The sequence below is a fragment of the Saccharopolyspora elongata genome, from assembly GCF_004348985.1.
In the GTDB taxonomy this organism is placed as follows: Bacteria; Actinomycetota; Actinomycetes; order Mycobacteriales; family Pseudonocardiaceae; genus Saccharopolyspora; species Saccharopolyspora elongata.
In genome coordinates, this window is the sequence record NZ_SMKW01000016.1 from 56,234 (window position 1) to 112,990 (window position 56,757).

Sequence of the window (56,757 nt, forward strand, 5' to 3'; positions counted from 1 at the left end):
ATCAGCTGAATGCGCCGGGACGCGGGTGTTCCTGAAAATCCGCACTGCGGGCGGCCGCTGCTCGCCGCGGGTTGGCTCGCGCTGCTGTAGCGTCCGCCGAACTTCCCTTCGCCCTTTCGCATGATCTCCGACTGTCGAAGCGCACTGCGCGCTATGGAGCAGGCCGCCCAGTCGGGCAACTGGGCTTCCGAAGGATCTGATCGCGAAGAACCCCTGCTACCAGGGAAGACTTCCCCGGTCTTCGCATAGGCCGCGAGCGTTCGACCGCCGTCACCGGCCCGGCCGGAGCACCTTCGTCGAGTTCGGGCGCACGCGTGTGATCGCGGGCGCGCTCTATGATCCACGGCGCCGCCAGAAGTCGCGTTCCCAACCGGCTTGCTCCCTGCGCACTCGGCGAATTTGAGGAGTCTCGGTGACGGACCGCGTGGACTCGATCGAATCGATGGAACAGCTCGCGGTGGTCTGGCGCGACATGGTGCTGGACCGGGATCTTGGTGCCGATGTGCGAGACCTCCCGGGCATCGCCGTTCGCTGGGCGGACTGCCGGTTCCTCTTCTGGAACTGCATCACGTTGACCGAAGTCGGCGCGGACGCGGAACTCGTCGGGCAACGACTGGGCCAGGCAGCGGACATCATGCGCTCGAAGCAGCACCCGGGATTCCTGTGGATCTTCGAGGACCTCCTCGCCGATGACGCACGCGCGGCGCTGAGCGAAGCAGCCGAGCGAGCGGGCCTTGAGCACGCCTTCCCCGGAACCGGCATGGCCGGAGATCTGCTCCCTATCCCCGAGCCCAGCCACCCCGACCTGACATTCGTGCGCGCGACCACCGACGAACAGCTGCGCACCTACGCAGACCTCAACTCGCGCGCCTACGGATTCCCCTTGGAAGACGGCCGCGACGGGCTCGTCGGCTCGACGCTGTGGAAGAACCAGGTGCACGCCTACCTGGGTCTGCGAGACGGCGTGCCGGTGACGTGCGCTGCGACCGTGGAAGCAGCAGGACGCCTTTTCGTCGTGCTCGTCGCCACCGCCCCGGAGTGGGAGCGCAGGGGATACGGCGAGGCGGTGACGCGGAAGGCGCTGTACGAGGGCGGCCGGGCCACCGGACTGACCCGCGCCACCCTGCACGCGACCGTCGCCGGTGCACCTGTGTACCCGCGGATCGGCTTCAACCCGAACTCGCCGATGCACTTCTACAGCCTGAAGAACTGATCCCAGCCGCGGTGCGACGCCGCGCCTTGCGTTCCGGACATGTGCGATCCTCGGCGCAGCCCAAGCGTGCCCGGCAGGCTCGGGGCTGTGTACCTGTTTACGACGGTCGATAGGAAAGTCTGATGCTCGTCCGCCGCGCCTACATCCCCGAAGCGCAACGCCCGGAGTCGTTCGGCACCTGGCCGTACACGGTGCCGTGCGTCGCAGAACTCGCCGAGCGCGGCCTGACCTTCACCGCGCCGGTGACCATGCTCGTCGGCGAGAACGGGTCCGGGAAGTCGACGTTGGTCGAGGCGATCGCGGAGGGCTTCAAGCTCGACTCGCACGGCGGACGGGCCGGCCGCAAGTACGTCAACGACCGGCCCAGGACTCCGCTCGGGGACGTGCTCAAGCTGGAGACCACCCCGATCGGGAGCCGGATGCTGACCGGGCCGAGGTCGCGGCGCAAGGGTTTCTTCCTGCGCGCCGAGACCGCCTTCGGGCTGCTGAACACCGTGAGCGGCGTGTACGGCTATTGGGATGAGGACACCTCGACCATGTCCCACGGCGAGGGGTTCCTGACGGTGTTCGGGGCGATGTTCCAGGACCGCGGGTTCTACGTCATGGACGAGCCCGAGGCCGCGTTGTCCTTCGAATCCTGCCTGAAGCTGGTCGGGTTGATGCACGAGCTCGGCAACTCCGGCGCGCAGATCGTCTGCGCGACGCACTCGCCGATCCTGGCCGCCACCCCCGGCGCGGACATCATCGAGGTGGGCGAGCACGGAACCCGCCGAGTGAAGTGGCACGAGCTCGACCTGGTGGACCACTGGCGCCGCTACCTGGCCGATCCGGGCCTCTACCTGCGGCACATCACCGAATGACCCGGCACCCCGGGGAATGCGGGGCGGCGTCGCTGCCGGAGAGCATCCGCCGGAATCATGGCCGTCCGAGGACCGGGTAGGCGTGCTCGATCGCCACGAGCGCAGTGACCATGCCTGGGATGTCCGTCTGGTCCAGCCCGGCGATGGCGAACGACAGGCTGTTGCCCGACCCCATGTCATCGTCGAGCTCTCCTGCCACGGACAACGAGCCGTTCGGCAGGCACCGCACTGTCAGCGCGATCCAGTTCTCCATCGAAACGAGCACCGCCTCGCCGCGCAACCGTCGGTCCAGCCGCTCCAGCCCGAGCCGGAACTCCCGGAGCTCATCGACTCGCAGCGCAGCGCCGATCTGGACCGCATATCCGCCCAGCCGGGCCGAAACGGGACTGACCAGCCAGTTGCCGTCCCAGTAGTCGTCGCACTCGGGGTGCATCCTGCCCAGCACTCGGACGGCCAGGTGATCACCTTCGACTCTTCCGACGACCAGCTCGCGACGTTCGGTCACGCCGAAGATCCTGCCACCGCCGCGCCGCAGGCGGGAAAGCTTTCCAGACGTGCAACTTCGAGGACGAAGTCGTCCCCACGGCCTGGCGGAGGAACGCTCGCACCGCGGCGGCGTGACCAGTCACCAAGCTGATCCGCAAGGTGCCGGTCACGCCGCCGCGTTGCTACTCGCGCCGAAAGCGCCTGGCCTACTGCCGAGAAGGACTCACTCGACCCAGTCGAAGGTCTTGGTGACCGCCTTCTGCCACTGGTGGTACTGCTTTTCGCGGAGTTCCGTCGGCATCGCCGGGTCCCACTGCTTGTCCTTGGCCCAGTTCGAGCGGATGTCCTCCTCGCTGGACCAGAAGCCGACCGCGAGGCCCGCCGCGTAGGCCGCGCCGAGCGCCGTGGTCTCGGCGACCACCGGGCGGATCACCGGGACGCCGAGGATGTCGGCCTGGAACTGCATCAGCAGCTCGTTCTGCACCATGCCGCCGTCGACCTTCAGCGACTTCAGCGGGACGCCGGAGTCGGCGTTCATCGCCTCGATCACCTCGCGGGTCTGGAACGCCGTCGCTTCCAGCACCGCGCGGGCCAGGTGGCCGCGGTTGACGTAGCGGGTGAGGCCGACGATCGCGCCGCGCGCATCGGAGCGCCAGTGCGGGGCGAACAGCCCGGAGAACGCGGGCACGAAGTACGCGCCGCCGTTGTCGTCGACGGAGCGCGCGAGCTGCTCGATCTCCGGGGCCGTGCCGATGATGCCCAGGTTGTCCCGCAGCCACTGCACCAAGGAGCCGGTGACGGCGATGGAACCTTCCAGGCAGTAGACCGTTTCCCGGCTGCCGATCTTGTAGCCGACCGTCGTCAGCAGGCCGTTCTCGCTGATCACGCGCTCCGTGCCGGTGTTGAGCAGCACGAAGTTGCCGGTGCCGTAGGTGTTCTTGGCTTCGCCGGGCGACAGGCACGCCTGCCCGAAGGTGGCGGCCTGCTGGTCGCCGAGGATGCCGGAGATCGGGACTCCCGCGAACACGCCGCGCTCCCGGAACTTGCCGTACACCTCCGACGAGGACCGGATCTCGGGCAGCATCGCCATCGGCACGCCGATCTCGGCGCAGATGTCGGCGTCCCACTCGAGCCGTTCCAGGTCCATCAGCAGCGTGCGGGACGCGTTGGTCGGGTCGGTGATGTGCAGGCCGCCGTCCGGGCCACCGGTGCTGTTCCACAGCACCCAGGTGTCCATGTTGCCGAACAGCAGCTCGCCCTTCTCGGCGCGCTCCCGGGCACCGTCCACATTGTCCAGGATCCACCTCACCTTGGGGCCGGAGAAGTAGGTGGCCAGCGGCAGGCCGGTCTTGCTCTGGTACCGGTTCTGGCCGCCCTCGCCGGCGGCCAGCTCGCCGACGATGTCGTCGGTGCGCGTGTCCTGCCAGACGATCGCGTTGTAGACGGGCTTGCCGGTGGCCTTCTCCCACACCACGGTGGTTTCCCGCTGGTTGGTGATGCCGCAGGCCGCGATGTCCGAGGACACCAGGTCGACCTTGGCCAGCGCGCCCGCGCAGACCTGCCGGGTGTTGGCCCAGATCTCGTTCGGGTCGTGCTCGACCCAGCCCGCCTTCGGGAAGATCTGCCGGTGTTCGATCTGGTCGACCGAAACGACCCGGCCGGAGTGGTCGAAGATCATGCACCGCGTCGAGGTGGTTCCCTGGTCGATGGCGGCGACGTACGAGGACATCTCGTTCTACCTTCCTAAGTGGACCGTTCGGTCAGCTGATGGGGAGGGCCAGGGCCAGCAGACCGGCCAGCACACCGCCGATGATCGGGCCCGCGATCGGAATCCAGGAGTAGCCCCAGTCGGCCGAGCCCTTGCCGCGGATCGGCAGGATCGCGTAGGCGATGCGCGGCCCGAGGTCGCGAGCCGGGTTGATGGCGTACCCGGTCGGGCCGCCGAGCGAGTTGCCGATGCCGATCACGATGAAGGCGACCGCGGCGTAGCCGAGCGCGGAGTTGCCGAACGACGGCACGCCGGGAGTTTCACCGACACCCGCCTGCGGGCTGAGGATGATCCAGAAGACCAGCACGAACGTGCCGATGATCTCGGTGACGAGGTTCCACGGAGCGTTCGGCACGGTCGGGCTGGTGGAGAAGATGCCGAGCGTGTTGGCCGGGTCGTCGTGGGTGTCGAACTGCAGCTTGTAGGCGGCCCAGCACAGGATCGCGCCCAGTGTGCCGCCGACGAGTTGCGCTGCGATGTAGACCGGGACCTCGGACCACGGCGTCTGGCCGTTCACCGCGAGCCCGAGGGTCACTGCCGGGTTGATGTGCGCTTCAGTCGGTGCGGCGACGCTCGCGCCCGCGAAAACCGCGAAGCCCCAACCGAAGTTGACGAGCAGGAATCCGCCTTCGTAGCCGCGGTTCTTGCGCAGCACGGTGTTTGCGACGACACCGCAACCTAGCAGGGTGAGAACCGCCGTCCCCATCATCTCCCAGAGGAAGATCTCACCAAAGCTCATGCTGCCGTTCCCCTCTTAATGCCGCCGTTGGCAAAGGCGGGTTCGCTGACTGTCCGAGATGGAATGAGTCGGGACGGTACTGCCGCATAGCAACACGTGTCCATGCATGCCGCCACTCGTGGCAACGGATTGGTCTGAACCGCCTAATCCCGCGTCTCGGCTGGTAGTAGCGGATGCCCGAACCGTCGATCGGTGATCTCGATCGACCGGTGGCGCGGGCCCGGTGGACGGCCCGCGACGGGGGCGTACCCCGGGCATCTTTGCGCATGGCAAGTCACATTAGACTTGTGAAAACAAACGTTGCAAGACGCTTCCGATGGTGTTTTTATCGAACTAGGTGATGACACCGCGCCGGCTCGGCGGTCGCGCCAGGCTGGTGGCAGCCGCGCACCGGTCGGCCGGAGCGCGATGACCAGGGATTTTGGAGGACGACGATGTCCGCTCGACGCCCGTCCGGGAAGCAGCAGGACCGGCGGCGCAAGATCACCGAGCTGGTCATGGCGGAGGGCACCATGCGGATCGACGACCTCGTCGAGACCGTCGGCGCCAGCGCGATGACGGTGTACCGCGATCTCGCCGACCTCGAGTCCCAGGGCTTGGTGCATCGCAACCGCGGCTACGTCTCGGCGGCCTCGTCACTGCTGTACGAGGCCGCGTCGGAATACCGGTTGCAGCAGAACACCTCGGAGAAGGAGGAGATCGCGCAGGCCGCGGCGGAACTGATCGAGCCGGGGCAGGCGCTGGTGCTCGACGACTCGACGACCGGCGTGTACCTGGCCCGGCTGCTGCCGGAACGCGCGCCGCTGACCGTCGTCACCAACCACCGCGGGGTGTTCGGCGAACTGGCCGGCGCGTCGGGCATCAGCCTGATCTGCGTGGGCGGCGACTACCTGCCGTGGGCCGACGCGTTCGTCGGCGGGATGGCGTTGGACGCGCTGCGGAACCTGCGCGTCGATCTGGCGATCATGTCGGTCTCCGCCGTGACCGACGGGATTTGCTGTTACCCGCAACAGGAAATGGTGCAGATCAAGAAAGCCATGCTGGCCTCGGCGCGGCGTCGCGTGCTCTACGTCGACCACACCAAGTTCCGGCGGCGGGCGCTGCACGCGGTCGCTCCGGTCGAGGACTTCGACGTCGTGATCGTGGATTCGCGGACGACGAGCGCCGATATCGAGGTGCTGCGCGACCGCGGCGCGCGGGTCGAGCAGGCGGGAAATGCGCGGAGTGCCGTGCCGAGCACGAAGGGTGCAGGTCGGGCATGATGACCACCGCAGGACGGACTGGCGCCGAGTCCGGTTCCGCGTCGGCGGGGTGGTCAGCGGTGGGACGCGATTCGAGCGAGGAGGACGCCTGGTGTCCAAGGACAAAATCGAAATCGACAGCCGGTTGAAGGGCACGTTGGGCCCGGCGGACCGGGCGGAGAACTGGCGTCGGCTCGGTTCCGACGAGTTCGACGTGGTGGTGATCGGCGGTGGCGTGGTCGGCGCGGGCGCGGCGCTGGACGCGGCGACCCGCGGGCTGCGGGTGGCGCTGGTGGAGGCGCGCGACCTGGCGGCCGGCACTTCCAGCCGTTCCAGCAAGCTGTTCCACGGTGGACTCCGCTATCTGGAACAGCTGGAGTTCTCGCTGGTCCGCGAGGCACTTCGGGAGCGCGAGCTGATGCTCACCCGGATCGCGCCGCACCTGGTGAAGCCCGTCCCCTTCCTGTACCCGCTGACCCACCGGGTCTGGGAGCGTCCCTACACCGCCGCGGGCCTTTTCCTCTACGACACGATGGGCGGCGCCCGCTCCGTGCCGGGGCAGAAGCACCTTTCCCGCGCGGGCGCGCTGCGGATGGTGCCGGCGCTGAAGCGCAACGCGATGATCGGCGGGATCCGCTACTACGACGCCCAGGCCGACGACGCCCGGCACACCATGATGGTGGCCCGCACCGCCGCCCGCTACGGCGCCGTGATCACGACGTCCACCCAGGTCACCGGTTTCCTGCGGGAGGCCGACCGGGTCGCCGGCGTCCGGGTGCGCGACGTGGAGTCCGGTGACGAGGTCGAGGTCCGCGCGCAGGCCGTGATCAACGCGACCGGCGTCTGGACCGACGAGCTGCAGAAGCTCTCCGGCGGGCGCGGCCGTTTCCGGGTCCGCTCCAGCAAGGGCGTGCACATCGTGGTGCCCCGCGACCGGATCGTCGCCGAGGCCGGGATGATCCTGCGCACCGAGAAGTCGGTGCTGTTCGTCATCCCGTGGGGCAACCACTGGATCGTCGGCACCACCGACACCGACTGGCACCTCGACCTGGCGCACCCGGCGGCCACCAAGGCCGACATCGACTACCTGCTGGAACACGTCAACTCGGTGCTGGCGACGCCGCTGACCCACGACGACATCGAAGGCGTGTACGCGGGGCTGCGGCCATTGCTGGCCGGCGAGAGCGAGGAAACCTCGAAGCTGTCCCGGGAGCATGCGGTCGCGCGCGTCGCGCCCGGGCTGGTGGCGATCGCCGGCGGCAAGTACACGACGTACCGGGTCATGGCGGCCGACGCCGTCGACGCCATCGCGCCGGACATCACCGGGCGGATGGCGTCGTCGATCACCGACCGGGTCCCGCTGCTCGGCGCCGACGGGTACCACGCGCTGGTCAACCAGGCCGATCAGCTGGCGGCCGCGCACGGCTTGCACCCGTACCGCATCCGGCACCTGCTGGACCGCTTCGGTTCGGAGATCCACGACGTGCTCGCCCTCGGCGACGACCGGCCCGAGCTGCTCAAGCCGATCCCGGCGGCGCCGAACTACCTGCAGGCCGAGGTGGTTTACGCGTGCAGCTACGAAGGCGCGCTGCACCTGGAGGACGTGCTGACCCGGCGCACCCGGATCTCCATCGAGTACGCGCACCGCGGCGTGGACTGCGCGGAACCGGTCGCGCGGCTGATGGGGGAGGTGCTCGGCTGGGACGACGCGCACGTCGCCCGCGAGGTCGAGGTCTACACGAAGCGGGTCGAGGCGGAACGGGATTCGCAGACGCAGCCCGACGACCAGGCGGCCGACGCGAAGCGTTCGGCGGCACCGGAAGCGCGCGAGCGCATCATCGAACCGGTGGTGTGAGGGCGTATTCGGCTCGGTGAGTCCCTTGGGGTGCTTGTCATCCCGAGGGACTCACCGGTTTTCGGACACCTCGGCGAGCAGTTCCTCGACGTGGCCGATCAGGCGCCGGGTGTCGACCGGCGCGACGGTGCTCCACACGTCGCCGGACGGCGATTCCCGCCGCAGCTGGGCATAACGGCCGTGCGCGGTGTCGAAGAATCCGATGACGTGGTCGGCGCGGATGCGGCGGCCGTACCGGTCCCGGGCCGCGGTGCCGAACTGCCCGCGCGCCTCGACCCCGGCCACCATGCTCATCAGCGTTTCAGCGTCGTCCGGGCGGATTCCGCGGCGCTGCAACGCGTTCTGCAGCCGCTCGATGTTGTCGCCGGCCTCCTCGGCGGCGCCGTCGAGATCGCTGCTGGGCACGGACACCGAACGGCCCGGGCCGGGCGGCAGCGTCGGCAGCACCGAAACTGCTTCGCGAGGCAGCCCCGTCGCGGCCGCGGCCCGCAGGCTCAGGACGTCCTGGTCCTTGACGACCAGCGCCGCCCCTTCGGTTTCGGCGTCGGACGCCGCGAGCACCCGCACACTGCGACCCATCCAGATCCGCCCGTCGACCTCGCGGCCGGGGCGCGCCAGCAGCCGCAACATCCATTCGAGCTCGGGATCGAGTTCGGTCGGGCGGCCGAGGTCGCGGGCGCCCAGCGATCGCCACGCCGATTCCACCAGCTTCGCGCGCTCGGTGTGGGTGCGCCCGGGCGACGGGACCTTCAGCACAAGCGGCATGGTGTCCAACTCGAGGTGCTCGGTGAGCACGTCGAACTCCAGCGCGGACAGGGTCAGCTGCCGGCCGGTGTCGGTGACCGTCATTGTCCGGGCTCGCCGCCGATCACCGGGCGGGACAGGGTCTGCGGTTCGTCGAAGAACCCGCCCGGGCGGCCGACCTGCTCGGTCACCTTCCGGTCCACCACCTCGTCGCGGTCCTTGCGGCCGCGCTTGCCGGCGGCACGGCCGTCACCGCCGCGCACCGGCCCACCGCCGCCTCCCGGCCGTCCCGACCGCTGCTCGGGGAGCCGGCTGGAAAGCGTCGGCGTCGTCGCGATCCGCGTCGCGGGCGCGGAGGTGCTGCCCCAGCTGATGGTCACGTTCTGCTGCCCGCTCGGTGTCCCGGAACCACCGGTGACCGGGGCGTCAACCACCACCTGCGGCGGCTGGGTGAACGACGCCAGCGACGTGGTGTTGGCCTGCGTCGACGCCTCGTACGTGCGCATCACGTCGAAGGCCCGCTGCTCGGCGGCGTTCTGCTCGGCCTCCTGCAGCTCGTAGTCGGTCTGCCCGCCGAAGAGGTGCGTCAGCACCGTTTCCGCGGTGCTCGGCTCTTCGGTGGTCACCTGCACCGGCGGCGGCATGTCCTGGCGGGCCTTGCTGATGAACTCCGCCTGCTGCTCGGCCCGCTCCCGCATCACGGTGGTGGCCTGCTGGGCTTGGGCCGCCCAGTTGCCCAGCGGACGCACGCCGCCGTGCGCGCTGTCCGCGGCGATGCCCTGCCAACCGGCCATCGCCGACGACAGGGCGGACGCCAGCCCGGCGTCGATGTCGCCGAGCGCGCGGGCGAGTTCGCTCCAGCGGCGCACGCTGTCGATCGAGCCGTTCGCGCCGGGACCCTCGTGGATCTGCGCGAACAGCTCGGGGTGGCGGTATCCCTGCCAACGGTGGTCGCTCATCGGGATCAGCAACCTCCGCCGATGCCGTACGCGCTGTCGCCGTCGATCCGCTCGTACTGGCGGTTGGCGAGCCGCAGCGACTCGGCGGCCGCCTGCAGCTGGTCGCGGTAGCCGCACAGCGCGGTCAGCGCGTCCTCGCCGCCGCCGACGGAGCGCCGGTTGAACTCCTCGGCGGCGTCGGCGCTGATCGGATCGCCGGCCCAGGGCCGGATGCGCAGTTCGGTGATGGCGTGCTCGATCTGCAGGCCGACCGCGTCGAGCGATTCCTGCAGCGCGTTCACCAGCCTCGGGATGGAGGCTGGCTCGACTTGCACCGAGCCACCCGACATCCCGGGCAGGGCGCTGGTCGAGCTGTCGCCCCACGGAGCAGTGAGCGGCACGTTTTCCCCTCCCACAGGTAAGGGCCCGGGTTAGCGGGTGCAAGGCCCTTGTGCCTGAACGCCCGGGCGGATGCAGGGCGGCGGGGCCCTGACCGGGTGTTCGCGGGCACCCGGCGGTTGCGGGGGCCCAAGCGCTCAAGCTACTAAACGTCCGCCGAACACTGTAGTCAGTGAACATCACGCTGGGGAGTGCTCCAAACGCGGTGAGTATCGCTCATCCGGTTGCGGAGCGTGAACATCGCAGGACGTGGCGCGGTTCCGCGGGCCTCGTGGCGGCCGAAGACGTGATGTTGCCGACCCGAGCGGAGGAGCCGGCCGCTACTGGGGCGCTGTCTCCCGAGGCTTGGTCGTCTGGGGCGGCGCGGACGTTTCCGGCGCGGCCAGGCTCGCGAGGGCGTCCTCGGCGACCCGCTGGGCGCCGGCGCAGAGCTGGTCGACCGGCGGCGGCGGTTGGCCGCCGTCGTCGCGGTAGAGGACGTCGAGGTGCTGGAACTCGGCGACGTCCACCGCGACGTTGCAGGACAGGTCCAGGCCCGGGGTCTTGATCACCAGCGCCGGGAAGCCGCCGATCACCACCGGCGAGGCCTCCACCTGCGCGGTGTCGTCGGTCCACACCCCCATGCTCTCGGTGGTGATCAGCGCCAGCCGGGCGCCGACCTTGGCCGTGGTGTTGCGGTAGCTGCAGGTCGCCGCGTCGCCGAAGCCCGCCTCGGAGCCCGGCAGCGGCTCCCGGTCGAAGCCGAGCTGGCTGCGCTGGTCGTCGGTGAGCAGCTCGCACGGGTCGACGCCGTCGAGGGCGAGCTCGAACGGGCGCGGTGGCAACGGCGGGGGAGCGCTCGTCGTGGGCATCGGCGGCGGTAGCGGGGCCCTGGTCTCCGACGTCGGCTCCGACTGCCACAGGCCGCACCCGGCGAGGGTGAGCGAGCCGGCGGCGAGCAACGCGCTCAGCCGCCACGCCCCGGGGATCCGCGAGCTGTGCATGGCCTCACCGTAACGAAACGTGGCCGGTCGTGACGGTGGGCGGCGATCAGCGCCGCCAGGAGAACCAGAGGACGGCGATCAGCGGGAGCAGCAGGACCAGGGCCAACTGCCGCGCGACCACCAGCAGGAACACGACCAGGACGACGGCGCAGACGGCCAGCACGATCTTCCCGGCCGCCGCCGGCGGCGCCGCGGCGCGGATCGCCGGGGCGACCGGGCGCGGCGGTTCGCTGGGCTGCGGCTCGGGCAGGTCGTCGAACAGCGGCGTCAGTTCGGAGCGGAACCGGGCGGCCGCAGCCAGGCGACAGCGCTCGTCGTACTCGGTGACGTCGAGGCGCCCGGCGGAGAAGTGCTCGCCGAGCAGCCGCATGGCGTTCTCCCGCTCGGGGTCGCCGATCCGGAGGTCCTTGCCCCGTCGACCGTTGTCCACGCCCCCATCCTACGTTCGGCGGACCTCCGGTCGGGGCGGTCGGCACCGGATCCCGGGCCGCGTGAAAACTCCGCCAACAATGCGGGAATCCGGCGTTCAACGAGGTGAACGCCGGATTCCCAGTGGTGCTGCGTCAGGCCTTGACCAGGTTGCTGTCGCCGTCGACCAGCGGGGTGCTCGGCTTGGCGAGGACCTCGTCGTCGAGCAGGCCCTCGCTGCGGGCGACCACGACCGGGACCACGATCTGGCCCGCGACGTTGGTGGCGGTGCGCGCCATGTCCATGATCGGGTCGACCGCGTAGGCGATGGCGATGCCGGTGGCCACGACCTCGGGCGGGAAGCCCAGCGCGCCGACGGTCAGCGTCAGCATGGTGAACCAGCCGGTGACGCCGGCCGTGGCGATCGAGCCGAACACCGCGACGGCGATGATCGTCAGGTACTGCACCGGGCCGAGCTGGATGCCGAAGAGGTTCGCGATGAACATCGAGCCGACGGCCGGGTAGATCGCGGCGCAGCCGTCCATCTTGGTGGTGGTGGCCAGCGGCACCGCGAAGTTCGCGTAGGACGCCGGCACGCCGAGGTCCTGGGTGGTCTGCCGGGTCAGCGGCAGGCTCGCCCCGGAGGACCGGGAGACGAACGCGAACTGCAGCACGTTCCAGGACTTGGCGAAGAACTTGACCGGGCTGACCTTGGCCACGAACGCCAGCAGCAGCGGGTACACCGCGAACAGCACCAGCGCGCAGGCCACGTAGGTCGAGCCGATCAGCTTCAGCAGCGGCACGAAGAACTCGTTGCCGTAGGTGGCGACCGCGTTGCCGATCAGGCCGAGGGTGCCCAGCGGGGCGAGCCGGATGATCCAGCCGAGCACTCGCTGGATGACCTCGAAGGCGGCCTTGTTGAAGTCGACGAACGGCGCGGCCTTCTCGCCCAGGCTGTAGGTCGCGGCGCCGATGATCAGCGCGACGAACACCACCTGCAGCGTCTCGCCCTCGGCGAACGCGCTGATCAGGTTGCTCGGCACCAACCCGGTGATCAGGTCCAGCCAGGAGCCTTGCGTCTTCTCGCCGATGGAGGCCAGCTTCTCCGGGTCGGGCTCGATGACCAGGCCCTTGCCGGGCTGGAACAGCCCGCCGATCAGCAGGCCGATCACCACGGCGATCAGCGAGGTGATGCCGAACCACAGGGCCGTCTTGCCGCCGAGCCGGGCCGCGGTCCGGCCGCCGCCGACGCCGCGCAGGCTGTTGATGCCCACCACGATCGCCGTGAAGATCAGCGGCAGCACGGTGAAGGTGAGCAGCTTGGTGAAGGTGCTGCCGATGGTCTTCAGCGTGGTGACGAGCCATTCCGCGTCGGTCTGCTTGGCGACCCAGCCGAGCAGCGCGCCGAGCACGAGGGAGGCGATCACCGCCACGGCGAAGACCTTGGGGTTGAAGCGCAGGCGTGATCGGCCGGCGGAGGTGGACACAGGGATCTCCCGAGGTGTCGAAGGATGGATTCGGAGGTGGCGGCGGTTCCGGGCTCGTTCGCGCAGCGGCGCAGGACTCGCGCTGTGCGCGTGGTCTTCAGGAGGCGGTTTCGCTTGCCGAGGGCAGCCGCTATCGCGGCGCCGAGCGTCCGATCAAAGACAGACGGAGCTGGCCTGCCGTCGCAGATCGACGTGCAGGCGCGAAGTCAGGTACAGCCGTCGGAGGGTTCCCATCGCGAACATTTGTAACCAGGCGCGCGGCGAAACCCATCCGTGGGTAACCGAATTGTGTTCGTATTCACTCAGATGCGGAGATCTGGTGTCACTTGGTGATCGGCGTGTTCCACAACGTCACGACGCTGACACCGATCTCGGCCAGCAGCTTGCGGGTCAGCGGCAGGCTGATGCCGAGCACGCTCGACGGGTCGCCGTCGACGCCTTCGATGAACCAGCCGCCGAAGCCTTCGAGTGTGAACCCGCCCGCCACGTGCAGCGGCTCGTCGGTCGCCAGGTAGGCGTCGAGCTCGGCCTCGGTGGGCGTGCCGAACCGCACGGTGGTGCTGAGATGCCCCTTCGTGTGAGCGCTGATCTTGCCGTCCCGCAGCCGGACGACGGCGTGCCCGGTCAGCAGTTGCCCGTCGTTCCCGGCGTTGTGCGCCCACCGCTTCGCGGCGGCCTCGCGGGTGCCGGGCTTGCCGACGATCTCGCCATCCGCCATCAGCAGCATCGAGTCGCACCCGACGATCACGGCGTCCGGTTCTGCCGCGGCGATGTCGGCGACCACGGCCTCGGCCTTCGCCTGCGCCAGCGCGGTGACCAGCTCGGCCGGGCTGGGGTCGGGCAGGGCGGCGGCGACCGCGTCCTCGTCGACGCCGGAGACCTGCACCAGCGGCTCGATCCCGGCGGAGCGGAGCACGGACAGGCGGGCGGGCGATGCGGAAGCAAGCACGAAGCGCACGCCCCGATGTTAGTGCCGCGCCGGGAGGCACCTGGCCTGCGGCCGGGATCGCCGGCGATTTCGCGCGAAATCGCCATCGGCCAGCGGGGCTGGACGCGATCGAAGCGTCTACATAGGACGGGGGCGCGGGCCTCGGGCATGGCAGCCCGGAAGGCCCACGGCCCAGTCGGGTCAGTCGCGGTTGAGCTGGACGTCCGGCCGCGCCGGGACGCGGTCCGGGCGGACCTGCGGCGATCTGTTCTCCGCTGCGTCGACACCGGCGGACGTCACGGCCGGCAGACCGCCGACGACGGGCAGGGTCACCGAGGTCTGCGCCAGGTCAAGCCCGATCTGGCCGGGCTGCCGGGGCGCGACGATGAACGCGCCGTCCGTGCCGCCGATGATCAGCGCCAGCTGGTGGCCGGCGGGGACCACGTGATCGGTGGTGGCCAGGCGGAACGTCATGGTGTACGGCTTGCCCGGCTCCAGCGGCCGCTCCGCCGACAGCGACTCGTGGTTGGCCAGGTCGGCCCAGCCGCGCGCGATGATCTCGAAGTCCACCTCGGTGGTGGTGGCTTCGGTGTCCTTGTAGCAGGCGTCGTCGCCGGGACGGCTTTCGCCCCAGCACGATTCCGTCTGCAGCGTGCGGATTCCCTCGCCCTGCCCCAGGTAGTCGCGAGTCGTAGCGGGGCCGTAGTCGACGAGCATCGCGGACAGGTGCGCCGTCGGCGTGCTCGGCACGGCCGTCACGGTGACCGATCCGGTCCCGGCCAGGCGCAGGTCACCGCCCAGCGGGGCGGTGCTGAACAGCGTGCGGGCGGGGGACTGCTGGTCGGGCCGGGCGGCCCAGTCGTACTCGTCCAGCGAGGGATCGTCGGTGAACGAAGCCGTCCCGCCGGGCGCCGGTTCCGTGCCGAGCCCGTCCTCGCGCGGGTGCAGCGTCGTGGCCTGCGCCTGCTCGCCGGACCAGCCCGGCTCGTCGGCCCAGGTGTCGGGGGCGCGTTCGATGCTGGCGGCCGGTTCCTCGGTGATCCCGTTGTCGATGCCGAGCAGGAAGTGGTCGAACCAGCGGTGCAGGGTGTCGACCCACTCGGCGCGGCGGAAGTCGAACGGGTCGACGTGCCCGGTCTGGCTCAGCCACAGCTTGCGCGGCACGTCCTTGGCGGCCAGCGCGTCCCACCACTGCCCGAAGTGAACGGTCTTGACGTTCAGGTCGCCCAGGCCGTGCACGGCGAAGACGCTCGCGGTGACCCGGTCGGCGTTCGGCACGTAGTCCCGCTCGGTCCACAGTGGAGTCACGTCGCCGTTGGCCGGGGCGCCGGTGACCAGTTCCTGCTTGACCTGGCGGCAGTCGGGGCGGCCGCCCTCCTCGACGTTCTGGGCGAGGCCGACCGGGTCGAACCCGAAGGACACGCCGTCGGAGCGGTAGTAGTCGTACCAGGAGCTGATCGCGCCGATCGGGACGATGGTGCGCAGGCCCTCGACCCCGGTGGCGGCGACGCCGTTGGCGATCGTGCCGTCGTAGGACTTGCCGATCATGCCGACGTCGCCGGTGGACCAGCCGGCGCCGACCGGGTTCCCGCCGGTCGCCGCGTCGAAGCCGGTCGCGCGGCCGTTCAGCCAGTCGATCACGGCCTTCGCGGAGGTGATGTCCGACGGCCCGCCGACGTCCACGCAGCCCTCGGAGCGGTTGGTGCCCGAGAGGTCGACGAGCACGGTCGCGTAGCCGCGCGGCACGAAGTAGTTGTCGTAGAACAGCGGGAAGCCGAGCGGCCGCCCCTGGTCGTCGTAGGTCTTGAACTCGTTCTCGTTGCCCCGGCCGCAGCACGAGTAGTACGGGCTGGCGTCCATGATCACCGGCACCGGCTGGTCGGTTCCGGCCGGCCGCGCGATGTCGGCGGCGACCCGGTCGACCACGCCGTCACCGTCGCCGTCCAGCCCGGTCTCGACCCAAACGGTCTCCCGCACCGGCTCGGCCGCGAAGACGGGCTGGCTCCGCCCGTCCCGCACCTGCTCAGCGGCGGCGACCGGTGCGGCACCGGCCAGCACCAACGCCGCGCACGGCAACGCCCACCAGCGACTTCTCCCCACAGCGTCCACCTCCGAGAAGATCTCGAAGGCGAAGCCTAGGGTCCAAGATCAATCCTGGGCACAGCCGAAAGTGGGGAGCGCCTCACCGGCTCTCGACGGATCCCAAGATCGCCCGAACCTGCGGCAACAACCGGGGAATCGCCTGCGCCTCGCACCAGAGCAGAACCGCCGTCATCCCAGCTCTGCGTCGGGTCGGTCCGGTTGCGGCTTAGGCTGAGGTCGTGGGTGTTCCGGTTTTGTTGGACGGTCCGCGGTTGCGGGCCAGGTTGGTCGACGACGGGCCTTACGCCGCGCTGGACGTGGTGGTGAGCACCGGGTCGACCAACACCGATCTGGTGGCCGCCGCCGGGCGCGGTGCCGCCGATCGGACCGTGCTCATCGCCGAGGAGCAGCTGTCCGGGCGCGGGCGGATGCAGCGGCAGTGGACCTCGCCGCGCGGGCACGGGCTGTTCGTCAGCGTGCTGCTGCGCCCCGAGCTGCCGCCGGTCGCGATCAGCTGGCTGCCGCTGATCGCGGGGGTCGCCCTGGCCGAGACCGTCGAGCGCACGACCGGCGTGCGCGCCACGCTGAAGTGGCCGAACGACCTGCTGCTCGGCGACGGCGAGGAGTGGTCGAAGGGCGCCGGGATCCTGGGCGAGGCGGTGACCGGGCCCGATGGCGTGGCGATCGTGCTCGGCATGGGCATCAACGTGTTCCAGAAGCGCGAGGACCTGCCGCGCGGCGCCGGCGGCCTGCCTGCGACGTCGTTGGCGGCCGAGGGCGCGGAGGTCGACCGCGAGGAGTTCGCAGTGGCGTTGCTCACGGCGTTCGCCGAGGTCGACGACCGGTGGCGGGCGGCGGGTGGCGACGTGGTGGCGTCCGGCCTGCTGGACCGGTACCGGCGGTTGTGCGGCACCCTCGGGCAGCAGGTGCGGGTCGAGCTCGGCGGCGATGACCAGCTGCTCGGCGTCGCGACCGACATCGACGAGACCGGGCGGATCGTCGTCCGCACCCCCGACGGCCGGACCACCGCGGTGTCCGCGGGCGACGTGATCCACCTGCGCCGCGCTTGACCGGCGGTGACGTGATCGGACGGGCCCAGCCGGTAACGTGATCGGCGACCTGCGAAGAGGCTGAGGAGGGATCCGGTGGCCTACCCAGACGGCCTGCTCGGCGCGGACGAGCACGTGGTCGTGCACAAGCACCCGCACTGGAAGATGCTGATCGTCCCGGTGCTGGTCCTGTTCGTGGTGGTCGGCGGTGGTTCCTACCTGGCGGCGCTGGCCGCCCCCACCGGCTGGCACGTGCCGGTCTGGATCGGGCTCGCCGTCGTCGGCGCGGTCCTCGTCGTCTGGTTCACGCTCGCCCCGCTGGTGCGCTGGCGGACCACGCACTTCGTGGTCACCACGCACCGGCTGATGGTGCGCGAGGGCGTGTTCACCCGCAGCGGCGTCGACATCCCGATGTCCCGGATCAACTCGGTGCGGTTCCGGCACGGCCTGCTGGACCGGATACTCGGCTGCGGCACCCTGGTCGTCGAATCCGCCTCGGACGAGCCGCTGGAGTTCGACGACATCCCGCAGGTGGAGCGGGTGCACACCTTGCTGTACCGCGAGGTCAACGACGACCCGCGGGACGACTGGGACAACCGCGCCAGGGAGGACTACTGATGGGGCCGCGTGAACTGGGACTGCCGATGCAGGTGGCCTCGCCGGAGCCGGGCGAGCTTCCTGCCGAGGTGACGATCTGGGAGGTCGGCGCCCGCGACGGGCTGCAGAACGAGAAGGAAGTCGTCCCGCTCGACGTCAAGCTGGAGTTCCTGCAGCGGATGGCCGACGCGGGGCTGGGCGTGCTGGAGGCCACCAGCTTCGTCCGCCCGGAGTGGGTGCCGCAGCTGGCCGATGCCGCCGAGCTGCTGGCCGGCCTGCAGCAGGTGCCGGGCGTGCGGTACCCCGTGCTGGTGCCGAACGCCCGAGGCCTGGACCGGGCGCTGGAGTCGGGCGTGCGGGACATCGCGATCTTCGCGGCGGCGACCGAGACGTTCACCCGGCGCAACCTCAACCGCGGCCTGGACGAGCAGTTCGCGATGTTCGACCCGGTGGTGCAGCGCGCGGTCGGCGAGGGGCTGGCGGTGCGCGGCTACGTCTCGATGTGCTTCGGCGACCCGTGGGAGGGCGCCGTGCCGGTCGAGCAGGTCGTCGCGGTGGGCAAGCGGTTGCTGGAGATGGGCTGCTGGCAGCTGTCCCTCGGCGACACCATCGGCGTGGCGACCCCTGGGCACGTCGAGTCGCTGCTGCGTGCGTTCGTCGCAGCCGGGATCGGCGTGGACCGGCTCGCGGTGCACTTCCACGACACCTACGGCCAGGCGCTCGCCAACACCTACGCGGCACTCCGGCACGGTGTGTCCACAGTGGATTCCTCGGCCGGTGGGCTGGGCGGCTGCCCGTACGCCAAGTCGGCCACCGGCAACCTCGCCACCGAGGACCTGGTGTGGATGCTCGACGGCCTGGGCCTCAAGCACGGCGTCGACCTCGGCAAACTGGTGGAGACCAGCGTGTGGATGGCCGAGCGGCTCGGCCGGCCGAGCCCGTCGCGGGTGGTCAAGGCGCTGGGTGCCGCCGAGGCATCGGGTTCGTGAGCGCGCCCTCCGCGGCGCTGCACGTGTTGCGCGGTCGTCCGGTGCTGGCCTGGCGCTGCGCTCGGCCGTGGCTGGCGATCTCGTCCGCTGCTCGCGGCGGCGGGATCGGCCCGCGGTCGTGGGTGCTGAACGCGACGGTGATGACCGACTACGACAACCCGGATCCGGCCGCGCACGTCGACGAGATGGCCGCCGAGCTCGGGCTCTGCGGCGACGGAGTCGGGTTGCTCACCGCGGTCGATGTGCGGCACGAGGTGACGGCGGTCGACGGCGGGGTGCGCGCGAGCGTGACCACCGGCGTCGGCTGCCCGATCTGGGCGGCGGCCCGCGAAGAAGCGGTGACGTCCTGGAAGCCGGGCACGATCAACGCGGTGTGCTGGTCGCCCGTGCGGCTCAGCGAGGCGGCGTTGGTGAACGCGGTCGCGACGGTCGCCGAAGCCAAGGCGCAAGCCCTGATCGAATCGGGTGTCGCGGGAACCGGCACGGTCACCGACGCGACGGTGGTGCTCTGCCCGACGGACGGCGAAGCCGAGAGCTACGGCGGCCCGCGCTCCCGCATCGGAGCGGGGCTGGCGCGGGCGGTGCACGCGGCGGTCACGGCGGGCCTACGCGTCCAGAACCCGCGCCACGGCGAAGCTCCCGATTTTGCCTGAAATTGGGAGCCCTCCCCGGTTCTGCGCTGGATGGTGGGTCCCCGATTTTGCCTAAAATTGGGATCTTCCCGGTGCCGTGCTGCTGGGAGGCTGCCGTCCGATTTTGCCTAAAATTGGGAAGGCTTGATCAGGTCTGGTCGCGGGTGCCGAACATCGCCACGAAGGTGAAGCGCAGGACGCGCTCGTAATCCCGGTCCGCCGTCCCGGTGATCTCCACCAGGCCCAGGTTCGGCTTGCTCTGCGACCGGCGCTGGCTGTTGACCTCCATCTTCAGCCGCAGGACGTCGTCGGGGAACACCGGCGCGAGCCAGGCCAGCTCGTTGCCGCCGGGGGAGCCCTGCGAGGTCGAGTCCGCCACCACGTTGTCGACGTAGCCGCGCATCCACAGCGATGCCGTGAACCAGCCCGACGCGCACAGCCCGCCGAGCACGGAGTTGCGGCCCGCTTCCTCGTCGAGGTGGAACGGCTGCGGGTCGAAGCGCTCGGCGAAGGCCAGCATCTCGGCTCGGTCGACCTTCACCTCGCCGAGGTCGAAAACCCGGCCCGGCGTGAGGTCTTCGTAAGCGATCGTGCCCATCGACCCATCGTCGCAGCGGGTCCCGGGCATCCGCGCCGAGGGGTGCTCGCGGATCGTGATCGGCCTTTCCGGGGCGGATCGGACATTCCGGTGCCGCTGGTCGGCCGGGCGGAAATTCCCGGGGCCGACATGGAACCATCAGCGCAGCGGAGTCGTCCAAGTCGCGACGTGCAGTCTGCGGGTCGCCGGCCCGCGGACGACCGCTTTGCCGTTGCCGACCGGATGCGGGCGCCGCGCGCCTGCGATGGATCCGCCAGCGAACAGGAGGGGAGCGGCCGTGTCGACCGACCACCGTGCCCAGGTAGAAGAGCTGATGGCGGATTACCGGCGAAGTCGGGACCGGCTCGCCGAGACGCACCGGGACCTGTCCGCGATCGCGGAAACCGCCCGCTCCAAGGACGGCAGCGTGCAGGTCGTGGTCGGCCCGCAGGGCGTGCTGCGCGAAGTGGTGCTCGCCGACGACGTCTACGAGCGGCAGCGCCCGGCCCAGCTCGCGGCGCTCATCGTGCAGCTGGCCGCCGCGGCGGCGCAGGCCGCGTCCCGCCGGGCCGCCGACGTGCTCGCCGAGGTGCTGCCGGCCGGTGCCGATCCGGAGCTGCTGCTGGGCGGACACGCCGAGATCCCGGCGGATCCGGCACCGCGCAACGAACCGCGGCGCATCGACGACAATGTCGATGAAGACGAGGACTTCTCGGACGCGAGCTGGTTGCGGCAGGGCCCGGCGGAACGGAAGTGGTGACGATGAGCGGCTTCCGGAGTGACATCGGGCAGCTGACCAAGCACGCCGGCGAGTTCGACGGTCTCGCCGGGGAGGCTCGGCGCATCGCCGACACCCTGCGCCAGGCGTTGGATTCGGCCGGTGACTGCTGGGGCGGCGACGACATCGGCGAGAACTTCGCCCGCACCCACTGCGGCCGGGCGGACCAGGCGCTGGACGGCCTGGGCGCGTTGTCCGGGCGGCTGAGCGAGATGGGCGCGAAGTTCGCCGCGACCGCCGCGACGACGGAGCGGGCCGACATCGGCGGCGCCGAGGAGTTCGGCCGGCTAGCCGGGCGGGGGTGACCTGCGGATGGGCATCGAACTTCCCGCGGAACTCCGGGATGTCGCGGCGCGCGCGGGCGCGAAGTGGCCGGAGGCCGACGAGGACAAGATGCGCGAGTCGGCGTCGGCTTGGCGGGACGCGGCGAAGTCGATCGACGCGCTCACCGGGGCCGCCGACGGCACCGCGCAGGGCGCGCTCGGCGCGATCGACGGCGAAGCGGCCCGGGCGGCTCGCCGTGACTGGGACAAGCTCGCTGCGGGAGACGGGGTTCTGCCCGCGTCGGCGCAGCAGTGCCGGGCCGCTGCGGACCGCCTGGACCACGCCGCCGAGCAGGTCGGCGCGGCGAAAGTGCAGCTGGTGCGGGAACTGGTGACGCTGGCGAAGCAGACCGATGCAGCGGAGCAGGCGGCCGCCGCAGGGCATCCGCAGGCGCTGGCGGCGCTGGATTCGGCGGTGAACGGCGCGGCGGCGAGCGTGGCGCAGGTGCACAACACGCTGACCTCTGCCGTCGACCTCGACAGCGGCGTGCTGGTGGAATCGGGCGGCTCGCCCGGCCTGCTGTCGACGGTCGGCGGCGCCGTGCAATCCGGTACGGACCTCGCATCATCCACTGTGGACAGCGTTGCGTCCGGCGGGATGACCGGTGTCGTCGACGATCTCGGCAAGACCGCGCACGACACCGTCGGTGGTGTTGGCCGAGCGGCCCACGAGACCATCGGTGGTGTTGCGGAAGGCGTTGACCGAGGAGCGCACGAGGCCGTTGGTGGCCTCGGCCGGGCGGCCCGCGAGGTCGCCGGTGATGTCGGGGGCGTGGGCGAAGGCCTCGGTCGGCCCGCGCAGGAGACCGTTGGGGGTGTGGCAGCAGGTGCGCACGGCGCTGTCGAAGAAGTGGTACGAACCGCGAACCCTTGGCAGGGCGATGCCGAGCACACCGGCCCGGTCAAGGTCGATCCCGGTGGCTGGGCGCCCGGCCTCGCCGACGCCGGCACCGGCCCGATCCCGGTGATCGGCGACTCCGCCCGCCCGGGCTGGACGCCCGACGGCGGCGACCCCGCCTCCAGCACCGCGCCGCACGCCGTGCACTCCGCCTGGGCTTCGCCACAGGCTCCGCAGGCTCCGCCGCCGCTGCCCGGCGCGGCTGCGCCGCCGCAGGGCTTCGCACCGCCGCCTCCGGCGGCGCCGGGCGGCCACTTCGTGGCCCAGCCCGGTGCGCCCGGCGCTCCGCCGCCGTCGGCTGCTCCGCCTCCGGCGGCCGCAGCGCGGCCGCCGATGCCGCCGGCAGCTCCGCGCGGCCCGGTGGCCTTCGGCGGGCCTGCTCCGCAAGCCCCGCCTGCTCCGGTGAACCAGCCGATGCAGCGCGCTCCGCTGCGCCCGCTGCCGGCTCCGGCGCAGCCGCCGGTTCCGGTGCCGCAGGAGGCTCCGCAGCGCCCGTTGCGGCAGGCCAGCCGGAACGCGGACGTGGTGGCGTTCGTGCTGCACCAGTTCCCGATCGGTTACATGCCGGTCGCGGCGAGCAAGGCGAGCAGGCAGTTGCTCGTTCCGGAGGTGGCCGAGGAGGGCAGGCCGGGCCTGAACTTCCCGCCGCAGGACCACCCGCAGTCCCACCTGGTCGACGACAGCGATGCGCTGGGGCGGGTGCGATCGGCCGAGGCGTATGCGGCAGCGCAGCGCTATCGGGACGAGCGCCGCGAGTCCGAGCAGCTGCCCGCGGAGCTCGCGTCGGACCACGAGCCGTTCGGCGAGCTCAGCGAGCAGGAGTGGCAGCGCGAGTTCCTGCGGCGCGACGGCGAGTTCGCGTGGCCGCGCGCGGAGCGGTTCCCGGAGGGCGGCGTGGAACCGGCGGAGCCGGTGGTGCTGGAGCCCGACACGGTGCTCGACTGCCTGGGCAGCGGCGATGGGCGGATTCTGTTCGCCGTGGCAACGCCTTTCGCGCAGCGCTCGCTGCCCGCCGCCTACGACGAGCGCGACTACCGGCGGTATCGGGTCATGCGTCCGTTGCCGGTGTGGCAGGCGGTTGCGGCACCGTGGTTCGCGCAGCCCGGCGGTGGGATGCGCTTCCGCGCGACCTACTCGCTCGCCGACCTGGTCGGGCTCGGTTACCTGGTGGAGTTGACCAAGGCGCGGGAGATCGCCGAGGCGGCGACGCTGCGCATCGCGCGCGAGGAGACGGAGGAGGACGGCGACGTCGTGCTGTCGCCTCTCCAGATCACCCGCGAGCCCGACGATCCGGAAGCCGAGGACGAGTCCGAGGCGAAGGTGGCGCAGACGGTGCGGATCGTGCGCGACGGGGGAACGACTGACGGCGGGACGACTCAGGAGGCGGCGAAGTGAACACCGAGTCCGTGCTCGGCTGGTTGGTGGCGATGGGCGTCCCGGAGGAGCTCGTGTCCGTCGGGGTCGAGGCCGACGACGCCTGGTGCCTGATCCGCGACGAGGTCGACGGCGCACCCGCCTGGGAGGTCTTCTGGCGGGAGCAGGGCAACCGCTACGACTGGGCCCGGTTCAGCAACGAGCAGGTGGCGTGCTTCTACCTGTTCGGGCGGCTGACCTGGACACAGGCGTTGCGCGGGGTCGTCGGGCCGCTCGACGTGACGAGCACGCCGCCGAAGGGCACCCCGGCGCAGCGGGTCTGAGCGCCGAGCGCATCCGTCCCGAGCTGTGATCCCTGGTGAGTAGTGCTACCGATGCCGAATGGGTGGCGCGCCCCCAGACTTGGGATCATGTCGCAACCACAGCCCGGCGAAGCGCTCCAGTTGGTCGCAGGCGAGTTGCAAGCCATCGGCCAGCGACTGACGTACTTGGGCGACCTGGTGCAGGCGCAGCTGCAAGCGCAGCAGCAGGTCCCGCACTACCAGGCCAGTCCCGCGCAGCAGTACCAACATGTGCCGCCGCAGCAGCAAGTCGCGCCTGACCAGCAAGCCGCTGCCGCGCAGCAGACCGCGCCGAGCCAGCAGTCGACCGGTCCCGAAGCGGGATTCGCTGCCGCGCAGCAGCAGGATCCCGCGCAGCAGGCGGGTGCGCCGTATCCACAGCCGTATCCGGGGCTGTCGCACGTTCCGGCACCGAGCGCCCGGCCGGCCGGCACGGGCCTGGAACCGAGCCGCGTCCTCGCCTGGGTCGGTGCCGGGGTGACCCTGCTCGGCGTGGTCTTCCTGCTGATCCTCGCGGTGCAGCAGGACTGGCTGGGGCCGGGCGCGAGGGTCGCCGGTGGCGCGGTGCTCGCCGCGCTGCTCGTCGCGGCCGGGTGGTGGATGCACCGCCGGTCCGTGCCCGAGCAGCCGGGCGCAGCGGGGCGGATCGCCGGATTCGCCCTGGCCACAACGGGTTTCGGCGCGTTGTTCCTGGACGTGGTCGCGGCCACCGCGCTTTACGACTACCTGTCGGTGCCCGCCGGACTCGGCGTCGGCCTCGCGGTCAGCGTCGCGGGCCTGGCGCTCGCGGACCGCTGGCGCGCGCAGCCGCTGGCCCTCGGCGTCGTGCTCAGCTCGGCGATCTGCGCGCCGCTGATCACGTGGACGGTGGATTCGCTGCTGGTGAGCTTCCTGGTGTTGCTGCAGGTCGCGGCGACTCCGGTGCAGGTGCGACGGGGCTGGGCGGGCCTCGCGCTGGCGGCCGGAATTCCCACCGTGCTGGCCACCCTGGCGGCGAGCGTGCGCGGAATGTGGGTCAACGACACCACGCTCGTGGCCTCGATCTTCGTCGCCGCGGTGCTGGGCGTGGCGGTCGCGGCGATCACCGCCGCCGCTCGCCCGGCCGCGGACTGGACGGCGATCAGCCTGCTCATCGCCGCGCCGACGCCGACGTTCCTGGCCGGGCCCCTGATGCTGGAGCGCCCCGCGGCGGGCACGATCGGCGGCGGAATGACCGCGCTGCTGCTGGCGATCTGGGCCGTCGGGCGGTTCACACCTTCGTTCCGGAACCGGTTGTCGACGAGGTTCGTCGCCGCGGTCGGCGGGATCGCCGCCGTCGCGGCGGTGCAGACGACGCTGGTCTTCCTGGATTCGTCGAGTTGGGGGACGGCCTTGCTGTGCGAGGCGTTGCTGCTGAGCGTCGGCGCGTTCGTTCTGCGCAGCGGGGGAGTGCTGCTCGGCGCGACGTGCTACGCGGCCTTCGGCTTCCTGCTGACGTTCATCTACGAGCTGCCGATCACCGTGCTGCTCTGGTACCACGGCGGAACCGGAGTCCGCGGCATGCTGGCCGGGCTGCTGATCGCGCTGGTGGCGGTGGCCCTGCCGGTCGCGGCGGTGCGCATCGGAAAGCTGGCGGGCCTGCCGGAATCGCTGCTGCCGTGGGCGGCCTCGGGACTGGCGCTGCTGTACGGAACGGCGAGCGCGACGATGGCGGCGTGCCTGCTGGTGCACGACGCGCGGGCGGGATTCCTGACCGCGCACATCCTGATCACGCTGAGCTGGGTGGTGGCGGCCATCGCGCTGCTGCTGCGCGGAGTCCGGGTGAAGCACCTGCGAATCGCGGGCATGGTGCTGATCGCGGTGTCGCTGGCGAAGCTGCTGCTGTTCGACCTGGCGACGCTGGACGGCGTGGCCCGGGTGATCGCCTTCCTCTGCGCGGGCCTGATCCTCCTGGCGGCGGGCTCGGCCTACGCCCGCCTCCTGGCCAAGGCCAAGCCCGCGGACTGAACGGCCCACATCCGCAGGCAAAAGCTCGTGAGTACTTTGGAGCGCTATGGCAGTCCAAAGTACTCACGAGCCCTGACCAGGCCGAAGGCGGCGCCGCGGGGTGTCGTGAGCGCTGAATCCGGCAAGAACCGGATGTCCGGCAAGAACCGGAACGATCACTCACGACGCTCGCACCGGTCCGCGACGAGCAGACCAGGCTGCGAAGCGCAGCAGTGTCCACAGTGTATTGAGGCCGTCGATGCGCGCGATTTTATCGCTCGGCACTGGGATTTCTGCTGGGCGGCGCGATGATCCACGAGTTCTGCTGGGGCTGCTTCGTTGACGATCCGAGACCGGATCGGCGCGCCACCCCGGCCCTCGCGGCCGGCCGCCGGAGCCTACTTCTGCAGCAGTCGCAGTGCTTCCTCGTGCAGGTGGCCGTTGGTGGCGAGCGCGCTTCCGCCGTCGTAGCGGGGTTCTCCGGACAGGTCCGTGAACTTGCCGCCCGCTTCTTCCACCAGGATCTGGGCCGCCGCCACGTCCCACGGGTTGACGATGGGTTCGGCGGCGATGTCGATCACGCCCTCCGCGACCAGGCAGTGTTGCCAGAAGTCGCCGAACGCCCGGTTCTCCCAGCAGGCGTCGATCAGCCGCAGGTAGGACTCCCGCGAGTGGTACTCCACCCAGGTGCCGAGGTGGGTCGTCGACACGTACGCGTCGGCGAGGTCCCGCACCCCGGACACTCCGATCCGCTCCGGCTCCGCGTCACCGGTGCGGCACCAGGCGCCAGCACCGGCCGCCGCCCACCAGCGCTTCCCTAGCGCCGGCGCGCTGATCACGCCGACCACCGGCCGGCCGCCGTCGACCAGCGCGATGAGCGTCGCCCACACCGGGACGCCGCGCAGGAAGTTCTTCGTGCCGTCGATCGGGTCGAGCACCCATGCCCGGCCTTCGCCGGCGGTGCCGCCGCGCTCCTCGCCAGCCACCACGTCGTCCGGGCGCTGCGCGGAGAGCACCTCGCGCACCGCGTCCTCCACCGCGAGGTCCGCGTCGGTGACCGGCGTGCGGTCGGGTTTGCGGTCCACGCTCAGGTCCCGGGCCCGGAACCGGGCGCCGGTGATCCCGTCCGCGACGTCGGCGAGGTGCAGTGCGAGATCGAGATCGCTGGTCACGCCAGGAACCCTAGTCCGCCTCCCCAGGCGATCCGGCAAGGGCCCGCGACCAGCCGGGTCCGGCGAATCGCCCATGACGACGGACGTGATCATCCGCGCCCTCTAGGCTGGAGAGCGTGAGCGTGGTGCTGCTGGCAGAAGACGACCCGGCCATCGCTGTGCCGCTGTCCAGGGCGTTGCAGCGCGAGGGTTATTCGGTGCAGGTGATCGAGGACGGCCCATCGACGCTGCAAGCCGCGGCTTCCGGTGGGATCGATCTCCTGGTGCTGGACCTCGGGCTGCCGGAGATGGACGGCCTGGAGGTGTGCCGACGGCTGCGGGCGCAGGGCCGCGGCCTCCCGGTGCTGATGCTCACCGCGCGCACCGACGAGGTCGACTTCGTCGTCGGGCTCGACGCGGGAGCCGACGACTACGTCGCCAAGCCGTTCCGGCTCGCCGAGCTGATGGCCCGGATCCGCGCCCTCCTGCGTCGCGGCGCACCGGAGACCCTGGAGGCCTCCGGCGTCCGGCTCGACCTGACCGCCCGCCGGGTGCTGGTCAACGAGCACGAGGTGCAGCTGGCGAACAAGGAGTACGAGCTGCTGCGAGTGCTGATGCAGCACGCCGGTCAGGTGGTGACCCGCGAGGAGATCCTGGAAGAGGTCTGGCCGGAGTCCGACCGCAAGGGCAGCAAGACGCTGGACATGCACATCTCGTGGCTGCGCCGGAAGCTCAGCGACAGCAACGGGCGGCTCGACGAGACCCGGATCGCCACGGTGCGCGGCGTCGGGTTCCGCTTCAACTCGGACTGATCCGCGATGCGCCGTCGAATCCTGCAGGCCACGCTGCTCGCCGTCGCGGTGACCGCGGTCGTCCTCGGCCTGCCGCTGGGGTTCAGCGCACTGAAGCTCGTCCAGGACCTCACCGCGGGCGACCTGTCCACCCGCGCCCAGCAGATCGCGACGCTGCTCGACGAGCAGATCGCCTCGCAGCGCGCGATCGACCTCAACGCCGCCCGGTTGGCGGTGCCCGACGGCGCCCGGCTGATCGTGCGCACGCAGGCGCACGACTACGCCTACGGCCCGGATCCCGGGGAGAATCCGCTGGTGGAGAGCGTGCCGATGGTGCAGAGCGGGACGGTCACCATCGCCGCGCCGAGCGGCCCGGTGCGCACCCAGCAGCTGCAGGTGGCGGGGCTGGTGCTGATGCTGGTGGTGCTCTCGGCGGGCACCGGGATGATCGTCGCGACCCTCACCGCCCGGCGGCTTTCGGACCCGTTGAAGCACGTCGCTGCCCGCGCGGCCCGGCTCGGCGCCGGCGATTTCCGCGCCGACCCGCAGCGGCACCAGGTCCCGGAACTCGATCGCGTCGCCGATGCGCTGGACGCCTCCGGCGCGGCGCTGTCGCAGCTGGTGCAGCGTGAACGCGACCTCGTCGGCGACGTCTCGCACCAGTTGCGCAGCAGGCTCACCGCGCTGCACCTGCGGCTGGAGGCCCTCGCCGCGACGGACGACCCGGAGATCACCGAGGAGGCCAACGCCGCCCTTGAGCAGGCCGAACGCCTCTCCGGCGTGCTCGACGACCTGCTGGCGGCGGCCACCGCGGCCCGCTCCCGGGACGCCGAACCGCTGGACGTGTCGAGCCTGCTCACCGATGTCGCGGGGGAGTGGCGGGAGCCGCTGAAGGCCGAGGGCCGGACGCTGCGGTTGAAGGTGTCGGAAGGAGTGCTCGCCCGCGCCACGCCCACTCGGCTGCGGGAGACGATCGGCGTGCTGCTCGACAACGCGCTCCGGCACGGCGAGGGAACCGTGACGCTGGCGGCGCGGCAGGGCGCCGGAACCGTGGTCGTGGAGGTCGGCGATTCCGGCCACGGCGTGCCGGATGCGCTGGTGCCGTACGTCTTCGAGCGCGGTTTCTCCGGACGCGGCTCGACCGGCGTTGGCCTGGCGCTGGCCCGCGCGCTGGTCGAGGCCGACGGCGGCCGACTGGAACTGAGCCAGGCGCGTCCGGCGATGTTCGAGGTGTACCTGCCGATCGCCCGCGCCGACGACATCCTCGGTGTCTCCTGGAACCGGGCGTCCACCCCGCGCTGATCGCCGCTCGGGTTCCGTTTTAGCTGGTCACGGCCCGTGTGCACTTTGTGCTGCTATGGCGACAAAAAACGCGCACGGCTACGGGCCTGCGGAAACGCGGCGTCAGCGGGTGGAGATGCGGTCGCGGGGTGCGGGCCGGCGGTCGGCCTGCTCGGCGGGGAAGACCCACTTGCGGAACGCCCACCACCGGAACGCCATGCCCACCAGCAACCCGATGATCTGCCCCGACGTGAAGTCGGCGATCTCCTCCACCAACCGGCTGGTGAAGGGCGTCTGCAGGTGCAGCAGGTACCGCGAGACCCACAGCGGCGCCGAGTACATCCCGACCGCGATGCCGCTGATCACGAAGTACAGCGTCGCCTCGTGGTGCCGCCGCCGGCCGCCGCGGGTGCGGAACGACCACTCCCGGTTCAGCACGTACGACACGATCGTCGCGACCAGCACCGCGATCACCTTCGAGGTGACCGGCTTCGGCGACAGGATCGTCAGCTTCAGCGCGTAGAAGATGCCCGTGTCGATGAAGAACGTGATCGCGCCGACGACCCCGAACTTCAACAGCTCGCGATGCCGGATCGCGAGGGACCGGTACGGCTGCGGGATGCGAGCGAGTACCGAATCGACAGCGGACACGCCCTCGAGTCTACGGAGCTGCTCCGACCGGGCGAGCTCAGTCGCCGAATTACCTCGGTCGGTGCGGCTGTGACGTTGACCCCGTCGTCGGACTGCTCGGCGGTGCCGAACTGCTCGTGGGCGGCGTCGTGCTGCTGGTCGGAGGCGTGGTGCTGCTCGGCGGCGTCGACGTGGTCGGAGATGTGGTGGTCGGTGGCGTCGTGGTCGTCGTGCTGGTCGGCGGCGCAGTCGTCGTCGTAACAGGCGAATCCGGCAGCGACGGGTTCACCGGAGGCCAAGGCCACCAGCAGTGCGGCGGGCGCTGGCCCCACTCCGATGGCGGCCGGTCGCCCCAGCCCGGCCACGGGCACTCCGGCGTGGTGCTGGTGGGCGTCGTGGTCGGCGCCGGCGGTTCCGGCTCGGGCGGCGTCGGCAGCCACGGGAACAAGAGCCGCACGGTCACCGGGGCGCTGTCGTCGGCCGATCCCAGCTCCGCGGCCACCGGGATCGTCACCTCGCGGACGATCCAGCCGCCCCCCGGAACCGGACCGGCCGGCTCCGGCGAGAGCAGGCCCACCGGCCGCGGGAGCTCGGGCCACGGGAATCCCGGCAGCGCGGTCACCCAGACCTCGCTGTGGAAGGACTTGCCGGGCGCCAGCTCGGCGGCGCACCGAATCCGGCCCGGTTCGAAGTCGCACATCGGCGACAGCCCGGTCGCCTGCACGTCCGGCGGCAGCTCGGCCACGGCCTCAGCGCGCCCGGTGCTGGTTCCGGTGTTGCGCACGTCGATCGCGATCCGGCTGCACAGCCAGGGCAGGTGGCCCGGGGTGTCGTGGCCGTCGCAGAGCTGCAGTCCACCCGAGTTCCAGGAGGAGGTCCGGACGTCCACGCCGTCTACCGGCGTCGGCGGCTGGACCACGACCGGGACCGTCGGGAGCCGCAGCTGGATCTCGGTGCCCGCGCTGATGTTCGCGGTGATCTCGCCGCTGGTGGCGGACTCGTCGGCCTGGATGCGGTAGTCGAAGACGAACGACTCGCCGGGCCGCAGGCCGCGATCGGTGGTGCAGGTGATCGAGCCGGAGCCGTTCGTGCAGCTCACCGAGGGCGCGTCCGGGGCCTGCGCGCGAACCGGGATCGACGACGCGACCCGGCTCTGCGGGCTTGTCGAGGCGGGCCCGGACCGGATGGCGTTCGGCAGCTGCGCGGACACGCCCGGCGGCAGCTCCAGCGTGGAGACGACCGGCTCGGACGGCCCGGATCCACTGTTGTTCACCGTGATCGGCAACGCGACCGGATCGCCGCCGGGGACCAACTGGATCGGCTCGGCGGGCCCCGAGGCGTTCAGCACCGGCGTCGCCGCAGGCGGAGCAGGTGTGGGTGGCGCGGGCGCCGGTGCCGGCTGCGGTGCGGGCGGCTGGGGAGCCGGTGGCTGAGCCGCCGGAGGCTCCGGAGCCGGAGGCTACGGTGGCGGCTGGGCGGCGGCGTGCGGCGGCGCAGCCTGCGCGACCGGCACGGACTGGTCGGTGCCGGACGCCAGCGCGAGGGCGACCGCCGCGGCCAGCACCGCCGTGGCCGCCCCGGCGGTGACCGCCTGGCGCGGCCCGGCGCTGGCGGCGCCCGCCGCACCGGAGGCGCTGCCCGCGGCGACTGCCGCGCCGGCGGCCGCTCCGCCGGAGGACGAGAGGGCGAGGTAGCCGGTGACCGATCCGCCGAGCACCAGCGGCGCGATGATGACGCGCAGCGCACCGTTCACATCGGCGAGCTCCGCGGCCAGCGCGCGGCAGCGGTCGCAGCCGTCGAGATGCGTCTCGACCTGGGTGGTTTCGCGCTTGGACAGCCCGCCACGGGTCCACGCGCCGAGCCGGTCGACGGCGGCCCGGCACTGCTCGACGCCCGCCTCGGCGGCGTCCAGCTGCCCGAGGTGCACCTGCAGGTAGGCCTGGCGGAGCCCTTCGCGGGCCCGGTAGGCGAGCGCGGAGACGCCGTTGGGCGTCAGGCCGAGCAGCGGCGCCACCTGCGCCGGCGTCTGGCCTTCGATCTCGATGTGCCACAGCACGGTCTGCCAGCGCTCCGGCAGCCGGGTGAACGCCTGCGCGGCGAGCGTGCGCTCCAGCCCGGCGACCGCGGTGTCGGTGAACGGCACGCTCACGTCGGCGCCGGACACCTCCGCGACGTCGTCGGCGAGCTGCACCTTGCGTTCGCGGCGGGTCCGGTCGTACGCGGTGTGCCGCAGCGCGGTCAGCAGGTAGGCGCGGAACGCGGTGTTCGGGCCGCGCCCGTCGCGAAGCGTGTCGAGCACCTTCGTGAAGGCCTCGGAGACCAGGTCGTCGGCCTCGGCCGGGGACTTCGCGACCTGCCGCGCCATGTTGTACGCCGCGCCGACGTGCCGCTCGTACAGCTGCGCGTAGGCCGCGGACGAGCCGCTGCGGACCTCTTCCAGCAGCTCGGTGTCGCTGGGCCCTTGCACTTCCGCCGGTACTGTCGCCACGCCGCACCTTCCTCCCCGCAGGGCGTTCGCAGATCCCGTTCGTAAGTAGGGAGTCATCTTCGGCCGATGTCATGACGTGTCAAAGCTGAAGATTATTGTGATCTAGATCTTATTGCCCGCGCCATCAACTCCACCGTCATGGGCGACGAACTGCTCCGTCCCCTTGACAGGGCGTTGAAAAGAAGGGGCGTTGAGCATGAGGGAGTGGCCGCTTAGGTGTGACGCGACGACGGTGGACGGGCGTCGGCGTGCGCTGCGATCCCGCTGGCGCACGGCCAGCCTCGCCGCAGGTTGGCCGTTTCCGAGCGATTGGGCATCGGACGCGGTGGACGTGGTGTGCGCGGCGGTCGTGGCGGGGGACAGCTTGGCGGAATCGCTGGCCGATCTCGGCGCGTCCCGGGCAGAGGCGGGCGTAGGGCTCGCCGGGGCGTTGCAGGACCTCGCCGCGCTGCACGCGGTGTCGGTCGGCTCGCACGACGGACTGGTGTCCGCCGACCCGGACGCGGTGCCGACCGCGATGGTGCGCGCCACGGCGCTGGGCTGGTCCGACGTGGTGGCCCGGATGTCGGTCGGGCGCGAGGTGGAGGACCCGCTCACGGGCCTGACCACTGCGGGCTACCTGCGCACCCGGCTGCACGAGGTGTACCGGGCGGCCCGCGCCGAGGGGCACCCGGCCGGCAGCGGGCACGTGCTGGTCACGGTCTCGCTCGGCGCCACCGCCGACGACTACCCCCGGATGATGGCTATGGTGCTGATCGCCGACGCGCTGCGGACCGTGTTCGACGGTGGGGAGACGACGTCGCTGCTGCGGTCCGCGACGGCTGTGGTGCTGGCGCAGCGCGACCGGCTGCTGCCCGCCCGCTGCATCCAGGCGCGCTGGACGATCCAGCATCGCCTGGCGGCGGATCCGGCCCTGCGCGGCTGCGGCCCGGTGGTACTGCGCGAGGACGTCCTGCCGGATGGTCACGACGAGGCCTGCGAGCTCCTGGCGTCCCTGTGACCGCGGTTTCAATGAGGTTTTTTCATCCGCGTTCTGCGTGGCGGTGCGGGTGGCGGCCCCCGGCGGGAGTCACAGCGCCCGCCTGGCTGTGGGTGCCCTGACTTATGTATGGCCCAGGCGAACGCTGAGAACCTGCGGCGGTGCAAGCCGCGTAGGTGGGCTATGCGCCTGCTTTCGGGATACGGTCCGTTGGCTGTCGCGGCTGCGGTCACCAGCCAAGATGAAACCGCGGAAGTCTCCGGGCCCGTCGTCGCCCGGGACACCGGTGTCCTCCAGTTTCAATTGAAACTGGAGGACCGATTTCCCCCGACCTCCGGGCTGTGAGGTGGGTCGCGTCGGGAGGTCCCGGCGCTGGTGCGGGCCGGTCGCCGCTCTAGGCTGACGGCGTGGACCACCGCACCGGAACCCCAGTTGTCGGCATGATCGGTGGCGGGCAGCTCGCGAGGATGACCCACCAGGCCGCGATCCCGTTGGGGCAGTCGCTGAAGGTGCTGGCGACCTCGGCGGACGACGCCGCTGCACTCGTTGCGCCGAACGTGGAGATCGGCCACCACGCCGACCTCGAGGCGCTGAAGAACTTCGCGCAGGGGTGCGACGTGGTCACCTTCGACCACGAGCACGTGCCCGGCGAGCACCTCCGCGCGCTGGCCGCGTCCGGTGTCTCCGTGCAGCCCGGGCCGGATGCCCTGCTGCACGCGCAGGACAAGCTCGTGATGCGCCGCAAGCTCGCCGAACTCGGCCTCCCGGTGCCGCCGTTCGCCGAGGTCACCTCGGTCGGCGACGCGCTGGAGTTCGGCGCGGAGCACGGCTGGCCGTGCGTGCTGAAGACCGCCCGCGGTGGCTACGACGGGCGCGGCGTGTGGGTGCTCGACACCCCGGACAGCGCCAAGCGCACCGTCACCGAGCTGTTGGAGAGCGGTTCGCGGCTGCTCGTCGAGCAGTGCGTGCCGCTGCGCCGGGAGCTCGCCGCGCTGGTCGCGCGCTCGCCGTTCGGGCAGGGCGCGGCGTGGCCGCTGGTGGAGACGGTGCAGGAGGACGGCATCTGCGTGCAGGTGCTCGCCCCGGCCCCCGACGCCTCGGCCGAGCTGACCGAGCAGGCCCAGGACCTCGCGCTGAAGATCGCCGAGTCGCTCGACGTGACCGGCGTGCTCGCGGTCGAGCTGTTCGAGACTGCCGACGGCCTGGTGATCAACGAGCTGGCGATGCGCCCGCACAACTCCGGGCACTGGACCATCGAGGGCTCCCGCACCTCGCAGTTCGAGCAGCACCTGCGGGCCGTGCTCGACTATCCGCTGGGCAGCACCGAGCCGACCGCGCCGGCCGTGGTGATGGCCAACCTGCTGGGCTCGCCGACCGAGCCGAAGATGGGCGTGGACGAGCGGCTGCACCACCTGTTCGCCCGCTACCCGCACGCGAAGGTCCACCTGTACGGCAAGAGCGAGCGCCCGGGGCGCAAGCTCGGCCACATCACCGTGCTCGGCGACCGGATGGACGAGGTGCGGGAACAGGCGCGACTGGCCGCGCACTGGCTGTCGCACGCCGAGTGGCTCGACGGCCACGAGATCCACTGACACAGCACCCGTACGACGCAGCGAAGCGAGAGGTCCGAGCGTGGCAGGCGAGAATCCACTGGTCGGCTTGATCATGGGCAGCGACTCCGACTGGCCGGTGATGCAGGCCGCGGCCGACGCGCTCACCGAGTTCGACGTGCCGTTCGAGGCCGGCGTCTACTCCGCGCACCGCACGCCGCAGCGGATGCTCGACTACGCCCGCACCGCGGCCGACCGCGGCATCCGGGTGATCATCGCCGGGGCGGGCGGCGCGGCGCACCTGCCGGGCATGGTCGCCTCGGCGACGGTGCTGCCGGTGATCGGCGTCCCGGTGCCCCTGAAGTACCTCGACGGCATGGACTCGCTGCTGTCGATCGTGCAGATGCCGGCCGGCGTGCCGGTGGCGACGGTGTCGGTGGGCGGGGCGCGCAACGCGGGCCTGCTCGCGGTCCGGACGCTGGCGGCGGACTCCGGCGAGCTGGGCGCCCGGCTGCGCGCGGACATGGCCAAGTTCCAGGCGGACCTGGAGACGATGGTCCTCGGCAAGCACGATGCCCTCCAGCAGAAGGCCCACGGCTGACCTCACGCCCACCCGGGGTCTCCGCAATTTCAATGGAAATCGGACCTTCGATTTCAATGGAAATTGCGGACCACGGCCCGCTCCCTGGCGGCCGGGCCGTGATGGTCAACCGAGTTGGTTGACCATCACCGCCTCGTGGGCGTTGCCGATCGGGCCGCGCTCGTCGTACAGGCGGGCGCTGGCCACGCCGATGCCGGTGGGCTGCACGTCCCGCCGGATCTCCATGCCGAGCCATTCGCCTTCGAACGGCCGGTGCAGGTAGAGCGTGATGTCGGTGTTGATCCACGGCCCGAAGATCGGCCCGATCGGGCTGGCCGCGCTGATGCAGTCGACGAGCACCGCGACGTGACCGAGCGGGCTCAGCGGCTCGCCGGGCAGCAGCGGTAGCGGCATCCGCATCCACGCCCGGCTGGTGCCGGTCGCGCTCTGGTCCGCGACCCACCGCACCTGCACCACGTCGTGCACGCCCCAGCGCAGGCCGAGTTCCGGCGGCAGCAGGTGACCGCCGGCGATCCCGTCCGGGCCGGGGAAGGGCACCGCCTCGTCGGGTTCCGGTCCGTCCACATCGGAATGGCGCAGCAGCTGGGCGGTGGCGTGCGCGACGTCCTTGTCGCCGGCGGTGAGGGTCGCCTCGACGACGTGCAGCCGCTTTCCGGTCCGAAGTGGACGAACGGAGGCGGCGAGCGGGGTGCGGGGCACCGGCCGCATCAGGTCGACGGTGAGCCGGGCGACGAACAAGTCGGGGTCGTCGGTGTGCCGCTCGACGGCGCGAGCGAGCAGCCCGGCGATCGGGCCGCCGCCGGTCAGCTCGCCCCACGGGTTGCCCGCCGCTTCGCTGGGGACGAACAGCTCGCCGTCGGGGTGGAAAAGGGCCTGGTTGTCGCGCATTCCCCGATGTTACCCGTCGGTAGCAACGCGGTGGTACTGGTCGTTTGCCAGTTTTCTGGCGAGTTGTCGCGGAATGGTTCCACGTTGCGGGATGCGTGTGAGCATCTTCTCGACGGGGATGGTTGTTTGAAGCTTCATGTACATTTGGTGACGCCGCCAGATACCGACCTTGAAAGGTTCCCCCATGCAGCACAGCCTTCGTGACGTGACGATCCTGGTCGCGCGCCTCGTCGTGGGCGCGACGTTCCTCGCGCACGCCTACCAGAAGTGGGTGCTCTACGGAATTGACAACGTCGTCGCTTCGTTCGGCAAGATGGGCCTGCCCGCGGTCGCGGCGTGGTTCACCGCGCTGGTCGAGCTGCTCGGTGGCCTGGGGCTGATCCTGGGTGTGCTGATGCCGGTCGCCGGCACCCTGCTCGCGGCGGTCATGGTGGGTGCGCTGTTCACGGCGCACCTCAGCGGCGGGTTCTTCCTGTCGGACGGCGGCTTCGAGTACGTGCTGGTGCTCGCGGCGGCCAGCCTCGCGCTCGGCTTCAGCGGCTCGCGCTTCACGCTCACCGGCCTGTTCACCGGCAAGTCGGCGGCCGGCCGCGAGAAGGCCGCGGCCTGATCAAGCCGAAGGGCGCCTCCGGCCATCGCGGCCGGAGGCGCCCTTCGTCGTTGGTCATACATAAGCCGGGGATCCCGGAGTCCAGGCGGCGTCTGAGGTTCCGCTGCCGGCACCGCAATGCAGAACGAGTTTGGAACCCGTCTCTAGGTCAGGTCGACGGTGATGCGCTCGTCGGCGCGGCGCTGCTCCAGCTTCTGCGGGTCGGGATTGGTGCAGTGCACCAGGGACGCCCGCGCGGACAGCACGGTGAGCAAGCCGTCCACGACACCGCCCGGCAAATGCCATTCCAATGTGGACAGAACGCGGTCGTCGCGGCCGATGTGCAGGGCATCGGCGCGCAGCCGGGCCTCGGCCAGCAGGTCCTCAACCGACAGGTCCAGCAGCGCCGGGTCGTCGCCGCCGACCGGCGAGAGCGGGCTGAAGTCGTCGCCGTGCACGCGGATGTCCGACACGTAGTCGGCGACGCCGCCCGGCAGGCCGCGCACCGGCGCGCCGAGCGCGTCCAGGCCCACGGCGGCGATGGTGTGCGCGCCCTTGCCGCTGTCCAGGTCGGATGCCGGGACGAAAGCCACCTCGGCGCCCTGCGGGTCGTCGGTGATGTGCGCCCCGCACCACCAGGCGCCCAGCAGCACCCCGACGGTCTGCCAGTGCGCGGGCAGCGCCACCAGCACCGGCGCGCCCGGCTCGAGGTCGAGCTCGTCGACCAGCCAGTTCGCCGTCTTCGCCGCCCAGTTCGCGGTGGTCGCGCGGGACAGCTCGATGCGCGCCCCGGTGGCGTCGTCGTAGTGCGTGATCAGCGGTTTCGGAGCTCCGCCGGCCAGCAGCGGACCGAGCAGTGCCTGGGTAACGCTCATGCCGCGAGCCTAAGGGGTGGTTGCACTCGTTTTGCGTAGCGGTGCGGGTGGCGGCCCCCCTGCGGGAATTACGGCCCCCGATTCGTGCACGACGGAAGCGATGTCGCCACCAGCTTCCGGCGGAGCCCGTCGCCGCCATCTGTCAGAACGACCAGTCCCACCGCTCCAGGCACGGGGCCGTGCTGCTCGCAGCGGCTGATTTCGCGCGAAATCGCCACCACGCATCGCGTTCTAAGTGGCCCGAGGTCAGTTGACGCAGGGGATCCCGCCGTCGGAGGTGATCGGCTGCTGGGCGTGCGCGGTGCCGTCCAGGCGCAGCCGCGCCGCCGGCGCCAGGCGCGGCGGGTCCGGGTTGGTCAGCCTCTCGAAGAAGCCCTGCGCCGCCGCCGGATCCACGTTGATGATGTACTGCCCGCGGTCGTCGCGGGCGCCAGAGTCGGAGACCGGCAGCGTCACGAACGTGACCCGCCCGGCGGCCAGTTCCTGCATCTGCTGCACGAAACCCAGCGGGTCCCAGCCCTCGTCGAGCACCACCGCGCGGCGGGTCGCCTGCACCAGGTCGTTGATCATCCCCGGGTCGGTGAGGGTACCGGTGGACAGCACCTTGTTCGCCAGCCCGGCCATGAACACCTGCTGGCGCACGATCCGGTCCAGGTCGCCGCGCGGCAGGCCGTGCCGCTGCCGGACGAACGCCAGCGCGTCGCCGCCGCTGATGGTGTGCCGCCCGGCGGCGAAATCGGCGCCGGAGTCCTTGTCGCTGGTGGCCTGCTGGAGGCAGACATCGACGCCGCCGACGGCCTCGGTGAGCTCGAAGAACCCGACCAGGTTGAGCTCCGCGTAGTGGTCGATGCGCACCCCGGTGAGGCTCTGCACGGTCTGCACCAGCGCGCGCTGCCCGGCGAGCCGCGCGGCGTGCTCGATCTCCGACTCCGGCATGCCGTCGCCCCGCAGCTTGTCCGCGGTAACGCTCTTCGTCAGCCCGTAGACGGCGTTGATCTTCTCGGGCCGGCCGCCCGGCACGTCGGTGTAGGTGTCGCGCGGGATGGAAACCGCGGTCGGCTGCGCGGTGTTGTGCGGGATCCGGATCACCACGAGGCTGTCGGTGTTCAGGCCGCCGACGGCCTCGGTGCGCAGCTGCTTCAGCACGCTTTCCGGAAGCGGATTGCCCTGCGCGTCGGTGCGGCTGTCGCTACCGACCAGCAGCACGTCCGTCGCGCCGTCGTCAGCGGGCGGTCCCGGCGGCGCGTCCGCGAGCACCTTGGCGGAGCTGACATCGCTGAGCCGGTCCACCACGATCCAGCCGATGGCGGTGAGGGCAAGCACGACGGCCGAGACCAGCGCGAGGAGGCTGCGCCCGGCGATGCGGATCCCGGCCCGCTGCGGGCCGACCGACTCCGCCGCCTCCGGTTCCCGTTCCGGTTCGCCCACGTCGTTCCCCCAACCGTTGCGTGCCGACGACCAAGGTTAACCGCCAGGGGAACCCGTGAGCGGCAGCCCGGCGATTAACCTCGTAGGTGAGACGCGCTCAACTCGCCGACGTGACGCCGGTCATCGAATGCAGGGCACGCCGTCCGCGGTGATCGCGGGCATGTCGTCGGTCTCCGGCTGAGCCAGGAGAGGGCCCGCCTGGCGCAGACCGTCGAGCTGGACGGTCTGGGCAGAAGCGAAGTTCTGCGTGCCCGGACCCTTGTAGTCCTTGCCCAGGTAGACCTCGACGCTGCCGGACTCGACGCTGGATCGCACCTCCGTCGGCACGCCGCCGAGGGAGTCTGACACCTGCTTCGCGGCGGCCTCCTCGCCGGTCGCGTAGTAGATGACCGAGCGGTCCATGGTGTCGGCGTTGGAGCTGCCGCCGGCCTTGAAACCCTGCCCGGAGATCTCTTCGAGCACCCGCGCGGCCAGCCCGCTGACCCCGGAGGCGTTGTAGACGCTGACCGAGGTCGCGGCCCGGGCCTGCATCGCGACCTGCTTCTGCTGCCGTTCGGTCGGCGACAGCAGCAGATCCGCGGCGAACTGCCGGACCTCCGGGATCTTGATCGTGACGTCTTCCGAGCCGGACGAGCCGACGAGGTGCACCGGTGCGGTGAAGAACTGCACGTTCCCGCCCGCGATGCCCTGTATCTGCTGGGCGAAGCCGAGCACGTCGTTGGCCAGCGCGGGGTCGAGGATGACCGACTTCTGGATGGCGTTGACCAGTTCGGTCAGCTTCGCCGGGTTGGTCAGCGTGCCGGTGGACATGACCTTGCGGGCCAGCGCGGACACGAAGACCTGCTGGCGCCTGCCGCGGTCGAGCTCGTTGATCAGGCCCTTCCGCTGGCGGACGAAGGCCAGCGCGTCGGCGCCCTGGATCGTCTGCACGCCCTTGTGGAAGTTCGCGCCGGAGTCCTTGTCCTTGGTGTCTTCGAGCAGGCAGACCTCGACGCCGCCGATGGCGTTGGTGACGTCGTAGAAGCCGAGCAGGTTGACCTCGGCGTAGTGGTCGATGCTGACGCCGGTGACGTCCTCGATGGTCTTCAGCAGCAGCTGCTTGCCGGCCAGCCGGGACTTCTCCTCCAGCTCCTTCGGGTCGGTGACGCCGTCCTTCCTCAGCTTCGCCATCTCGGCGTGCTTGCCGCGGTTCATCGTCTCGGTGAGCTTGGTCTTGCCCTCCCCGAGACCGACGTCGACGAGGGTGTCGCGGGGGAAGGAGATCGCGCTGGCGCTCTGCCCGCCGTTGGGGATGCGGACCAGGATCATCGCGTCGGTGAGGTCACCGCCGTCGTAGCTGGTGCGCAGCTCGCGAAGCACGTTGTCGGGCAGCGGATTGCCGAAGGCGTCGTTGCGGCTGTCGTTGCCGATCAGCAGGATGTCGGTGGCGCCGTCCGGGGCGCTCAAGCCCTTGCCGATGACGTCGGCGGTGGAGGTGCCGCCGGCCCCGGGCCGGAACATGGCCCAGCCGAACCCGGTGGTGCTCAGCACCAGCACGGACAGCAGCGCGAACAGCGCCCGGCCGAAGTTCCGCGCGCCCCGGCGGTTGCGCCGCCGCTGCCAGACGTCGCCTTCCGGGGGGACCTCCGCGTTACCCGAACGGGGGGTCGAGCGGCGCCGGGCGTCACTCTGCGCTGGCCTGCGGCCGGGGCCGCCGGGCGACGGGGCAGCGCCACCGCGCCGCCCGCCCGACGGGGTGCCGCCGGACGCCGGCCGGCCCTGTCCGCCGGGGCCGCGGGGCGGCACGGATCTACCGGGCTGACCCTGCGGGCCACCTGGCCACCTCGGCCGGTCCTCCACGCCGAATCCTCCTTGGCCTGTCGGTGAGCGTTACACCTTGGCGAAGTGATTTTGCTCGTGTTCCGGTTGCAGGCTAGCGGTGAACCTGGGGCGGGTGGGCAGGTCCCAGTAACAGGGGTGACATCACTCATAAGGGTTAGGTGTCTTTGTGACGCTGAGTAACGCGGGAACCTGCCTCGTAGCGCGCCGTGTCATGCCAGACTGCGGACGCGGGCCCGCTGCGGGCCGCGGTAAACCCGGCGAGGAAGGGCGCAATGCGGATTCTGGTCACCGGTGGGGCCGGCTTCATCGGCTCGCACTACGTTCGGCAGCTCCTCAACGGCGCGTATCCCGCGTTCTCCGATGCCGATGTGATCGTGCTCGACAAACTCACCTACGCGGGCAACGAGGCGAACCTGGCGCCGGTCGCGGACAACCCGCGGCTGAAGTTCGTCCGTGGCGACATCTGCGACCGCGAGCTGGTCGGTGGCCTGATCACCGACGTGGACGTGGTCGTGCACTTCGCCGCCGAAACCCACGTGGACCGGTCGATCACCGGCTCGGACGCCTTCGTGCTCACCAACGTCGTCGGCACGAACGTGCTGCTGCAGGCCGCGCTCGACGCCGGTGTCGGCAAGTTCGTGCACGTGTCCACCGACGAGGTCTACGGCTCCATCGACGAAGGCTCCTGGCCCGAGGACCACGCACTGGAGCCGAATTCGCCGTACTCGGCGGCGAAGGCGGGCTCGGACCTGCTGGCCCGCGCCTACCACCGCACGCACGGCCTGCCGGTGTGCATCACCCGCTGCTCCAACAACTACGGGCCCTACCAGTTCCCGGAGAAGGTGCTGCCGCTGTTCATCACGAACCTGATGGACGGCGCCCAGGTGCCGCTCTACGGCGACGGGCTCAACGTGCGCGACTGGCTGCACGTCGGCGACCACTGCCGGGGAATCCAGCTGGTGGCCGAATCCGGGCGGCCTGGCGAGATCTACAACATCGGCGGCGGCACCGAGCTGACCAACAAGGAGCTGACCGAGCGGCTGCTGGCCGAACTCGGCGTGGACTGGTCGATGGTGCGGCCGGTGGCGGACCGCAAGGGCCACGACCGCCGCTACTCGGTGGACCACGGCAAGATCGTGCAGGAACTGGGGTACCGGCCGCAGGTCGACTTCGAGACCGGGCTGCGCGAGACGATTCGCTGGTACCAGGAGAACCGCGACTGGTGGGAGCCGCTGAAGGCCCGCGCGGAGGCGGCGAAGTGAGCCGCCTCGCCGTGCTGGTCCCGGGCGGCCGCGGCCAGCTCGGCTCGGAGCTGGCCCGCATCCTCGCCGCGCGGTCCGGCGCGCTGGTGCACGCGCCCGGCTCCAAGGAACTGGACATCACCGACGCCGAGGAGGTCGCCGACGCGGTGGGTTCGTTCGCGGAGGCGGCGAAGGACGCCGAGCTGGAACCGGTGGTGATCAACGCCGCGGCCTACACGGGAGTGGACGCGGCGGAGTCCGATCCGGATCGCGCGGCCCGGATCAACGCCGAAGGCGCCGCCGACCTGGCGAAGGCCTGCCGGAGCAGCGGCCTGCCGCTGCTGCACGTGTCGACGGATTACGTGTTCCCGGGCGACGGGACCCGGCCGTACGAGCCGACGGACCCGACCGGGCCGCGCTCGGTGTACGGGCGCACGAAGCTCGAAGGCGAGCAGGCGGTGCTGGAATCCGGCGCGCGGGCCTGGGTGGTGCGCACCGCGTGGGTGTACGGAGCGCGCGGCGGGAACTTCGTGAAGACGATGATCCGCCTGTCCGGCGAGCGGGACTCGCTGTCCGTTGTGGACGATCAGATCGGCTCGCCGACCTGGGCGGCGGACCTGGCGAACGGCCTGCTGGAACTGGCCGGGCAGGTCGCCGAGCGCCGGGACCCGAAGCAGAAGGTGTTGCACTGCACCAATTCGGGCCAGGCGAGCTGGTTCGAGTTCGCCCGGGCGATCTTCGCGGAACTGGGCGCGGACGAGAACCGGGTGAACCCGTGCACGACGGCGGACTACCCGCTCCCGGCACCCCGGCCGGCCTACTCGGTCCTGTCCGACGCGGCCTGGCGCGAAGCGGGCCTGACCCCGATGCGCCCCTGGCGAGAAGCCCTGGCGGCGGCCTTCGAAGCGGACGGCGAAGCCCTCAGGGGAAGGTGACGAAGTCGCCTGACCCGGTGAAGCCGACCGCGAAAGGCCGTGCCAGGGGCATATCCGCTGGCACGGGATCGGGATGTCGGGCATAATGACTACTGCCGAGCCCCGTGGGGGCGAGGAAGGAAGGCCAGGTGACCCGGGGTATTACTGGGAGCCTGGCCTGACGTCTTTCTAGCTTCAGCAGCCCGTGTCGATCTCTACGTCGTACACGCGATCGGCCAGCATGTCGCGGTACTTGGAGCGGCCGAGACGTGCTGCTCGGCAAATGCCTGCGATGGCGTTAGCGGCCCAAAGAAGGGGCTCGACAGCGCCCGAACAATGATCGACGTGAAATCGTGCCCTTGCCGGGAGAAGGTTTTGTCGGGCTGCGGTCACGGTTCGCACGTCACGTCGGTTGAGGTTCGCAGACCGGGCCTCGAGCAGCAGTGTGTCAACCCCGAATCCGTGTAGTTCGACGACGAGGTTCGTCAGGCACTTGGCGCGAGCCCTTTCCTGCTTCTGGATAGGTACGGGCGCGCCGATGACGACGACATGCATCCCGTCGAGATCAGCTAGCTTCTTGACCATCCGCAATTGTTCAGTGGGGCCCATGTCGTACCAGTGGAGCTTTCGGTGCTTGCCTCGGAGTGCTAGCAGTGCTTCACCGGCGTCGGTCAGGATTTGGGGTTCAAAGACGACGCCTGTGAGCACGTAGAAGCCGTGCTCCAGGTGTTCCCGGAAGGACTCATCGCCGTATGCAACAGGCACGAGGGATCACGGTAACGGGCTGGTCGAATTCTCTTTCGAGCGATACGGGATCCCCTGATGGTCGCCTGATGCGGTGGTTTTCCTAATTTTTAGGCAAAATTGGGAGTTCGGCCGCCTTCGCGGCGGGCATGATGGCGGTGCCTGATCCCGCGGGGAGACGGAAGGAAGGCCAGGTGACCCGGGGCATGACTGGGAGTCTGGCCTGATGCATGTCTGGGGTGTGTTCAGGTCGTTGCGCGTTGGTATGCCGTGATCGTGGTTTCCGCGCAGGCCCGCCAGGTGAAGGTTTTGGCCCGGGTGCGGGCGTTTTCCGCGTTCGGCGGGTTGGTCAGGGCTTGGTGCAGGGCTTCGTTGAGGGCCGCCGGGTCGCCGTGGGGCGCGAGGATCGCTTGGCCCGCCGTGACTTCGCGGAGGGCCGGGATGTCCGAGCACACCACCGGCGTTCCGCAGGCCATGGCTTCCAGTGCCGGTAGGCCGAATCCCTCGTCGCTCGAAGGCAATACGAGCGCGGCGGCGCCGGCGACCAGGCGGCGCAGGTGCTCGTCGGGGAGGTAGCCGGTGCGGATCACGCCGCCCCGGCTGCCCGGCTCTCCAGGACCCGCGATGACCAGTGGGGGCAGGTCGGGGCCGTGGGCTTCGAGCAGCGTCGGCAGCCCCTTGCGGGGACCTTCGGCGCCGACGAACAGCAGGTACTCCGACGGAAGTCCATAGTGGACTTTCAGCTCGGAATCCATGGGTGCCGCGCAGAACCACTCGGGATCGACGCCGAGCGGAGTCACCAGGACCTTTTCCCGCGGCAGGTCGAGCCGCGCGCTGACGGCGTCGGCCACCGCGGCGGTCGGCGTGCACACCACCCGCGCCCGCCGCGCGGAACTCCGCACGAGATCGGGCAAGTCGGGTTCGGCCAGCGACGGATCGTCCAGGAACGCCAGGTCGTGCACCGTCACCACGCCGCCCGCCCGGATCGACGGCGGAAGCACGAAGTTCGTTCCGTGGACCACCTGCGCCGACCCGGCGAGCAGTTCGACGGGCGGGAAAGCGCCGCGCTGCCAGAGCTTCCGCAGAACCCGCGCCGGAATCGGCGGCCCCACCGCGCGCGTTCCGTTCGGCGCCAGCGAACGCAGCTCCCGCCAGCCCCGGGTGGTGAACCCGATCAGCCGAACGTCCACCAGAGCCGCGAGCTCGCCGACCAGGGAAGCGGTGTAGCGCCCGATTCCGGTGCGCCGGCCGAGCAGCGGCGTGCCGTCCAGCAGGACGCGCAGGTCAGCGCCCACGGAACCGCTCGCCGGCGATCCGCCGGAGCCGCCCGGTCGCCCGCTTCGCGACCTCCAGCGGGCCGCCCGCGTCGAGGTACTCGCGCAACAGCGCGATGTCGCGGCGCGCCGTCTCGACGCGGTTCAGCTGCGGGCTGCGCACGAGCGGCGCGCTCGCCTTCAGCCGGTCGGCGGCCGGGCGCGGGTCGCGGCAGAACTCCGTCAGCGGCGCCAGCACGGATTCCCAGGTGAACCGCTCGCGGACCGGGGCGATGCGGCGGCGGCACTCGGCGGCGAACTCCTCGTCGTAGAGCACCTTCTCCAGCGCCTCGGCCAGCGCGTCCGGATCTTCGGCCGGGACCACGACGCCGATGCCCTCCTCACGCACCAGGTCGGCGAACGAGTCGCCGTCGGTGGTCACCACCGGCAGCCCGGACCACAGGTAGTCCAGCACGCGGGTGCGGAACGCGAACGTCGTCTCCACGTGCTCGAAGTGCGTGGTGACGCCGCAATCCGCGTCGAGCAGGTAGTTCTGCCGCTCGCCGTAGGGCACCCACGTCTCGTTGAAGAACACGAACTTGTCGGTCAGCCCGAGCCGGCGGGCCAGGCCGCGGGTCTGCCCGGCCATGCCCATCTCCGGCACGTCCGGGTTCGGGTGCTTCATGCCGAGGAAGAACAGCCGGACGTCGTTGTGCTGGTGGGAAAGCCGGTGCACCGCGTGCAGCAGCGTCAGCGGGTCGAACCAGCTGTAGACGCCGCCCGCCCACAGCACGACCTTGTCCTCGGCGGCGATGCCGGACCGGTTGCCCTTGATCGCCGGGCCGGTGCGGCGCGGCGCCACCGACGGCAGGCCGAACGGCACGACCGACAGCAGCGAGCGGACCGTCGGGTCGTTGTCGTACAGGCCGGGGGTTAACCGGCCCAGCGATGCGAGGTGGCCCAGCCAGAAGTGCCGCTGCCGTTCCGAGGCGCAGAGGAAGAAGTCGCCGCGCTGCAGCTGGGTGTTGAGCACCTTGGTGACCCCGGCCAGGTCCTTCGCGCGGCGCTCGTCGTCGGTGTCGCGACCCTGCTCCAGCAGTTCCAGGTGCATCGGGTCGTAGACGTCGCAGACCACGATCTTGGTGGACTCGACGTTCTTGAGCGCCGGCACCATCTCCAGCACGTGGCCCTGCAGCACCACGACGTCCGCCCAGTCGACATGGGCGCCGAGCTCGCGCGGTTTCGCCGCGACCACGGCGAAGCGGGACTCCGGCGGGCTGACGAGCGCGTTGACGCTGACCAGCCGCACCTCGTGCTCCGCGGAGAGCACCTCGGCCATGTGCCAGGCGCGGATCGCCGGGCCGGCCATCCGCTCGGTGACCGCGTCGCCGGTGATCACCACGACCTTCCGGGGGCGGCCGAAGAGCTCGTCCAGCCCGAACGCCTCGACCAGCGCGTCGTGCGCGGCGAGGTAGCGCGGCAGCGGGTAGGCGGGCTCCATCGCCTTGCGCATCAACGGCACCAGGTCGGCGTCGGTGCGCACCCGCGCCCGCTGCTCCTCCTCGCGGGACTCCTTCAGCGACGGCAGCAGCTCGACGAACTGGTCGATCGCCAGCATCCCGGCCAGCGCGGACCGGTCGATCGGGACCGGGCTGTCGTCCTCGCTGTCGCCGCGCCGGGTGATCTCCAGCTGGGTCGGGTCGATCTCGCCGCGCGCGGTGGCCCGCCGCACGGCCAGCGCCATCGCGGCGGGCAGCGCCTTCGCCAGCGTCTCGTCGGAAACGTTCTTGTACAGCGCAGCGAGCGCGTTGCGCTCCAGCAGGTAGTGCTCGCGAGCCGAGGAGACCTCGGCCATCGAGGCGTGGTGGCGGTGGAACGTCAGCGAACCCGGTTCGTAGCGGACCCGCCAGCCGCGCAGGTTCAGCCGCCAGCCGAGGTCGACGTCCTCGTAGAACATGAAGAAGCGCTCGTCGAAGCCGTCGAGCGCGGCGAAAAGCTCGGCCCGCACGAACAGCGCGGAACCGGTGCCGAACAGCACGTCCCGGGCCGCGTCGTGCGAGCCGTCGTCGACCTCGCCCGCGTGGCGCTTGTAGCCCATCCCGAACCAGGTCAGCCCGCCGTCGACGAAGTCGATGTGGCGGCCCTCCCAGTCCAGGACCTTGCTGGCGACCGCGCCCACCGTCGGCTCCGACCGCAGCACCGCGACGGCCGCGCGCACCCAGGCGCGATCCGGTTTGGCGTCGTTGTTGAGGAAGGCCAGCACCTGGCCGGTGGCGCTGCGGGCGGCGAGGTTGCACCCGCCGGCGAACCCGCGGTTGGTGTCCGACTCGATCAGCCGCACCTCCGGAGCGGCGGCGCGGATCCGCTCGGCGCTGCCGTCGCCGGAGGCGTTGTCGACGCAGATCACCTCCAGCCGGTCGGCCGGGTAGTCGAGCTCGTCGCGGAGCGCGCGCAGGCAGGTGATGGTGTCGTCCGCGCCGCGGTAGTTGACCACGATCACCGACACGACGGGCAGGGTGCTGTCGGACAATTCAGCCACGCCCTAAAGCGTGCACCATCCCCCGGCACAGCCTGCGGGGTGTTCGCGAAAACGCGGCCATCCCGACACCTGGGCCCGGGTGGAGTGAACGGCCTGTTGACTCCGTCTAGTGAGGTGAACGGGCCGTTCGCCTCACATGCGGCGTTCGCAGGGTGGGTGGGTTGGAGCTGTTCCAGCGTCCGGTGAGATCAGGGCGCGCCGGGGGTGTGTCGGCGCCGGTCGGTGTGTTGGGTGGAGTGAACGGCCTGTTGACTCCGTCTAGTGAGGTGAACGGGCCGTTCGCTCGTCCGCTGGGTTCAGGCTCCCGCCCAGGTGTTCCAAACCTCGCGCCGCGGAACCCGCGCCGTTCGGCCGATCCGCCGACGGGCGCGAAGCGCCGCCGACAGGCCGGCCGCGACCTCGGCCAGCACGCGGAGCCGCAAGGCGACGTGGAAGTTCGCCGCGCCGGGAACGGAACGAGCCCCGGTCGCCCGGCGCAACGGCAGGGCGAGGGTGATCGCCGCGAAGCGGGCGAGCTCCCGCGCCGCAACCGAAGCGGGAGCGCAGCGAAGCAGGGTGAGCAGGCGGTTCCGTTCGTTCCAGCGGTGGAACAGCGTCGAACCCGGCAGCGTCGTCGCACCGTGCAGGTGCGAGGCGGTGGCGTCGGCAGCCGGGACGATCCGGTGCCCCGCGAGGCGCAGCCGCCACGCGGTGTCGGTGTCCTCGTAGTAGCAGAAGAAGTGAGCCGGAACACCGCCGACGGAACGGAGATGCGCGGTGCGCAGCAGCGCCGCCCCGCCGCAGAAGCCGAACACGCCGCCGGAGGCATCAGGCGCGTCAGCGCCGTGGCCGTCGGCCGTGAGCCGCACGCCGGCGGACTGCACCCGGCCGTCCGGCGTGCGGAGCACGGAGGACGCCGCGGCGGCGGAGCCGTCCGCGTCGAGCGCGGCTTCGAGCGCCGCGAGCCAGCCGGAGGCTGGCGCAGCGTCGTCGTTGAGCCACGCGACGTAAGGAGTGTGGATTCGGTCGAGCGCAGCGGCGATCCCGCCGGCGTAGCCGGTGTTGCGGCGTAGCCGCAGCACCTCCGGCGCCGACGGGTGGGCGGCGATGAGGTCGGCCGTGCCGTCGTCGGAGGCGTTGTCGACCACCAGCGTCCGATGTGGACGATCCTGGGCCGCCAGCGCGTCCAGGCACGCCTCGATGTGGTCCAGCCCCCGCCAGGTCACCACGACAACGGTGCTGCGCACCCGTTCCGACGTCGTCACGCCCGAAGACGTTACGCACCAGCGATCCGGCGCCCGCCGCTGGTGGCGCGATCTCGCGATGGTCGAGTTCTCGCGAAACCGTCCGGCACTCACGGAGTGGTGTGCAGGAGCTACTGAGCGTTGCGGGTTTCGTTCGCCCCGGGACCGGCGCGATTTCTCGCGAAGCTGCGCCCCGCCCGCGACCGAACTCCGGCGGTGAGGCGGCGTGGGAAGCTGGGCGGGTGCCCGAGCTAGTCACGATCGCCGAGCAGCTGCTCGCGCCGGTTCCCGGCGGAACCGGCCGCTACACGCGGGAACTGCTGCGCGCGATGGCCGAAACCGCGCCGAGCGGCTGGGAGCTGAGCAGCGTGATCAGCCGCGGCGGTGATCCCGAGGCCGCGCGGGTTCCCGGCGTGCTCGGGCCTCGGGTGCTGCCGCTGCCGCGTCGCGCGCTGATCGCGGCCTGGGAACGCGGCATCCCGTTCTGGCCGGGCGGTGACTCGGTGCACGCCATGACGCCGCTCGCGCCGCCCGCGAAGCGCGGGCGAGGCCTGGTGGTGACGGTGCACGACACGGTTCCGTGGACGCATCCGGAAACCCTGACGCCGCGCGGGGTTTCCTGGCACCGGCGGGCGATCGCCCGGGCCGCGCGGCACGCCGACGCGCTGGTAGTGCCGACCGCCGTCGTGGCGGCGGACCTCGCGAAGCGCGTCCCGGTCAACGCGAGGCTGGAGGTCATCGGCGAAGGCGTCACGCCGTCGTTGCTGGCCGAACCCGACCCGGCCATCGCCGCACGGCTGGCGCTGCCCGAGCGGTACGTGCTGGCGATAGGCACGATCGAGCCACGCAAGGGCTACGAACACCTGGTGCGGGCGATGGCCGAGTCCGCGGCGCCGGATGTGCCGCTGCTGATCGTCGGCCGCCGCGGCTGGGGCGATGTCGAAGTGCTGCGGATCGCGGCCGACTGCGGCGCGGAGCACGTGCGGGTTTTGGAGTCGGTCTCCGACGCCGAACTCGCGGCGCTGCTGCGGAACGCGACGGCGCTGGCCGCGCCGAGCCTCGCGGAAGGCTTCGGCCTCCCGCTCGTCGAGGCGATGGCGCTCGGCGTGCCGATCGTGCACTCCGATGCACCTGCGCTCGTGGAGGTCGCGGGCGGGGCGGGCGTGACGGTGCCGCGGGCCGAACCGGCCGCGCTCGCCGCAGCCCTGCGCGCGGTCGTCGACGACCCCGAGCACCGGGCCGGGCTGATCGCCGCGGGTTCTCGGCGGGTCGCGGATTTCACCTGGTCACAAGCGGCGCGGCAGGTCTGGCGTCAGCATCTCGATATCGTCACCCGACCCGGGCATCCCGGCGGCGCCGGCTAGGACCTCCACCTGGCAAAGCAGGACAGAACACATTTTCGCCGACTCGACGCAGGTTCACCCGTTCGCACCGTAATCTGCTCTGGTGCACAGAGGCGAGCCGCACATCCTCATCGACGCCACCGCAGTACCAGCGGATCGAGGCGGCGTCGGCCGATACGTCGACTCCCTGCTGGCTGCCCTGGACGCGGACGGTGCCCGGCTCACGGTCGCCTGCCAGCCCCGCGACGCGGAGCTGTACGAGGCCATCGCCCCGCGCACCGACGTGGTGCCCGCCACCGAGGCCGTCGCCACCCGCACGGCCCGCCTGACCTGGGAGCAGACGACCCTGCCGCTGCTGGTGCGCCGGCTCGGGATCGATGTGCTGCACTCGCCGCACTACACGACGCCGCTGGCCAATCCGGCCGCATCGGTGGTCACGCTGCACGATGCGACGTTCTTCACCAACCCCGCGGTGCACTCGCCGGTCAAGGCCAGGTTCTTCCGCGCGTGGACGCGCACCGCGCTGCGCCGCGCGACGCTGTGCATCGTGCCGAGCAAGGCGACCGCGGCCGAGCTGGCCCGCTCCGTCGGCGCCGACCGCGCCCGGATGCCGGTCATGTACCACGGCGTCGACCCGGACCGGTTCCACCCGCCGACCCCGGAGGAGATCCAGGAGGTGCGCGACCGGCTGAGCCTGCACGACCAGCCCTACGTCGCCTTCCTCGGCGCGCTGGAGCCGCGCAAGAACGTGCCCGCGCTGATCCGCGGCTTCACGATCGCCTGCCAGGGCCGCGCCGACTCGCCCGCGCTGGTGCTTGCCGGCCAGCCGGGCTGGGACACCCGCGTGGAACGGGCGCTGGAGGCCGTGCCGCACCGGATCCGGGTGATCCGGGCCGGCTACCTGCCGTTCGACCAGCTGGCCGGGTTCCTCGGCGGCGCGCACCTGGTCGCCTACCCGAGCATCGGCGAGGGCTTCGGCTTACCCGTGCTGGAGGCGATGGCCTGCGGCGCCGCGGTGCTCACCACGCGGCGGCTGAGCCTCCCGGAGGTCGGCGGCGACGCCGTCGCCTACTGCGGGGTGGGGGCGGGCGAGATCGCCAACGGCCTGACCGAACTGCTGGACGACCCGGCCCGCCGCGCCGCGCTCGCCGCGGCGGCCCAGCGCCGGGCGAAGGAGTTCACCTGGGCGGCCTGCGCGACCCAGCACCGGGAGACCTTCGCCAGGGCCCACCACATCCACACCAAGACCCGTTAGAACAGTTCCGCCTCGGGGCCCGTGAGTGTTTTGTGCTGCTATCGCGACACAACGTGCTCACGGGCCTGACCAGTGGAAACGGAGCCTCCGTCGGCGTGCTCGCGGGGAACTGCGGTCGGGTGGCCGTCCGGTCTGCGCCGTTCGGCAGAATGTATCGGTGTGACCGACGCGCGCACCTACGGCGATGAAGTCGCCGTTGTCACCGTGACCTACTCCCCGGGCGAGACCCTGGAGCAGTTCCTCGACACCTTGGCCAAGGCGACGGAGCGCTCGGTCCGGGTGATCCTCGCCGACAACACCTCCACCGACGGCGTGCCCGAACGGGCAGCCGCGGAGCGAGCGAACGTCGACTTCGTGCCGACCGGTGGCAACCTCGGCTACGGCGGCGCGGCCAACCGCGGCGTCGCCGAGCTCGGCGACGAATTCGGCTGGGTCGTGATCGCCAACCCGGACCTGGAGTGGCAGCCGGGCTCGCTCGACGAACTGCTGGACGCGGCCAAGCGCTGGCCGCGCGGCGGATCGTTCGGCCCGCTGATCAAGGAGCCCACCGGCGAGGTCTACCCGTCGGCGCGGCTGCTGCCGTCGATCGGCCGCGGCGCCGGGCACGCGGTGTTCGCCAAGATCTGGCCGAAGAACCCGTGGTCCCGCGCGTACCACCAGTCCGAGGCGACGATCACCGAGCGGCCCGCCGGCTGGCTGTCCGGCTCCTGCCTGCTGCTGCGCCGCGAGGCGTTCGACTCCATCGACGGCTTCGACCCGCGCTACTTCATGTACTTCGAAGACGTCGACCTCGGCGACCGGCTCGGGAAGAGGGGCTGGCTGAACGTCTACGTGCCGAGCGCGGAGATCATGCACATCGGCGGGCACTCCACGGCGGGCGCCTCCAAGCGGATGCTCGTCGAGCACCACCGCAGCGCCTACCGCTACCTCGCCGACCGCCACCCGGGGCCGGCCTGGGCGCCGCTGCGCCTCGCCCTGCGCGTGGCGCTGACCGCCCGCGCTCGCATCGCGACCCGCTGACGACTGTGAGTCCCGCACTTCAAGCGGCCGACGCCGCTTGTAGAACAGCCCTAGTGCTGGTTGTAGTGCTGGCCGGCCTGCGAACCGAGCGGCCCGAACTCGTGCGGGGCGCGCTGCGCGTGGTACGGGTTCGGCGGCAGATTCTGCTGGCCCTGCTCGTAATCCTCGGTCGGCCAGCCGCCGTGCTGGGGCTCCTGCCGCTGCGGCTGCTGCCGGGGGTGACCGCCGGGCAGCACCTGCGTGGTGTCCGCCGGGTCGGCCTGGCTGACGACCTCGCGCGGGATGCGCACGGTGCTCGCGGCATCCATCGGCGAGGTGGCATTGTCGGGGGTGACGACGAACGCGCCGCGTGCCCGCGCGCGAGCAAGTGCTTCGTCGGCTCGGAGGCGCGGGTCCATGGGGATGCCCTCTCAGTCGTTCGCAGTCGGTGGTCCGCGTTGGCGGGCGTCGGACTGGGCGCGGCCGCTGCGGGCGAGCCCAGTGCTCATTATGCCGTTGCCCCTGCCAGAGTATTCCCCCCAATGGGTTTTCGTCACTGAAGTGCATCAGGTAGAGGAGGATCAACGCCGATGTCCGCGGATGCGCAGGACCCGGCCGCGTCGCCGACGGCGGAAGCGGTCGTGCTGGTAGGTGGTCGGGGCGTGCGGCTGCGGCCGTTGACCTTGTCGGCGCCCAAGCCGATGCTGCCGACCGCCGGGGTCCCGTTCCTGAGCCACCTGCTGTCCCGGATCCGGGCTGCCGGCATCGAGCACGTGGTGCTCGGCACGTCCTACAAGGCGGAGGTGTTCGCCGAGCACTTCGGCGACGGATCCGAACTCGGCCTGCGGCTGGAGTACGTCGTCGAGCCGGAGCCGCTGGACACCGCGGGCGCGATCCGCAACGTCGCGGACCGGCTCAGCGCCGACGACGTGCTGGTGTTCAACGGCGACATCCTCTCCGGCGTGGATCTCACGGATCTGCTGGCAACGCACCGCAGCGCCGCGGCGGATGTGACGCTGCACTTGGTGAAGGTCGCCGATCCGCGCCGTTTCGGTTGCGTGCCCACCGACGCGGACGGGCGGGTCACGGCGTTCCTGGAGAAGACGGAGAATCCTCCGGTCGACCAGATCAACGCGGGTTGCTACGTGTTCCGCCGCGAGGTGATCGACACGATCCCGGCGGGGCGGCCGGTGTCGGTGGAGCGCGAGACGTTCCCGGAACTGCTCGCCGCCGGCGCGCGCGTGCAGGGCCACGTCGACACCTCGTACTGGCTGGACATGGGGACCCCGGAGGCGTTCGTCCGGGCTTCCGCGGACCTGGTCCTCGGCGTGGCGCCGTCGAACGCGCTGCCCGGCGAGCGCGGCGAAGCGCTGGTGCTGGACGGCGCGGAGGTCGCCGCCGACGCGGAAGTCTGCGGGGGCAGCGTCATCGGCGCGGGCAGCACGGTGGAATCCGGTGCGCGCGTTGCGGAATCAGTGCTCTTCGAAGGCGTGCGCATCGAGCGGAACGCGGTGGTCGAGCGGTGCGTGATCGGCAACGACGCGACGATCGGCGCGGGTGCCGTGCTGCGCGACGCGATCATCGGTGACGGCGCGCGGATCGGCGCCGACTGCGAGCTGCTGGGCGGGGCGCGGGTCTGGCCCGGCGTCGAGCTGCCGGCCGGCGGCGTCCGCTTCTCCGCGGACTGAGCCGGCGTACCGTCGGGGGACCATGAGCGATGCCCTGACCCGGACCTGGCGCCCGCCGCATCCGCTGGACCTGCCGCGGGTGCTGGCTCCGCTGCGCCGGGGGAGCGGTGATCCGACCACGCGCGTGGACGCGTCGGGCGAGGTGTGGTGGGCCACCACGACCCCGGTCGGCCCGACGACGCTGCGGTTGCAGAAGGACCACGCCGGAACCGTGACCGCGGCGGCGTGGGGGCAGGGCGCGAGCTTCGTGCTGGACAACGTGCCGGACCTGCTCGGCGCTTCCGACGACGACAGCGGTTTCGTCGCGGTGCACGACGTCGTGGAGCGCGGGCGGCGCGCATCGCGCGGCGTGCGGTTGTGCGCATCGGGCCGGGTCTGGGACGTTCTGGTCGCCGCGGTGCTGGAGCAGAAGGTCACCAACCGGGAGGCGTGGCGGTCCTGGCGGGAGCTCTGCCGGCGCTTCGGCAGCCGCGCCCCGGGACCGTTCGACGGGCTCTGGGCGGCACCGGATCCGTTGCAGCTGCGCCAGATCCGGGACTGGGAGTGGCATCGGGCGGGCATCGACGGAGCCCGTCGCCGCACGCTGCTCGCCGCGGCATCGGTGGCCGGAAGGCTGGAGCGGGCGGTCGAGTTGCGCGGCGTCGCGGGACGGGAGCTGCTGCAGAAGGTGCCCGGCATCGGCCCGTGGACGGCGGCCGAGGTAGCGCAGCGCGCCTGGGGCGACCCGGACGCGGTCAGCGTCGGCGATTTCCACCTGCCGACGATCGTCGGCACGGCGCTGGTCGGCCGCCCCTTGGACGACGAGGGCATGCTCGAAGCCCTGGCCCCATACGAAGGGCACCGCCACCGAGCGGTCCGCTACCTCGGCGCGGCGGGCGTCCAACGCCCCCGGTTCGCCCCGAGAATGCCGGTCCGCAACTACCGCACCATGTGACGGCATCCTGATAACCATGAAGGGCATTGGGAGACCGAGCCTGCCCCACCGGATCCGATGATCACCACCTCGCTGCGGCTGCCCAAGTCCTTGCTGGATCAGGTTCGTGCCCGGGCCGCCGAGGAGGACATGAAGACCACGGCCTGGATTCGGGTGCTGATCGAGGCGGCGTTGTCCGATCCTGGGCCGAACAACATCGAAGCGCGCGTGCGACGACTCGAAGCCGCTGTGTTCGAGGAGTCTGCCTGATCACCCGCGGGCGCGGGCAGCGGCCATCAGGGGGCCGATGTCGGAGCCTTCGGGGAGAGCGTTCAGCGGCCACCAGCGCAGGTCCAGGGACTCGTCGCTGCGGGCCGGCTCGGCTCCTTCCGGGGCTCGCACGATGAAGCGCACGTCGAAGTGGCGGGTCGGTTTGCCCAGCGAGCAGGTGATCGGGTGCACGTCCAGGTGCGCCGGCTCCGGGTCCACGACCAGACCGTCCACACCGGACTCCTCGGTCGCCTCGCGCAGCGCGGCCCCCGCCAGCGACGTGTCCGCCGGCTCGCAGTGGCCGCCGAGCTGCAACCACATCCCCACCCGGGGATGCAACGTGAGCAGCACGTTCTCGCCCGCCGCGTCGAGCAGCACGGCCGATGCGGTCACGTGCCCCGGCTCACACGCCCGCAGGCAGGCGTCCGCGCGGGCGTCCAGCAAGGTCAGGAAGGCGTGGCGCAATGCGTCCTGCTGCGGATCGGCCGGTCGCCAATCGCCGAGGACGCGCAGCGCGTCCGCGTGCGGCCCGCTCACAGCTCCACCAATCCGCCGTCGAGCTCCCGCGGTTCCCGCGGCCCGCCGACCGCTTCCACGGGATGGCCGACCGCCACCGCGCCCAGCGGCTCCCACGAGTCGGGCAGGTCCAGCGCCGCCCGGACGACCTCCGGGCAGAACATCGTCGAGGACACCCAGCACGAGCCGAGCTCCTCGGCCGCCAACGCCACCAGCAGGCCCTGCACCGCGGCGCCGCCCGCGACGGTGAACATCTGCCGCTCCGCGTCGGCGCGCAGATCGTCGGGGTAGTCGTGCGCGCCCTCGCGGACCAGGAACGGCAGCACCAGTTCCGGCGCGGCGTAGAGCAGGTCGCCGCGGCCGACCCGGCGCTGCGCGGCCTCCTCGGAGAGCCCGTCGGCGCGCAGGTCGGTCAGCCAGGCGGAGCGCATCGCGTCCAGCAGCTTCGTCCGAAGTGGACGATCGCGCAGCCACACGAACCGGACCGGCCGGGTGTGGTGCGGCGCGGGAGCGGTCAGCGCGGCGCCGACCGCGCGGCGCACCGCGTCGGCGTCGACCGGGCCGTCCGCGAACGCCCGCACCGAGCGACGCATCAGCACCGCCTCGCGGCGCCCCTGCGCCAGCGCCTCGGCGGTGCCCATCCGGAACAGGTCTTCCTCGACGGGCCGCGTCAGGTCGCGGGCCGTCGACCCGTCGTCGGTGGTCGCGAGCCCGCGCACCACGGCGACCGGAACCGAGCCCAGCTTGCCCTTGACCAGGTCGGCCGCCCCGGCGATCTCGTCGGCCACCGCGACCTCGGTCACCGCCAGCTCGTTGCCCTGCGAATCGGTGGTGCCCGCGTAGCGGTGCAGCACCCGCAGGCCGGCGGAGCCGATCGCCACGTCGGTCTGACCGACTCGCCAGGCGCGGCCCATCGTGTCGGTCACCACCACGGCGACCTGCACGCCGAGCCGCTCGGCGAGCCCGGCCCGCAGCTTGCGCGCGGAAGCGTCCGGGTCGTCCGGCAGTAGCGCGATCTGGTCCAGCGCCACGTTCGAGGCGTCGACGCCCGAAGCCGCCTGCACGATGCCCAGCTTGTTCTGGGTGATCATGAACCGCTCGCGGCGCGCCAGCACGTGGGTGGCCTCGGCCAG

General features: G+C 71.3%; 56 protein-coding genes (1 of these 56 running past the window's edge). 29 read left to right on the forward strand and 27 right to left on the reverse strand.

Annotated elements, in window-relative coordinates; genetic code table 11:
* The first annotated feature begins 412 nt into the window (after window positions 1-412).
* Window positions 413-1,213 (forward strand): GNAT family N-acetyltransferase, encoded by an 801-nt coding sequence (locus E1288_RS14675; RefSeq protein WP_132485301.1) that lies wholly within the window; start codon window positions 413-415, stop codon window positions 1,211-1,213.
* Window positions 1,214-1,335: 122 nt separating this feature from the next.
* On the forward strand, window positions 1,336-2,073 hold the full coding sequence (locus E1288_RS14680; RefSeq protein ID WP_132485303.1) for an AAA family ATPase: 738 nt from the start codon (window positions 1,336-1,338) through the stop codon (window positions 2,071-2,073).
* A 55-nt stretch (window positions 2,074-2,128) separates the two neighbouring features.
* Here E1288_RS14680 and E1288_RS14685 read toward each other — a convergent pair whose 3' ends face one another.
* The 3 genes from E1288_RS14685 to E1288_RS14695 all read right to left on the reverse strand — a co-directional run bounded on the left by E1288_RS14685 (window position 2,129) and on the right by E1288_RS14695 (window position 5,066).
* Complete coding sequence (locus E1288_RS14685) at window positions 2,129-2,578, reverse strand: WapI family immunity protein (protein WP_207954350.1); 450 nt, start codon at window positions 2,576-2,578, stop codon at window positions 2,129-2,131.
* A gap of 204 nt (window positions 2,579-2,782) precedes the next feature.
* Window positions 2,783-4,288, reverse strand: a complete 1,506-nt coding sequence (gene glpK, locus E1288_RS14690; protein ID WP_132485305.1) for a glycerol kinase GlpK — start codon at window positions 4,286-4,288, stop codon at window positions 2,783-2,785.
* 31 nt (window positions 4,289-4,319) lie between these two features.
* Entirely contained in the window at window positions 4,320-5,066 is a 747-nt protein-coding gene (locus tag E1288_RS14695) for an MIP/aquaporin family protein (RefSeq protein ID WP_132485307.1), read from the reverse strand.
* A gap of 434 nt (window positions 5,067-5,500) precedes the next feature.
* Here E1288_RS14695 and E1288_RS14700 point away from each other — a divergent pair, with 434 nt between their 5' ends.
* Window positions 5,501-6,328, forward strand: a complete 828-nt coding sequence (locus tag E1288_RS14700) for a DeoR/GlpR family DNA-binding transcription regulator (RefSeq protein ID WP_132485309.1) — start codon at window positions 5,501-5,503, stop codon at window positions 6,326-6,328.
* 91 nt (window positions 6,329-6,419) lie between these two features.
* Complete coding sequence (gene glpD, locus E1288_RS14705; protein WP_132485311.1) at window positions 6,420-8,162, forward strand: glycerol-3-phosphate dehydrogenase; 1,743 nt, start codon at window positions 6,420-6,422, stop codon at window positions 8,160-8,162.
* Window positions 8,163-8,213: 51 nt separating this feature from the next.
* On the opposite strand, the gene E1288_RS14710 is transcribed toward glpD, so the two are convergent.
* The 9 genes from E1288_RS14710 to E1288_RS14745 form a co-directional block, all read right to left on the reverse strand.
* A complete protein-coding gene (locus E1288_RS14710; protein ID WP_132485313.1) occupies window positions 8,214-9,011 on the reverse strand; it encodes an ESX secretion-associated protein EspG in 798 nt (265 codons plus the stop codon).
* The gene (locus tag E1288_RS14715; RefSeq protein ID WP_132485315.1) at window positions 9,008-9,865 is read right to left on the reverse strand and encodes a PPE domain-containing protein; all 858 of its coding nucleotides are present in this window, start codon (window positions 9,863-9,865) and stop codon (window positions 9,008-9,010) included. The genes E1288_RS14710 and E1288_RS14715 overlap by 4 nt, the downstream gene beginning before the upstream one ends.
* A 5-nt stretch (window positions 9,866-9,870) precedes the next feature.
* A complete protein-coding gene (locus E1288_RS14720; protein WP_093267047.1) occupies window positions 9,871-10,245 on the reverse strand; it encodes a hypothetical protein in 375 nt (124 codons plus the stop codon).
* A gap of 318 nt (window positions 10,246-10,563) precedes the next feature.
* Window positions 10,564-11,226, reverse strand: coding sequence for a DUF3558 domain-containing protein (locus E1288_RS14725; protein ID WP_132485317.1), 663 nt, complete (start codon window positions 11,224-11,226; stop codon window positions 10,564-10,566).
* A 46-nt stretch (window positions 11,227-11,272) separates the two neighbouring features.
* The gene (locus E1288_RS14730; RefSeq protein WP_235883554.1) at window positions 11,273-11,656 is read right to left on the reverse strand and encodes a DUF1707 SHOCT-like domain-containing protein; all 384 of its coding nucleotides are present in this window, start codon (window positions 11,654-11,656) and stop codon (window positions 11,273-11,275) included.
* A 133-nt stretch (window positions 11,657-11,789) separates the two neighbouring features.
* Window positions 11,790-13,121, reverse strand: coding sequence for a dicarboxylate/amino acid:cation symporter (locus E1288_RS14735; RefSeq protein ID WP_235883555.1), 1,332 nt, complete (start codon window positions 13,119-13,121; stop codon window positions 11,790-11,792).
* A 153-nt stretch (window positions 13,122-13,274) separates the two neighbouring features.
* Window positions 13,275-13,364 (reverse strand): putative leader peptide, encoded by a 90-nt coding sequence (locus tag E1288_RS50345; RefSeq protein ID WP_351134134.1) that lies wholly within the window; start codon window positions 13,362-13,364, stop codon window positions 13,275-13,277.
* Between the two features lie 79 nt (window positions 13,365-13,443).
* Window positions 13,444-14,079 carry a Maf family protein gene (locus E1288_RS14740; protein WP_132485321.1) on the reverse strand — a complete coding sequence of 212 codons (636 nt, stop codon included), beginning with the start codon at window positions 14,077-14,079 and terminating at the stop codon, window positions 13,444-13,446.
* A 171-nt stretch (window positions 14,080-14,250) separates the two neighbouring features.
* On the reverse strand, window positions 14,251-16,149 hold the full coding sequence (locus E1288_RS14745; RefSeq protein ID WP_408013382.1) for a Xaa-Pro dipeptidyl-peptidase: 1,899 nt from the start codon (window positions 16,147-16,149) through the stop codon (window positions 14,251-14,253).
* Window positions 16,150-16,370: 221 nt separating this feature from the next.
* On the opposite strand from E1288_RS14745, the gene E1288_RS14750 reads away from it, so the two are divergent.
* The 4 genes from E1288_RS14750 (at window position 16,371) to E1288_RS14765 (ending at window position 19,419) form a co-directional block, all read left to right on the forward strand.
* Window positions 16,371-17,201: a biotin--[acetyl-CoA-carboxylase] ligase gene (locus tag E1288_RS14750; protein ID WP_132485323.1), complete on the forward strand. Its 831-nt coding sequence runs from the start codon at window positions 16,371-16,373 to the stop codon at window positions 17,199-17,201.
* 75 nt (window positions 17,202-17,276) lie between these two features.
* The gene (locus E1288_RS14755) at window positions 17,277-17,798 is read left to right on the forward strand and encodes a PH domain-containing protein (protein ID WP_132485325.1); all 522 of its coding nucleotides are present in this window, start codon (window positions 17,277-17,279) and stop codon (window positions 17,796-17,798) included.
* Window positions 17,798-18,766, forward strand: coding sequence for a hydroxymethylglutaryl-CoA lyase (locus tag E1288_RS14760; RefSeq protein ID WP_132485327.1), 969 nt, complete (start codon window positions 17,798-17,800; stop codon window positions 18,764-18,766). Before E1288_RS14755 ends, E1288_RS14760 begins: the two co-directional genes overlap by 1 nt.
* Window positions 18,763-19,419, forward strand: a complete 657-nt coding sequence (locus E1288_RS14765) for an adenosylcobinamide amidohydrolase (RefSeq protein ID WP_132485329.1) — start codon at window positions 18,763-18,765, stop codon at window positions 19,417-19,419. The genes E1288_RS14760 and E1288_RS14765 overlap by 4 nt, the downstream gene beginning before the upstream one ends.
* Before the next feature lie 127 nt (window positions 19,420-19,546).
* Here the strand turns inward: E1288_RS14765 and E1288_RS14770 are convergent, their stop codons facing one another.
* Entirely contained in the window at window positions 19,547-19,996 is a 450-nt protein-coding gene (locus E1288_RS14770; RefSeq protein WP_132485331.1) for a MaoC family dehydratase, read from the reverse strand.
* A gap of 277 nt (window positions 19,997-20,273) precedes the next feature.
* Between E1288_RS14770 and E1288_RS14775 the strand changes: the two genes are divergently transcribed.
* From E1288_RS14775 to E1288_RS14795, 5 genes are all read left to right on the forward strand, one after another.
* Window positions 20,274-20,735: a YbaB/EbfC family nucleoid-associated protein gene (locus tag E1288_RS14775; protein ID WP_132485333.1), complete on the forward strand. Its 462-nt coding sequence runs from the start codon at window positions 20,274-20,276 to the stop codon at window positions 20,733-20,735.
* A 2-nt stretch (window positions 20,736-20,737) separates the two neighbouring features.
* Window positions 20,738-21,058: a WXG100 family type VII secretion target gene (locus E1288_RS14780; protein WP_235883556.1), complete on the forward strand. Its 321-nt coding sequence runs from the start codon at window positions 20,738-20,740 to the stop codon at window positions 21,056-21,058.
* 7 nt (window positions 21,059-21,065) lie between these two features.
* Window positions 21,066-23,369, forward strand: coding sequence for a TNT domain-containing protein (locus E1288_RS14785; RefSeq protein ID WP_132485337.1), 2,304 nt, complete (start codon window positions 21,066-21,068; stop codon window positions 23,367-23,369).
* Window positions 23,366-23,671 (forward strand): hypothetical protein, encoded by a 306-nt coding sequence (locus tag E1288_RS14790; protein ID WP_132485339.1) that lies wholly within the window; start codon window positions 23,366-23,368, stop codon window positions 23,669-23,671. The genes E1288_RS14785 and E1288_RS14790 overlap by 4 nt, the downstream gene beginning before the upstream one ends.
* 87 nt (window positions 23,672-23,758) lie before the next feature.
* Window positions 23,759-25,675 (forward strand): DUF2339 domain-containing protein, encoded by a 1,917-nt coding sequence (locus E1288_RS14795; protein ID WP_132485341.1) that lies wholly within the window; start codon window positions 23,759-23,761, stop codon window positions 25,673-25,675.
* 377 nt (window positions 25,676-26,052) lie between these two features.
* On the opposite strand, the gene hisN is transcribed toward E1288_RS14795, so the two are convergent.
* Window positions 26,053-26,826, reverse strand: coding sequence for a histidinol-phosphatase (gene hisN, locus E1288_RS14800; protein ID WP_207954351.1), 774 nt, complete (start codon window positions 26,824-26,826; stop codon window positions 26,053-26,055).
* Between the two features lie 116 nt (window positions 26,827-26,942).
* On the opposite strand from hisN, the gene E1288_RS14805 reads away from it, so the two are divergent.
* On the forward strand, window positions 26,943-27,617 hold the full coding sequence (locus tag E1288_RS14805) for a response regulator transcription factor (protein WP_132485343.1): 675 nt from the start codon (window positions 26,943-26,945) through the stop codon (window positions 27,615-27,617).
* Between the two features lie 6 nt (window positions 27,618-27,623).
* The gene (locus tag E1288_RS14810) at window positions 27,624-28,898 is read left to right on the forward strand and encodes an ATP-binding protein (RefSeq protein WP_132485345.1); all 1,275 of its coding nucleotides are present in this window, start codon (window positions 27,624-27,626) and stop codon (window positions 28,896-28,898) included.
* A 102-nt stretch (window positions 28,899-29,000) separates the two neighbouring features.
* Here E1288_RS14810 and E1288_RS14815 read toward each other — a convergent pair whose 3' ends face one another.
* Entirely contained in the window at window positions 29,001-29,528 is a 528-nt protein-coding gene (locus E1288_RS14815; RefSeq protein ID WP_132485347.1) for a GtrA family protein, read from the reverse strand.
* A 116-nt stretch (window positions 29,529-29,644) separates the two neighbouring features.
* Here E1288_RS14815 and E1288_RS48755 point away from each other — a divergent pair, with 116 nt between their 5' ends.
* Together E1288_RS48755 and E1288_RS48760 are read left to right on the forward strand one after the other, a co-directional pair.
* Window positions 29,645-30,526: a hypothetical protein gene (locus E1288_RS48755; protein ID WP_235883557.1), complete on the forward strand. Its 882-nt coding sequence runs from the start codon at window positions 29,645-29,647 to the stop codon at window positions 30,524-30,526.
* Between the two features lie 39 nt (window positions 30,527-30,565).
* Window positions 30,566-30,940, forward strand: a complete 375-nt coding sequence (locus tag E1288_RS48760; RefSeq protein ID WP_235883558.1) for a hypothetical protein — start codon at window positions 30,566-30,568, stop codon at window positions 30,938-30,940.
* Window positions 30,941-30,966: 26 nt separating this feature from the next.
* On the opposite strand, the gene E1288_RS48765 is transcribed toward E1288_RS48760, so the two are convergent.
* Entirely contained in the window at window positions 30,967-31,995 is a 1,029-nt protein-coding gene (locus E1288_RS48765) for a sigma-70 family RNA polymerase sigma factor (RefSeq protein ID WP_235883559.1), read from the reverse strand.
* A gap of 325 nt (window positions 31,996-32,320) precedes the next feature.
* On the opposite strand from E1288_RS48765, the gene E1288_RS14825 reads away from it, so the two are divergent.
* From E1288_RS14825 to purE, 3 genes are all read left to right on the forward strand, one after another.
* Window positions 32,321-32,995 (forward strand): hypothetical protein, encoded by a 675-nt coding sequence (locus E1288_RS14825; RefSeq protein ID WP_235883560.1) that lies wholly within the window; start codon window positions 32,321-32,323, stop codon window positions 32,993-32,995.
* Window positions 32,996-33,381: 386 nt separating this feature from the next.
* A complete protein-coding gene (locus E1288_RS14830) occupies window positions 33,382-34,566 on the forward strand; it encodes a 5-(carboxyamino)imidazole ribonucleotide synthase (protein ID WP_132485349.1) in 1,185 nt (394 codons plus the stop codon).
* A gap of 73 nt (window positions 34,567-34,639) precedes the next feature.
* Window positions 34,640-35,125, forward strand: a complete 486-nt coding sequence (purE, locus tag E1288_RS14835) for a 5-(carboxyamino)imidazole ribonucleotide mutase (protein WP_132485442.1) — start codon at window positions 34,640-34,642, stop codon at window positions 35,123-35,125.
* Window positions 35,126-35,230: 105 nt separating this feature from the next.
* Here the strand turns inward: purE and E1288_RS14840 are convergent, their stop codons facing one another.
* Complete coding sequence (locus tag E1288_RS14840; protein WP_132485351.1) at window positions 35,231-36,013, reverse strand: thioesterase family protein; 783 nt, start codon at window positions 36,011-36,013, stop codon at window positions 35,231-35,233.
* 184 nt (window positions 36,014-36,197) lie between these two features.
* Between E1288_RS14840 and E1288_RS14845 the strand changes: the two genes are divergently transcribed.
* Complete coding sequence (locus E1288_RS14845; protein ID WP_132485353.1) at window positions 36,198-36,623, forward strand: DoxX family protein; 426 nt, start codon at window positions 36,198-36,200, stop codon at window positions 36,621-36,623.
* 143 nt (window positions 36,624-36,766) lie between these two features.
* On the opposite strand, the gene E1288_RS14850 is transcribed toward E1288_RS14845, so the two are convergent.
* The 3 genes from E1288_RS14850 to E1288_RS14860 all read right to left on the reverse strand — a co-directional run bounded on the left by E1288_RS14850 (window position 36,767) and on the right by E1288_RS14860 (window position 40,744).
* Complete coding sequence (locus E1288_RS14850) at window positions 36,767-37,477, reverse strand: TIGR03089 family protein (RefSeq protein ID WP_132485355.1); 711 nt, start codon at window positions 37,475-37,477, stop codon at window positions 36,767-36,769.
* Between the two features lie 246 nt (window positions 37,478-37,723).
* Window positions 37,724-38,905: an LCP family protein gene (locus tag E1288_RS14855; protein WP_132485357.1), complete on the reverse strand. Its 1,182-nt coding sequence runs from the start codon at window positions 38,903-38,905 to the stop codon at window positions 37,724-37,726.
* 120 nt (window positions 38,906-39,025) lie between these two features.
* Complete coding sequence (locus tag E1288_RS14860) at window positions 39,026-40,744, reverse strand: LCP family protein (protein ID WP_235883561.1); 1,719 nt, start codon at window positions 40,742-40,744, stop codon at window positions 39,026-39,028.
* Window positions 40,745-40,998: 254 nt separating this feature from the next.
* On the opposite strand from E1288_RS14860, the gene rfbB reads away from it, so the two are divergent.
* On the forward strand, window positions 40,999-41,988 hold the full coding sequence (gene rfbB / locus E1288_RS14865; RefSeq protein WP_132485359.1) for a dTDP-glucose 4,6-dehydratase: 990 nt from the start codon (window positions 40,999-41,001) through the stop codon (window positions 41,986-41,988).
* Window positions 41,985-42,902, forward strand: coding sequence for a dTDP-4-dehydrorhamnose reductase (gene rfbD, locus E1288_RS14870; protein WP_132485361.1), 918 nt, complete (start codon window positions 41,985-41,987; stop codon window positions 42,900-42,902). Before rfbB ends, rfbD begins: the two co-directional genes overlap by 4 nt.
* A 174-nt stretch (window positions 42,903-43,076) precedes the next feature.
* Here the strand turns inward: rfbD and E1288_RS14875 are convergent, their stop codons facing one another.
* From E1288_RS14875 to E1288_RS14890, 4 genes are all read right to left on the reverse strand, one after another.
* Complete coding sequence (locus tag E1288_RS14875) at window positions 43,077-43,646, reverse strand: hypothetical protein (protein ID WP_165968119.1); 570 nt, start codon at window positions 43,644-43,646, stop codon at window positions 43,077-43,079.
* A 224-nt stretch (window positions 43,647-43,870) separates the two neighbouring features.
* Window positions 43,871-44,920, reverse strand: a complete 1,050-nt coding sequence (locus E1288_RS14880) for a glycosyltransferase family 4 protein (RefSeq protein WP_132485363.1) — start codon at window positions 44,918-44,920, stop codon at window positions 43,871-43,873.
* Window positions 44,910-47,417, reverse strand: a complete 2,508-nt coding sequence (locus E1288_RS14885; RefSeq protein WP_207954353.1) for a glycosyltransferase — start codon at window positions 47,415-47,417, stop codon at window positions 44,910-44,912. Before E1288_RS14885 ends, E1288_RS14880 begins: the two co-directional genes overlap by 11 nt.
* A 296-nt stretch (window positions 47,418-47,713) precedes the next feature.
* A complete protein-coding gene (locus E1288_RS14890) occupies window positions 47,714-48,661 on the reverse strand; it encodes a glycosyltransferase family 2 protein (protein ID WP_132485365.1) in 948 nt (315 codons plus the stop codon).
* Between the two features lie 221 nt (window positions 48,662-48,882).
* Here E1288_RS14890 and E1288_RS14895 point away from each other — a divergent pair, with 221 nt between their 5' ends.
* The 3 genes from E1288_RS14895 (at window position 48,883) to E1288_RS14905 (ending at window position 52,258) form a co-directional block, all read left to right on the forward strand.
* Entirely contained in the window at window positions 48,883-50,004 is a 1,122-nt protein-coding gene (locus E1288_RS14895; RefSeq protein ID WP_207954354.1) for a glycosyltransferase family 4 protein, read from the forward strand.
* A 103-nt stretch (window positions 50,005-50,107) separates the two neighbouring features.
* Window positions 50,108-51,238: a glycosyltransferase family 4 protein gene (locus tag E1288_RS14900; RefSeq protein ID WP_207954363.1), complete on the forward strand. Its 1,131-nt coding sequence runs from the start codon at window positions 50,108-50,110 to the stop codon at window positions 51,236-51,238.
* Window positions 51,239-51,397: 159 nt separating this feature from the next.
* Window positions 51,398-52,258, forward strand: coding sequence for a glycosyltransferase family 2 protein (locus E1288_RS14905; protein ID WP_132485369.1), 861 nt, complete (start codon window positions 51,398-51,400; stop codon window positions 52,256-52,258).
* Window positions 52,259-52,308: 50 nt separating this feature from the next.
* Here E1288_RS14905 and E1288_RS14910 read toward each other — a convergent pair whose 3' ends face one another.
* Complete coding sequence (locus E1288_RS14910; protein ID WP_132485371.1) at window positions 52,309-52,656, reverse strand: hypothetical protein; 348 nt, start codon at window positions 52,654-52,656, stop codon at window positions 52,309-52,311.
* A gap of 171 nt (window positions 52,657-52,827) precedes the next feature.
* On the opposite strand from E1288_RS14910, the gene manB reads away from it, so the two are divergent.
* From manB to E1288_RS14925, 3 genes are read left to right on the forward strand one after another with little or no spacing between them, the layout of a single operon-like run.
* Window positions 52,828-53,925 carry a mannose-1-phosphate guanylyltransferase gene (gene manB, locus E1288_RS14915; protein ID WP_132485373.1) on the forward strand — a complete coding sequence of 366 codons (1,098 nt, stop codon included), beginning with the start codon at window positions 52,828-52,830 and terminating at the stop codon, window positions 53,923-53,925.
* Between the two features lie 22 nt (window positions 53,926-53,947).
* A complete protein-coding gene (locus E1288_RS14920) occupies window positions 53,948-54,859 on the forward strand; it encodes a DNA-3-methyladenine glycosylase family protein (protein WP_207954355.1) in 912 nt (303 codons plus the stop codon).
* A 57-nt stretch (window positions 54,860-54,916) separates the two neighbouring features.
* A complete protein-coding gene (locus E1288_RS14925) occupies window positions 54,917-55,108 on the forward strand; it encodes a hypothetical protein (RefSeq protein WP_132485375.1) in 192 nt (63 codons plus the stop codon).
* Here E1288_RS14925 and E1288_RS14930 read toward each other — a convergent pair whose 3' ends face one another.
* Both E1288_RS14930 and E1288_RS14935 read right to left on the reverse strand, forming a co-directional pair.
* Complete coding sequence (locus tag E1288_RS14930) at window positions 55,109-55,645, reverse strand: NUDIX hydrolase (protein WP_132485377.1); 537 nt, start codon at window positions 55,643-55,645, stop codon at window positions 55,109-55,111.
* Window positions 55,642-56,757 carry the 3' portion of a coenzyme F420-0:L-glutamate ligase gene (locus E1288_RS14935; protein WP_132485379.1) on the reverse strand. The gene runs 228 nt beyond the window's last position, so 1,116 of the gene's 1,344 nt are visible here — the last part of the coding sequence; its start codon lies off the right edge, out of view — the gene reads right to left on this strand; the stop codon is at window positions 55,642-55,644. The genes E1288_RS14930 and E1288_RS14935 overlap by 4 nt, the downstream gene beginning before the upstream one ends.

Bases quoted from the DNA above. Each gene is read 5' to 3' on its own strand.
- E1288_RS14680 (WP_132485303.1), top strand. From the start codon at position 1,336: ATGCTCGTCCGCCGCGCCTACATCCCCGAAGCGCAACGCCCGGAGTCG.
- glpK (WP_132485305.1), bottom strand. From the start codon at position 4,288: ATGTCCTCGTACGTCGCCGCCATCGACCAGGGAACCACCTCGACGCGG.
- E1288_RS14695 (WP_132485307.1), bottom strand. From the start codon at position 5,066: ATGAGCTTTGGTGAGATCTTCCTCTGGGAGATGATGGGGACGGCGGTT.
- E1288_RS14700 (WP_132485309.1), top strand. From the start codon at position 5,501: ATGTCCGCTCGACGCCCGTCCGGGAAGCAGCAGGACCGGCGGCGCAAG.
- E1288_RS14710 (WP_132485313.1), bottom strand. From the start codon at position 9,011: ATGACGGTCACCGACACCGGCCGGCAGCTGACCCTGTCCGCGCTGGAG.
- E1288_RS14715 (WP_132485315.1), bottom strand. From the start codon at position 9,865: ATGAGCGACCACCGTTGGCAGGGATACCGCCACCCCGAGCTGTTCGCG.
- E1288_RS14725 (WP_132485317.1), bottom strand. From the start codon at position 11,226: ATGCACAGCTCGCGGATCCCCGGGGCGTGGCGGCTGAGCGCGTTGCTC.
- E1288_RS50345 (WP_351134134.1), bottom strand. From the start codon at position 13,364: ATGTTCGCGATGGGAACCCTCCGACGGCTGTACCTGACTTCGCGCCTG.
- E1288_RS14760 (WP_132485327.1), top strand. From the start codon at position 17,798: ATGGGGCCGCGTGAACTGGGACTGCCGATGCAGGTGGCCTCGCCGGAG.
- E1288_RS14770 (WP_132485331.1), bottom strand. From the start codon at position 19,996: ATGGGCACGATCGCTTACGAAGACCTCACGCCGGGCCGGGTTTTCGAC.
- E1288_RS14780 (WP_235883556.1), top strand. From the start codon at position 20,738: ATGAGCGGCTTCCGGAGTGACATCGGGCAGCTGACCAAGCACGCCGGC.
- E1288_RS14785 (WP_132485337.1), top strand. From the start codon at position 21,066: ATGGGCATCGAACTTCCCGCGGAACTCCGGGATGTCGCGGCGCGCGCG.
- E1288_RS14795 (WP_132485341.1), top strand. From the start codon at position 23,759: ATGTCGCAACCACAGCCCGGCGAAGCGCTCCAGTTGGTCGCAGGCGAG.
- E1288_RS14810 (WP_132485345.1), top strand. From the start codon at position 27,624: ATGCGCCGTCGAATCCTGCAGGCCACGCTGCTCGCCGTCGCGGTGACC.
- purE (WP_132485442.1), top strand. From the start codon at position 34,640: ATGGGCAGCGACTCCGACTGGCCGGTGATGCAGGCCGCGGCCGACGCG.
- E1288_RS14840 (WP_132485351.1), bottom strand. From the start codon at position 36,013: ATGCGCGACAACCAGGCCCTTTTCCACCCCGACGGCGAGCTGTTCGTC.
- E1288_RS14845 (WP_132485353.1), top strand. From the start codon at position 36,198: ATGCAGCACAGCCTTCGTGACGTGACGATCCTGGTCGCGCGCCTCGTC.
- E1288_RS14850 (WP_132485355.1), bottom strand. From the start codon at position 37,477: ATGAGCGTTACCCAGGCACTGCTCGGTCCGCTGCTGGCCGGCGGAGCT.
- rfbB (WP_132485359.1), top strand. From the start codon at position 40,999: ATGCGGATTCTGGTCACCGGTGGGGCCGGCTTCATCGGCTCGCACTAC.
- E1288_RS14910 (WP_132485371.1), bottom strand. From the start codon at position 52,656: ATGGACCCGCGCCTCCGAGCCGACGAAGCACTTGCTCGCGCGCGGGCA.
- manB (WP_132485373.1), top strand. From the start codon at position 52,828: ATGTCCGCGGATGCGCAGGACCCGGCCGCGTCGCCGACGGCGGAAGCG.
- E1288_RS14920 (WP_207954355.1), top strand. From the start codon at position 53,948: ATGAGCGATGCCCTGACCCGGACCTGGCGCCCGCCGCATCCGCTGGAC.
- E1288_RS14925 (WP_132485375.1), top strand. From the start codon at position 54,917: ATGATCACCACCTCGCTGCGGCTGCCCAAGTCCTTGCTGGATCAGGTT.